Raw genomic sequence first — 54,833 nt, 5'->3', positions numbered from 1 at the left:
TGGCCACGATCAAGAAGACGTCGCTCGGCAAGGCCACCGCCACCGCCGCCTTCCTGGAGGTCAAGGGCAAGACCCGGGCCACCGACACCGGCAACTTCGACTACTACGCCGGACCCATCCGGGCCACCGCCGCCGACAAGTGCGTCAAGTGGGGCGGCAAGGCCGGGACGAGCACGTACGAGAGCCCCTTCGAACACTGCGGCGGCTGATCCGCCGACCCTATGACCTGTGGCCGGATCGCGCGGGCTCGCGATCCGGCCACAGCTTTGCCGTGGGGCAATTGCGGCTGACGACACGCGGACGATAAAGGCGTCTGACCTCCGTATCGGGCGAGGGCCGCCAACCCGGGAAAGCCGTATTTACCGTAGCCCGGTGCCGTGTCATCATGCGCTCACCGTCTGTCGATGGGAGCGTAGTGATTCGCGACCTACTGACCGTTCTGCGCTGTGCCCGGCTGGCGATCGCCCTTCCCGTCGCGCTCAAAGACGCCGTCGCCTGCGCTCCCGACGCCGTACGCGACTTCGAGCGGGCCGTCGAACCGATCGTCCGCGACGTGTTCTCCGAGCCCGAGCGCGAGGCGATGATCGACTCGCTGCGCGGCACCGCGCTGAGCTTCAACGTCGGCATCCATGCCTACGCCAGGATGGCGGGCCGGTCCTGTGACGGGGAGCTGGTCATGCTGGCCGGATCGGTCGCCCGGCTCTACGACGACATGATCGACAACGGCGGCGACCCGGCGATCGACTCGTGGGTGGCGTCCCTCTTCAAAGCCGAAGAGCATGCCGCCTCACGTGATCATCACCAGCGCCTGCTGGCCGCGCTCTACGCGGAGATCCGCCGCCGTGCTCCCGGCGAGCTCTGGCACACCGCGCTGCTCGAACTGCACGGCTACCAGGTGCTCTCCCGCAAGCAGCGCGATCCCGCCACCCCGGCGGCACAGCTCGGCAAGATCACTCGGGGGAAGGGCGGGCTGGCGGGCCTCGTGCTGTTCGGCCTGGTGCATCCGGACATGAGCGTGGTGCAGCGCGACGCGGTGATGGAGGCGGGCGAGGCGCTGCAGCTCCTGGACGACTACCTCGACCAGGACGCCGACCTGCGTGCCGGCATCGGCACTTTGGTCAATCGGGGCGAGGTGCGCCTGGCCGAGGTGGGCGCCCGGCTGCTGGCCCTGCGGCCCCGGCTGGCCGCCTGTTACGGAGGCGCCGCCGCCCGGCCCTTCGCCGCGACGCTCTTTCTCCTCCTGGCGGTCAACGTGCTCAAACGCCACCAGCACGGACGTGCCAAGCGAACGAGAGACACCCCGCTGAGGCTGCTGCTGGCCGGCGGCAAACACGCCATCCCCCCGAAGAGAGCCTCGTAGATGCGCAAGCTGAAGACGGCGTTCTTCGTCCTCCTCCCGCTGGCGTTCGTCCTTCTGGCGGTCGTCCGGCTGGCGGTGGGCGGCTGGTCCAACGTCGAGGCGGTCATCGCCGCGGCCGCCCTCGTCGTGGCCTACATCGGCACCCTGCGCGCCGAGCGCCCCCCGGACGAGGCCTCCGACCTGGCCGACAGGCTGGCCGACCAGGTCATGCAGACGGCCAGGCGGGAAGCGGGCAACCGCGACGTCCCGGACAGCCGGGGCATCCCGATCCGCTGCGAGTCCGGCGGCGCCCTTCCCGGAACGATCGAGGAACTGGCCGACCACCTCCTCACCATGAAGGGGCCCGTGGTGGTGACAGGCGGGCGGGGCTCGGGCAAGACCACGCTCGGCCTGCTCCTCCCGCTGCGGATGTCCTCGGCGCAGCACCGGCCGATCCCGGTCACGCTGCCGCTGTCGTCATGGGAGCCGCGGCTGGCCCTGCGCGAGTGGGTGGCGCTGCGGCTGGCCGCCGAGTACCCGTTCCTGCGGGCCGCTCCCCGCGCGCTGGAACGGCTGATCGCGAACGGCAGCCTGCTGGCCGTGTTCGACGGTCTGGACGAGGTGCCGCCGGCACGCCGTACCGAAGTGGTCAGGGCCATCGACGAGGGCTGGTCCCGCTCGTACGTGCTGACCAGCCGCGTCGAGGCGTTCACCGGCCCCGTCGCCCGCAGGCTCGCCGGGACGCCGGTGGCGCGGCTGCTGCCGGTGGACGCCGCGGGCGCCGCCGGATACCTGGAGTCGCGCTGGGGCGACGTGCCCGAGGCCGCCGCGCTGGTCGCCCGGCTGCGCGCGGAGCCGGGCGGTCCGCTGGCCGAGGCGCTCGACACCCCGTTGATGATCTTCCTGGCGGCGCGCATCTGCGAGAGCGGCCACACCCCGCGCATCGACGGCACCGCCCCGCACATCAGGCAGGGCCTGGTCGCCGGGTTCGTGCCGGCCGTCTACCGGCCGGAACCGGAGGCCGATCAGCGGTGGAGCCCCGAGGAGGCGGCCCGCTACCTTCGGTTCCTGGCCGACTTCCTGCGCCGCAGGGGGACCCACGACCTGGCCTGGTGGGAGTTGCACCACGCGCTGCCCCGCGCGGTGATCCCCGCCTTCCAGGCCGTGCTCGGGATGGCCCTCTTCGGGCCGCTCTGCGCCGCCGTGACCGCGCTGTTCGGGCTGGGGGCGGTCGGCTGGTGGTTCGGCCTGGCCATCGGGCTGGCCAGCGGGTTCGCGGTGTCGCTGGCCAGGCAGCACTACCCGCGTGAGGCGCGGCCGAAGCTGCGCAAGACGCTGACCCGGCGCTATCTGCTGCGCCGCCTCGGCCAGGGCCTGGTGTGCGTGGTGCCCGGCATGGTGATCGTCCTGGTGCTGTACGACGGGGTGACCTACGCGCTCACGGACGGCGCGGTGTTCCTGGTCGGTTTCCTGGCCGCCTCCCTTGCCCTGGCCCCCGCCAATGTGGACAAGGCGGGCACGCCCGACGGCTTCCTGCGCAACGACCGGGCCGCTGTGCTGCTGGCCTTCGCCGCGGGCGGCCTGATCGGGCTCGCCATGGGCGCCTACCTCGGCTGGTGGATGGAGACCGGGCTGCGGGTCAGGGACCACGTGTGGCTGCTCACCCTCGGCCACTGGCAGCAGACGCTCATCAGCGCCGCCAACGGCGCGGTGCTCGGTGCGGCCGGGTTCGGCGTCACGATGATGGCGCCGAGCGCGTGGGGGCGGTTCGTCGACGTCCGGGTGTGGTTCGCGGCGCGGCGGGTGCTGCCGCTGCGGCTGATGACCTTCCTGCGCGACGCCTACGAGCGCGGGGTGCTCCGCCGTACGGGGCCCTACTACCAGTTCAGGCACGAACTCCTGCAGGACCAGGCCGCAGCTGGGCCGACACCGCCGGAGTCAGCACCACCTGCCCCGCCAGCGACCAAGCCGTGACCCGGTCGTTCGCGCCGATGGCGTAGCTCGCCTCGGGGAAGCGCGCCCGGCCGCTGTCCGGTGCGAAGCGCGCGTACCGGATCTCCAGCTCCGCGCGCCTGCGGCGGACCCGTTCGACCGCGACGCGCCCGCCCGTCGCGGGCCGGTAGCCGAACTCCAGCACCACCTCTTCGTCAGGCTCGGCCCGCGTCAGCGCCTCCACGTCGCCCGGCCTGGTCAGGTCGCAGACCCGGCCGCCGACCGTACAGCGCAGGATGTCGAAGCCGTGCCCGCGCAGCACCCGCGTCTGCGCGGCCAGCCAGTCCGGCTCGAACCGGCGCTGGGCGCGCGCCAGCAGGCGCAGCGCCATGACCCGGGCCACCACGTACGCCGCGGTCAGCCAGGTGGCGGCGGAGAAGAGCGGATGCGGCGCGAAGGTCGCCGCCAGCGCGAGCGCGGCGGTGAGCACCGCCCAGCCGAACGTCGCCGCGGGGGCGCGCTCCGGCGACGGCCCGGCCAGAACTCGGCGCACCGTCACCGGCAGCCCGGGCAGCGGCACGAGCGGGACCGGCAGGTCGGGGCGGGAGTATTCGGGCCCGTAGGTGACCGGCATCTTGCCAGTATCACCCGAGACGCCGCCCGGTGTTACTGGCCTGCCGGCTCATCTCGTTCTGTCGGACGCGACACCGGCCCAGCCTGAAGGGCCGCGACATCCGGATGTCGCGGCCCTTCTTCCGGTCATCGCGCCGATCAGCCGAACGGCTGGTTGTCCAGCGTGTTCACCTTCACGGCGGTGATCTTCACCTGCTTCATCAGCACCTGGGACGCGCCCGCCGGCTTGGAGCAGGCGAAGCTGAGCGGCCCCGTGCCGGGGTAGGTGTGTACGACGTTGAGGAAGATGCTGTGCCTGCTGTGCGGCGCCAGCGTCACCTCGGTGATGTCGCCGTCCGAGTTGGGGCCCGTACCGATCGTGCAGAGGTAGTCGATCGCGGAGTTACCGGTGTTCTCGGCGTACAGCTTCGCGGTGATCGTGTACGAGCCCGTCCCCAGGAACCCGCTGAAGCCGGGGCTGAGGGCGTTGGAGTGGACGATCTCGTTGTCCCACCGGCTGATCACCTCCGGTGGCACCGCCTCGGCCGCGTTGACGTTCCCCGCCAGCAGCGCGCCCGCGGCCACGACGGCGGCCAGCGCGGACAGGCGCAGGCCGCGGCGGCGGCGTGATGGGGCGGTTGTGGGCATGGTCATGTGAGTTTCTCCTGATGTGAGCCGTCCCCCTCGCGCGGACGCGCGAGCGGCCGCACGCTGTCGCCGGCCGAGGCGGCGGTCACCGGCTCGCGTGCACCCCGGAAAACTAGCCCTCGCGGTTTCGGAAGACCGCGCAAAAATAACCGCGCCGGCCGTGCCGGTCGTCATCGCGCTTTCGTCCACCGGCCCCGCACCGAAGTCCCCCGTACCAGGCTCCCTGCCGAAAGCGTGCGCAGCTGGATCTGCGTCTAGGGCCCCTCCAAGAAGTGGCGCAGCGTGGCCTCGATCCAGCCGTACGCGATCGTCTGCTCCGGCGGCCAGGGCCTGTCCTCGATGATCGACACCAGCTCCCACAGCCTGGCCGCCCGCGGGTCGTGCTCGTCGAACGTGCGCAGCAGCTCCTCGCGGCCCTGCCCCATCACCGCCAGGATCCGATCGAGGATCGGCTCGGATTCGGGGGAGCCGGGCTCGATGCCCGCCCGCGCAGCGGTCAGCGCCTCCCGCATGATCTGGGCGTTCATCTCGTGCCAGGCGTCGAAATCCCGGTCCTCCTCCCAGAACTCCGTGTTCTGCCGGCGCAGGCTGTCGCGGTAGTCCTCGTCGGCGAGCAGGTCGGCCAGCTCCAGCCAGGCGTCGAGCTGCGCGACGGTCGGCTCCTCGGGCAGTTCGGGGAGCATGGCGTCGCGCATCTGGGTCAGCCACTCGTGCCGGGCCTCGATGCCGCCGCCGACCTCGTCGACGAACTCGTCCAGCAGGATCTCCATCTCGGCCGCGCCGAGCCGGCCGAGCGCGTGGAGTCTGCTCAGATCCTCCTCGGCGGGATCGCCGTCCCGGGCGAGCGTCGCCCTGAGCACCGCCCTGGTCCGCTGGAGCGATCTGAGCTGCGTCTCGACCGCCTTGAGGTGAAGATCGAGTACGTCCCTCAGCCGGCGGTCGCCGAGCGAGCGGATCGTGGCCAGGTCGACCCCGATCTCCCTCAGCGTGCGGATCAGCTCCAGCCGCGCACGGTCCTCATCGCCGTAGAGCCGGTAACCGGAGGCAGTGCGCTCGCGCTCGGGCAGCACGCCCGCGTCCGAGTAGAAGCGGATCGTCTTCACGGGGAGGCCGGTCAGCTTAGCCAGGCGGCCGATCGTGTAGCTCATAATTCCCTTGAGTCTCCAGTAACTGGAGACTTTAGCGTAGCCGACATGGCGAAGCAGAAGATAGCCAGGGTCGTCACCCTGCACATTCAGGCCGGCGAGGCGGGCCCGGCGAACGTCGGCAAGGACCTCGGCCCGCTCGGCATCAACCTCATGGAGTTCTGCCGGCAGTACAACGCGCAGACGCAGGACCGTCGCGGGTTCGTGATCCCCGCGGTGATCACCGTGTACGAGGACAGGTCGTTCGAGGTCGTCACCAAGCAGCCGACCACCGCCTCGCTGATCCGGCGCGTCGCCGGGCTCGACGGCGGCAGCCCGCGCCCGGGCCACCAGAGCGGCGGCTCGATCACCCGCGCCCAGCTCCGCGAGGTCGCCCAGGCCAAGCTCCCCGACCTCAACACCGCCGACCTGGATCAGGCCGAGAAGATCGTCGCGGGAACGGCCCGTTCCATGGGCCTCACCGTCCGCGACTAGAACCGGGATCCCGCTCGGCCAGATCATGATGGGCATGGGAATCTGCGTTTTCTGCGAGATCATCGCCGGGCGCGTCGAGGCCGGCGTCGTTCATGAGGACGACAGCGTGGTGGCCATCATGGACCACAAGCCGGCCACGGTCGGCCATGTGCTGGTGATCCCGCGCGTACATGTGGTCGGGCTGGCGGACGCCGATGACGCGGTCGGTACGGCGATCTGGCGCACCGCGCGGCGGGTGTCGGGCGCGTTGCGGGCATCGGGGCTGCGCTGCGACGGGGTGCGGTTGTCCCTGGCCGACGGGGAGGCCGCCGGTCAGGACGTCTTCCATCTCCACCTGCACGTGGTGCCGCGCTTCCCGGGAGACGGCGTGGTGGTCACCGCCGGCTGGAAGAAGCGGTCGCGGGAACTGCTCGACCAGGATGCGGCGCTGATCCGGGAAGCCCTTACGTAACTCCGGCGAAAGCGTTCCTGCACTCGCCTGTTCCGCTGCACCCAGCTGCCCAAGAAAAGACGGTCTGATAATCACCTGTTTTGATCATTTCCATCTTTTTCTCCAAGTCGATCCCCGACGCGCGTTATCTCGCCTTCGAGCGGGTACCTCCAGCTCGCACCATCAGGGGGATGTGGCATTAAGTCCGATTCTTCCGAATCCGACCTACAGGGGAAGAAACAGATGATTAAGCACCGAAGCATCAGAAGCGCGCTGGCCTTTGCCGTGGCAGCGGCGGCGGCCAGTGGATTCGCGACTCTGACCTTTACGGCGTCGGCGGGCGCCACGGCCGGCACCAGCGTTCACAGCACGGTGGACACGGCGGCAACCGCGATCAACTTCGCCACCGATCCGAGGTCGGAGAAGGAAGAGCAGCCGACCCGGGCGATCGACTCGGCCTTCCAGGGCGACCCGGAGGACCCGAAGAGGCCGCCGACCAAGTTCGTCGGGGTCATCCGCGACGACAGGGTCGCGATCAGGGACCCGCGGACGATGCCACAGTGGCATGACCTGACCGAGCTGCTGCCGCGCGACTTCGGCCGCCTGGTCGACATCACCCTGGCCGCGCCCGACGAAGGCGACACCGTGCACATCACCGTGCTGAACGAGCGCGGCAAGGTGGCCCAGAGCAGGTGCACCGTCTTCCCGACCCCGGGCACGAAGGGGACGCCGGAGTGGCCTGACAACTGCACCGACTTCATCGATCTCACGCGTAAGTGAGTCGCCTGATCCGCCGATGATGAATGCCGTGCCCGAGAAGCTCTCCGGGCACGGCATTCATCGCTTTTCGCTACATTTTTGTGGCTGTACAGCACACATGATTGTCCAATTGAGCGGATTTGCCACCTCATCGCCCGCGCCATTTTGGGCGATTTATGAGGAGAAAGCGCGCTATGAAGTCATCCTGGACGAAACGGCCGCAGGCCATGCAAAGTCATCCCTGTAATGCATGGAGCGAGCCGAAAGGAAAACGCATGAAGCGTTACGAGAAGCCCCGTCTTATGGCAGCCGGATCCTTCCGCAAGGCCACCGGCCTCCTGGCCCTGCACGGCAACGACCGCCTGATCTTCAGCAAGAACTGAAATCGGACAGTCCATGCCCGACCGCGGCATGCTGAGCCGGCCGCACCACGGCGAGGCGTACTTCGTGGTCCTTCCCGACCACGAGGCCGCGCCCGCCGTGGCGGCGGTCCTGCGTACGGCGACTGCTCGCACCGTCACCTACGCCTCCGGACGGCCCTGGCTGGTCGGGCACTGGTCCGACGAGGAGATGACGGTGGCCGAGGCGGGCGCCACCAGGCTGGCGGTGATCGGCCGCTGCGCCTTCGACGCCGAACGGCTGGCCGCGGAGGCGAGTCGGCTGCGTGACCCGGCGCACCTCGACCGGCTGGCCCGTACCCTGCCCGGCAGTTTCCACCTCGTCGCCGCGCTGGACGGCCGGTTACGCGTCCAGGGCACCGCGTCCGGACTCCGGCTGGTCTTCCACGCGCGCGTGAACGGGCTCATCGTCGCCTCCGACCGCGCCGACGTTCTGGCCGCCGCCACGGGGGCCGAGCTCGACGTGCGGCGCCTGGCCGTACGGCTGCTCTGGCCGGTGCCCCATCCCCTGCCGCACCTCCCCCTCTGGCCGTCGGTCACCGCCGTCGAACCCGGCCATCACCTCACCGTCGCGCCGGACGGGGTGACCGCGGGGCATCGCCGCTGGTGGACGCATCCCGAGCCCGTCCGCACGCTGGCCGACGCCGCCGAGGACGTCCGGCGGGCGCTCGACGACGCGGTCGGCGCGCGCACCAAGGCGGGCGGCACGGTGAGTTTCGACCTGTCCGGAGGGTTGGACTCCACGTCGCTGTGCTTCCTGGGCGCCGCCCGGCAGGAGGCGCACCTCATCGCCTCCACCTGGCCGGGCCGCGACCCGGCCGACGACGACCTGGCGTGGGCCCGGCGCGCGGCGGCCCACCTGCGCGGCGCGGAGCATGTGGTCTGGCCGGCGGAGGAGTCGCCGCTGGTCTACGAGGACCTGCTGAGAGTCGACGACACGCTGGACGAGCCGACCATCGGCGTCATGGACCGCGCCAGGGTGCTGGCGCACCTGCCCCGGCTGGCCGCCAGGGGCAGCAGGCTGCACGTGACCGGCATCGGCGGCGATCACGTGGCCTGGTGCTCGGAGGCGAGCTACCACCGGCTGCTGCTCAGGCGGCCGATGCTGGCGATCGGGCGGCTGCGCGGTTTCCGCGCGCTGTTCCACTGGCCGTACGGACCGATGCTCCGGACGCTGGCCGACCGCCGTTCCTACCGCCGCTGGCTGTCCGGCTCGCTCGCCGACCTGCGCGCCCCGCTGCCGCCGCCCGTGTCCGGCGCGCTGGGCTGGGGGGTGCCGCCCCGGCTCTTCCCGTGGATCACTCAGGAGGCGGGCCGCATGGCCGCCGAGGTGCTCGCCGAGACCGCCCCGTACGCCGAACCGCTGGGAGCCGACCGGGGGCAGCACGCCGACCTGCACGCCATCCACGACACCTGCCGGATCATCCGCCAGTGGGACCAGATGAGCGTCCGCGCGGGGCTGCCGATGGCCTCCCCCTTCCTCGACGACCGGGTGATCGAGGCGTGCCTGTCGGTACGCCCGCAGGACCGGGTGACGCCGTGGCGCTACAAACCCCTCCTGACGACCGCGATGCGCGGCGTCGTGCCCGAGGAGTGCCTGCGGCGGACCAGCAAGGCGGAGGCCTCGCTCGACGCCGCCGAAGGTCTGCGCCGCCACGGCCCCGACATGCAGGCACTCTGGGCGGACTCCCGGCTGGCCCGGCTCGGGCTGGTGGACACCGCCCTGCTCAAGGACCTCACCGCGCACCCCGACACGCCGGGACTGCGGGAGGCGATCCTGTACTCGACCATCGGCTGCGAGGTCTGGCTGCGGACCCTGGAGCCGTTCGACAAGGAGGACGGCCGATGAGCCTGCGGCTGAGCGCCGATGTGTCCACCGCCGACACCGACTACGGCATCGTGCTTCTCAACCAGCGCAACGGCGACTTCTGGCAGCTCAACCCGAGCGGCGCGCTGGCCGTGCGCCGGCTGCTGGACGGCGACACCACGGAGCAGGCGGCCGCGGTCCTGGCGGCGGAGTTCGAGGTCGGGCACGGGGAGGCCCTGGAGGACGTGCTGGCGCTGCTGGAGCAGCTGCGAGCTGCCGGGTTGGTGGCGCCGTGACCGTTCCGAGCGCGCTGGAGCGGCCGCAGGGGGTTCCGTGGCGGGCCAGGCTGGCGGCGCGGATGGCGGTGGGAGCGGCGTTCTCGCTGGCCGTGCTGCCGCCGCGGCGCCTGCGTAGCGTGCTCACCCTGCTCAGCCGGCGGGCCAGGCCCGCCACGTACGCCGAGGCCAAGGCCGCCAAGGACGCGGTGCTCGCGGTGAGCCTCACCTGCCTGGGCGTGCACGGCTGCCTTCCCCGGTCACTGGCCACCGCCCTGCTGTGCCGGATGCGGGGCTCGTGGCCGACGTGGTGTACGGGTGTCCGGGTGCGGCCCCCGTTCGGGGCGCACGCCTGGGTCGAGGCGGAGGGCAGGGCGGTGGACGAGCCCACACCGGAGGGGTATCTCGCCCCCTTGATCGCTGTCGCCCCGAGAGGTCAGGAGTTGCGTGGGACCACCAGTCCGGATTCGTAGGCGAAGACCACGAGCTGGGCGCGGTCGCGGGCATTGAGCTTGGCCATGGCCCGGTTGATGTGGGTTTTCGCGGTCAGCGAGCTGATCGCCATGCGGTCGGCGACCTGGTCGTTGGACAGGCCCTGCGCGACCAGGGCGACGGCCTCGCGTTCGCGGCCGGTCAGCTCTTTCAGCCCCGTGCCGGTGGCGGCGTGGAGCGGCTGGGTGACATACCGGTTGATCAGCTTGCGGGTGATCGACGGTGCGAGCAGGGCGTCGCCGCGCGCGGCGACGCGTACGGCGTGCAGGAAGTCCTCCGGCACGATGTCCTTGACGAGGAATCCGGCCGCGCCGGCGCGCAGCGCGTTGAAGACGTACTCGTCCAGGCCGTAGTTGGTCAGGATGACGACGTGCACCCCGGCCAGGGCCGGGTCCGCGGCGATGCGGCGGGTCGCCTCGATGCCGTCGACGACCGGCATCCGGACGTCGATGAGCGCAACGTCCGGCAGGTGCCGCCTGACCAGGTCCAGGCCCTCCTTGCCGTCGGCGGCCTCGGCCACCACCTCGATGTCGTCCTCCAGGTCGAGCAGCGCGCGGAATCCGCTGCGGAGGAGCGGCTGGTCGTCGACCAGCAGGACCCGGATCATGACGTACGGTCCACGGGAAGTTCGGCCTGGACGGTGAAGCCGCCCTCCTCGCGCGGTGCCGCGCGCAGGCGACCGCCGAGAGCGGTGACCCGTTCGCGCATCCCGAGCAGGCCGACGCCGGGCGGCGGGGCGGCGTCCGGGGTGGCCCTGCCGTCGTCGTCGATGCGGACCGCGAGGGCGTCGGGACGGTAGTCGATCCGGACGGACGCGGTCGCGGCGGCGGCGTGACGGGCGACGTTGGTGAGGGACTCCTGAACGATCCGGTAGACGGTCCGGTCCACCGCGGCCGGCACGTCGTGGCGCTGTCCCCCGATCGTCAGCGTCGCGTCCAGGCCGGTCGTCCGGGCCCGTTCGACCAGCTCCGCGACGTCGTCGAGCCCACGCGGCGGGCTCGTGTCGTCGTCGCGCAGGGCCTCCAGGGTCGCGCGCAGCTCCCGGGTCGCCTCGCGTCCGGCTTCCTGGATCGCCAGCAGGGCCTCGGGCACCGGTTCGCCCCTTTTGCGGGCCACGTGGACGGCGACCTCGGCCTGCACCTTGATGATCGAGATCTGGTGGGTGAGCGAGTCGTGCAGCTCCCGCGCGATGTGCAGCCGCTCCTCGTCGGCGCGGCGCCGCGCGGTCTCCTCCCGGGTGCGCTCGGCTTCGTCCGCCCGCCGCTCGGCCTGCCGCAGCGCCTCACCCGCGGCACCGGCCGCGACCAGCCAGGCCAGCTCCAGAGCGCCTCTGGCCTGTGCGAACGCCTCACCCGTGTCGTGCAGCCCCGAGGCCAGGGCCGCGAGGGGCAGGACGGCCAGCATGGCCACGCTCACCGCCACCGTGACGGCACGGTGACCCGCCCGCACGGCCGCGTACACCGCGAACAGGTACGCGACGGCGGGCACGTCGAACCCGGCCGCCTGGTAACCCGCCGCGCACAGCCCGGTGACGGCCAGGACGGGAACCGGGGCCCGGCGGCGCGCGGCCAGCGCCAGCCCGCCGGCCGCCAGCAGCGCGTAGCCGAGCAGGTCGAGGTAGGTGGCGGAGTGCTGCCCGGACAGCCCGGTGACCAGCAGCGCCGCGGCCACGCCCCCGGCGATCGCCCAGTCTGTGACAGCCGCCGGGACGCCGAACCGTCCTGTGCTCATGCGCGCACCTTAGCCGGATACCGCCGTGGGCGACTCCACCGCACGGATGAGCGGTCGGCTACCGCACCTGCGGTACCTGCGCGGCTTCTGCGGCATTCGCCGTAGCCGGCTGCGGCATCGGCGGCACCGCGAACTGCCCACGTCAGGCGGACGACCGGCGACGGCTCCGGCGGACATGCTCGACATCCGGTCGTAGGAGAAGGAGCACCTCATGATCATCAGTCATCTGCTCGCCACAGCCCCGGACGTCAGCGCCTATGACCTGACCCCCGGGCGTCTCTGGTCCTTGGTGGCCATAGCGCTGGGGCTGGTCGGCGTGGTCCTCGGCGGGCTGGCCCTGGCCCGCTCCACCGGTCGCACCAGGGCCGTCGTGGCCCTGGCGGCGGGGCTGGCCGGCGCGGTCGTCGGCGGGCTGGTCGTGGCCGCCGCCGAGGGCGGTCCGGGCACCGGCTACGGAATAGTCGGGGGCGTCATCGCCCTGCTGGTAGGGCTGGTCGGCGTGGCCCTCAGCGGGCTGGGCCTGGCCCGCAGCTCTTCCCGGTCACGGTGAAGGTGTGGGTCCCGGCGCCCACCTCGTGCAGGACGCTCCCGGGCAGGTCCGCCTCGGCGGCCGTCCCCGGGGGCACGGTCGCCTGACGGTGCCGTCGGCAGTCGTCCCGGAGTCGGATCCGCAGGAGGTCGGTGCCGCCGTCGTCAGAACGAACGGCCAGGCCCGCTGCGAGCATGCGGTGAGAGGTCTTCACAGTGCCCCTACGGGTCGTTGAATCGTTTTAACTGACCTCCGATGCGAGTTGACATAGCCGTTACGCCACCAGCGGTCAAGGAAAGACGTAGACCGGTCTACGCCATATGTCCTAGAAGAGACATCGCATCTCAAGTCTTATGTAAACCGGTCTACGCGGGCGTACAATCGGCAGGACTCGGCTTCGAGAAGGGATGCCCATGGTCGCGCCTGACCGACGACGAAGAGTGACCATATCCGACGTGGCGAAACTCGCCGGGGTCTCCAAGGCGGCGGTCTCGAAGGTCATCCGGAACGACTACGGGGTCAGCGAGGCCATGCGGGAGCGCGTCAAGCGGGCCATCGACGAGCTCGGCTACCGTCCCCAGGCCGCCGCCCGCGCGCTGCGCGGCCGGTCGTTCACCATCGGCGTCCTCATGCAGCACATCGGGATCCCGTTCTACGCCGAGATCATGAGCGGCCTGGTGGAGCAGCTCGCGGAGTCCGACTACCAAGCGATCATGATCCAGGGCGGCACCCGCAACAAGACCGAGGAACGAGCCATCGACGCCCTGATGGACCGGCAGGTGGACGGCATTCTCATGATCGCCCCACTCGCCGGCCGCACGCAGCTGGAGCGGGTGGCACGCGAGATCCCCACCCTGGTGCTCGGCCGGCACGATCGCTCACCGGCGTACGACTCGATCGTCGACGACGACCGGACGGGCTCCGAGCTCGTCATGGAGCACCTGATCGCGCTCGGTCACCGTCGCATCGGGCACATCACCTTCCACGAGGAGCAGGGACAACCCGCCGACCACAAGCCGCACATCAGGGCCGAGACCTACGAGCGCGTGATGCGTGACCACGGGTTCGCCGACGAGATCGCCGTCGTCGCGACCTCGTACTCCGAGGACGGCGGTTATCGCGGCGCCCACGAGCTGCTGAGCCGGTCCCCGCGTCCGACCGCGATCTTCGCGGGCTCCGACGAGTCGGCGCTAGGCGTCCTGACCGCGCTCCACGAAGCCGGTCTCACCGTCCCGGACGACGTCTCCGTCGCCGGCTACGACAACACCCGCCTGGCCGCCCATCCCAACATCGCGCTGACCACCGTCAACCAGGACGGCGCCGTCATGGGCCGTACGGCGGGGCGGCTGCTGCTCGAACGCATCGAAGGCCGCACCACCGCCGTGCACTTCTCCGTCACGCCGAGCCTGGTCGTGCGCCGCTCCACCGCGCCACCCGGCCTATGAGCAGGTGATGCCGGTCGGCGCGGCCGTGGACGGGCCGTTGGCCTGGTAGCCGAAGGTGGCCGTCGCGCCCGCCGCGAGGCTCGTGGCCCAGCTCGGCGCCTTGATCGTCCACGTGGTGCCCGACGACGTGACGGTGGAGCCCCAGCCGTTGACCAGGGACACGCCGGACGGCGCGGTCCACGTGATCGTCCAGTTGTTCCAGGTCGAAGTGCCCGTGTTCTTCACGGTGACGTTGGCCGTGAAACCGCCCTGCCAGGAGCTGGCGACCTGGTGGTTCACGCTGCAGGAGACGCCGGTGCCGCCCGTGGGCGTGACGGTGGGGGTCACCGTGGGAGTCACCGTCGGGGTCGGTGTAGGCGTGGAGGTCTGGCCCTGTGAGGTGGTGTAGGTGACCTTGGTGTACGGCGTGCCGCACTGCGGGTTGCAGGCCGACGGCAGCGAGAAGCTGTACACGCGCCCGCCGTTGATCAGCGTGTCCGTGGCGTCCCGCACGCGGATCTGGAACTGGCCGCCGCCCGACGTGGTCCCGCCGATGACGTAGGACTGACCCATGTCGCCGTTCATCTGGGCCGTCTGCCAGGCGCCGTTGGCGTAGTACTCGACGCCGTGGATGCCGTTGGCCAGGTGCGAGACGGAGATGGCCGGCCACCAGACCTGGGCGCCCTGCAGGAAGCCGATGTTGATGTCGCCGCTGTAGTTGGGCGCGGGGACGAACGACCAGGTGACGTGCCGGTTGTTCCAGTGGTTGGGGTACATGTCCCCGATCGCGCCGCCGTTCTTCACGAACCGGTTGAGCGAGTCCTTGGACAGGTCCAGATGGTAGGGATCGTCGCGGCACCAGCCGTTGGAGTCACCGCAGCTGTCGGCGACGAGCATGGTCAGCTTCGCACCGTTGTAGGCGTCGGATACCCAGGAGCCGTTGCGGCAGAACGCCTGGTTCGGGGCGCCGTCGTTGGTGCCCGTGCAGTAGTCGCTGATCTCGACCTGCACGTAGCGGCCGCAGTTGAGGCCGTTGTTCCATAACCCGGCCTTGCTGAGGTTGGCTCCCGTCAGCGGCCGGGGGTAGAAGGCGTAGTCGCCGGGGGTGTTGTAGACGTTGAGCGCGACGAAGTCCTGCGAGTCGAGGTTCGCCTGGGGCATCCCGCAGCCGCCGTACGGCGAGCCGAGTCCGTCGAAGTAGGTGGCGTTGCCAGTCACCGGGCCGGGCGGGTCGGCGACCGCACCGGCGGACTGTTCCGTCAAGGACACGAAGGCGCAGAGCACGACCAGGAAACCGGGAAGCAGGATGGCAAGCAACCGGCGACGAACGTAACTCATCGGACTCCCAACCCAGAAAGGTTCGGATCGACTCTTTCCGCGGAGCTACGGCCCGGTCAAGCACAGGCGATCGCGACCTGGGCGAACACGCCGGAAAGCCTGTAACTTTCATCGGCTCGCTAGGCCACGGCGCCGTCCACGAGCTGCTGGACCCGCGCGGGGGTGTAGATGCCGTCGACCAGCAGCTGCGCCAGGCCGAGCACGCCCGCGTGCGGGTCAAGGTCGCTGCGCACGATCTGCAGGTTGCGGGTGGCCAGCGGGAGCGAGCGCCGGTAGACGATCTCGCGGATGCCGGCGAAGAGCTGCTCGTCGGTATGGGCGAGCTGCCCGCCGATGACGATGACGCGCGGGTTGAACAGGTTGACCGTGTCGGCGATCGCGCCGCCGAGGATGCGGGCCGCGCGCCGGGCGAGCCGCACCGCGACGAGGTCGCCGCTGCGGATCAGGCGTACGGCGTCGTCCACGGTGGTCACGTCGCGGCCCGCCTCGCGCAGGTCGCGCACGATGGCCCAGCCTCCGGCGTACGCCTCGACGCAGCCCGCGTTGCCGCACCGGCAGATGGGCGGCTCGGCCACGTCGTCCACCGTGACCTGGATGTGGCCGACGTCGCCGGCCGCGCCGTCGGCGCCGCGGTGCACCTTGCCGCTGGCGATGAGGCCGGTGCCGACGCCGGTGCCGATCTTGAGCATGAGCAGGTGGGGCACGTCCGGGTAGCGCAGCCGCTGCTCGCCGTACGCCATGGCGTTGACGTCCTTGTCCACCAGGACGGGGCAGTCGAAGCGGGAGCGGAACCAGCCGGGGATGTCGTAGCGATCCCAGCCGGTCATGATCGGCGGGCTGACGACCCGTCCGGTCTCGAAGTCCACCGGGCCCGGCACGTCGAGCCCGATGCCGAGCACCTCGCCGGGCTTGCGCCTGGCCGCGGCCAGGACCTCGGTGAACAGCTCGTCCACGATGGTGAGGATGGCCTGCGGGCCCGCCGTCACCTCGGCGCGGACCTCGCGCTCGGCCCGCACCTCGCCGGCCAGGTCGCACACGGCGGCCCGCAGGCCGGTCGCGCCGATGTCGGCCACCAGCAGCACCCCGCGGTCACGGTTGACCACGAACTGGCCCGCAGGGCGGCCGCGGGTGCGCGCCTCCTCCTCGGCGGGCATCAGCAGACCGGCCGCGAGCAGGCCGTCGAGCCGCTGGTTGACGGTGGTGCGCGACAGGCCGGTATGGCGCATCACGTCGGCCTTCGTCAGGCCGTCGGGGGCGTCGCGGAACAGGCTGAGGATCTCGCCTGAGCTGGCTCCCCGCCACACGCCAGGCAGGCTCGGTGCATCCATACGGGTCACTCTAGCTATGTCTCCTACTAGACGGAAGTTAGCCATGTTTCGACATAAAAAGTCGAAAGGAGTGTTGCAATCTAACGGAAACACTGGTTACGGTCATGCCATCGACGCTGAAAGGGGCATCCGATGATGGCCAACACCCGAGGTCGCCGCACCGCGGCCCTCAGCGCGGTTCTCGCTGCGGGCGCGCTCGCGCTGGCTGCCTGCGGCTCCAGCGAGACCACCGGGAGCACCCCCGTGGCCGGGGAGGCGGGCACCGCGACACCCAAGATCGCCGCCGTGATCAAGGGCCTGGACAACCCGTTCTTCCAGACGATGAAGCAGGGCATGGACGACCAGGCCGCCACGGCCAAGGTGCCGGTCACGGTCCAGGCGGCCAACGCCATCACGGACACGACCGGCCAGGCGGACAAGCTCAACGGCCTGGCCGGGCAGGACTTCTCCTGTTACGTGGTCAACCCGATCTCCGGCACCAACCTGGTCCAGGGCCTGGCCCAGCTCTCCGCCCAGAACAAGACCGTGGTCAACATCGACAGCCCGATCGACGCGGCGGCGGCCAAGAGCGCGAACGTCAAGCTCGCGACGTACATCGGGACCGACAACGTCGAGGCCGGCAAGACGGCCGGGCAGCGCATGACCGAGTTGCTGGCCGACGGCGGCGACGTCGCGGCCATCGGCGGCATCGCGGGCGACGTGACCAGCGGCGCCCGGGTCGAGGGCTTCAAGCAGGGCCTCGGGCCCAAGGTCAAGATGGTGCAGACCGTCGCGGCCAACTGGGAGCGGCAGACCGCGCTCACCGCCGCCACCGACGTGTTGCAGGCGCACCCCGACCTGGCCGGATTCTTCGTCGCCAACGACGACATGGGGCTGGGCGTGGCGCGCGCCGTCGCCAACGCGGGCAAGGCCGGCAAGGTCAAGGTCATCAGCGTCGACGGCATCAAGGACGCGCTCGACGCGGTCAAGGCCGGCACTCTGGACGGCACCGTCGCCCAGTACCCGTACGCGATCGGGCTGATGGGCGTGGAGGCGTGCCAGGCGGCGGCGGCCGGCAAGACGCTGCCCGCCAACGTCAAGGCCCCGGTCGAGCTGGTCACCAAGGAGAACGCGGACAAGGCGCTGGCGGCCACACCCAAGCCGTTCGGCATCTACGACGACCCGTTCGCGTCCCTCATCAAGTAGCGCCTACGCCGTCCTGCCCGGCCGTCCGGCCCGGTGGGACGAGGAGTGACAGACATGGCAAACGCAACGCTCGCGGCCCGCGACGGAGAGCACTGGGCCGCGAAGCTGAAAGACGTCGGGTTCTGGGCGGAGTGGGCGGCCCTCGTCGGACTGGTCGTCCTGGTGATCGTGTTCCAGGCGCTCAATCCGACCTTCCTCAGCCCCGGCAACATCACCTCCATGCTGCTGGCCGCCGCGATCCTGATCGTGCTGGCCGTGGGCCAGACGTTCGTGATCGCCACCGCCGGCATCGACCTGTCGATCGCCTCGGCGATGACGCTGGGCGCGGTGGTCTTCGGCCAGGCGTACACGGCGCAGTGGGGGCTGGCGCTCTCCTGCGTGGCGGGCGTGCTCGCCGCGGCGGTGGCGGGCCTGGTCAACGGCATGATCACCGCCTGGGGCAAGATCGCGGACTTCATCGTGACGCTGGGCATGCTCTCGGCGGCCTCCGGTCTGGCGCTGATCCTCTCCGACGGCAAGCCGGTCACGATCATCGACCCCGCGCTGCTGGCCCTGTCCACCGGGAGAGTGGGGATCTTCGGCTACTCGTTCCTGATCGCGATCGTGGTCGCGATCGTGGCGCATGTCGTGCTGTTCCACACCAGGTTCGGCACCCACGTGCTGGCCACCGGCGGCTCGCCGGAGTCGGCCAACGCGATGGGCATCAGCACCCGGCGGATCAAGATCGCCGTATACGCCATCAGCGGCGCGCTGGCCGGGCTGGGGGCGCTGCTCCTGGTCGCCCGCGTCGGCGCGGCCGAACCCGCCTCCAACACCTCCTTCCTGCTCAACTCCGTGGCTGCGGTCGTGCTCGGCGGGGTGAGCCTCTTCGGTGGGCGGGGCACCATCATCGGCCCGGTCATCGGCGCGCTGCTGCTGGTCGCGCTGGTCAACGGGCTGACCCTGCTCGGGGTCTCCCAGTTCTACCAACCGCTGGCCGTCGGCGTCGTCGTGGTGCTGGCCGCCCTGCTCACAAGGTTCCAGCGATGACCGAGAACGGCACTCCCCTGCTCGAGGCCCACGAGGTCTCCCTGGCCTTCGGCAGCGTACGCGCGCTGGCCGACGTCTCCCTCACCCTGCGCCGTGGCGAGATCACCGCGCTGGTCGGCGACAACGGCGCGGGCAAGTCCACCCTCGTCCGCTGCATCTCCGGCATCCACCGTCCGCAGAGCGGGCGCATCGTCTTCGACGGCACCGAGACCGACTTCCGCTCCCCGGAGGACGCCCGCGAGGCCGGGATCGAGACCGTGCACCAGAACCTCGCGCTGGTGGAAGACCTCACGGTGTGGCAGAACCTGTTCCTCAACCGCGAGATCGTCCGCAGGTTCGGCCCGGTCGCCCTGCTCGACCGGCGCGCCATGCAGGCCCGCGCCCGCGAGATGGTCTCCACGCTCGCCGTCAACGTGCCCGCGGTGAAGTCCCGGGTACGCCGGCTCTCGGGCGGCCAGCGCCAGGCCGTGGCCATCTGCCGCGCCGCCGGGTTCAGCTCCAAGCTCGTGATCATGGACGAGCCCACGGCCGCGCTCGGCGTGCAGGAGACCGCCCGGGTCGAGGAGCTGATCCTCAGACTCCGCGACGAGGGTCACGCGGTCCTGCTCATCAGCCACAACTTCGCCCAGGTCATGCGGCTCAGCCAGCAGGTGTGGGTGATGCGGGCCGGGCGGTGCGTGGGCGGGCGGCGTACGGCCGAGACCACCGGCGAGGAGATCGTCGCCCTGATCACCGGCGCGCTCAGCAACTGACGCCCCAGAAAGGCAATCCACTCAGATGACCACCAACCCCATCGGTGTCCACGCTCTCGTCTGGGTCGGCGACACCGGCCCGGCCTCGCTGGCGTACGCGATCGACAAGACCAAGGCGACCGGCTTCGACCTGCTGGAGATCTCGCTGCACGACTCGGCGAACCTCGACGTCGCCGCCGCGCGCGAGGCCCTGCGTACGGCCGGGCTGGGCGTGGCCTGCTCCCGCGGCCTCGCCTTCGACGCCGACGTCTCCAGCGACGACCCGGCCGTGGTCGAGCGCGGCGAGAAGCTGCTGCACGACTCCCTGGCCACGACCCGCGAGCTCGGCGGCACCCACTTCACCGGCGCGCTCTACAGCGCGCTCGGCAAGTACGGCCGCCCGCTCACCGAGGCGGGGCGGCGCAACGTGGTCGCGGTGCTGCGCCGGCTGGCCCAGGAGGCGAGCGGCCACGGCATGACGCTCGGCCTGGAGATCTGCAACCGGTACGAGACCAACGTCATCAACACCGCCCGGGACGCGCTGCGGCTCGCCGACGACATCGGCGAGGACAACGTTCTGATCCACCTCGACACGTACCACATGAACATCGAGGAGGACGACCTCGTCCGCCCCGTGCGCGAGGTCGGCGACCGGCTGGGCTACGTCCACATCGGCGAGAACCACCGTGGCTACCTCGGCTCCGGCCACCTGGACTTCACCGCGTTCTTCCACGCCCTGGGCGACATCGGATACCAGGGGCCGATCACCTTCGAGTCGTTCTCCTCGGCGGTCGTGATGGAGGGGCTCTCCAACGACCTGGCGATCTGGCGCAACCTGTGGGACGACGGCGAAGACCTCGCCCGGCACGCCCGCGCCTTCATCGCCGGCCACCTCCACACCAGCCCGGCCCGATGAGCCTGGACGACCTCCTCGCCCGGGCCCGCGCCTGGGGCGGCCGGCGGGCCCTGCTGGGCATCACCGGCGGTCCCGGCGCGGGCAAGACCACGCTCGCGGTGACCCTCACCCGCCTGCTCCGGCAGGAGCCACCCCCAGGCCTCACCGCCGACTGGGTGGCCCACGTCCCGATGGACGGCTTCCACCTGGCCGACGTCGAGCTCGACCGGCTCGGCCGGCGCGACCGCAAGGGCGCCCCCGACACCTTCGACGCCGCCGGCTACGCCGCGCTCCTCCGCCGCCTGCGCGAGGACGAGGAGGACGTGGTCTACGCCCCGGCCTTCGAGCGCGACCTGGAGCAGCCCATCGCCGGCAGCATCCCGGTCCCCCGCGCCGCCCGGCTGATCATCACCGAGGGCAACTACCTCCTGCTCGACGAGGGTGACTGGGGCCGCGTACGCCCCTGGCTGGACGAGGTCTGGTACTGCGATCTGGACCACGCCGAGCGCGTGGACCGGCTGGTCATCCGGCACATCCGCTTCGGCAAGCCGCCGGAGCACGCGGTGAGCTGGGTGGCGGAGGTCGACCAGCGCAACGCCGATCTGATCGCCACCACCAAGCCGAAGGCCGACCTGATCGTCCCCGACGCCGTCATCCGGTCGATCGAGCATCCCGGCGGCATGTGACTTATGGTTACCCTGGGTGACCACGCCGAGTTCGGGGGCCGGGATGAGCAAGGAAGCGTGGCTGTACGCGCCGGAATGCCTGGATGCCGCGAGTGACGATTTCGGGCACCTGATCAGGCGGCGGCCCGCGGCCGTGTGCCGGCCGGGATCGGCCCCGGACGTGGCCGCCGCGGTGCGCCGGGCGGTCGAGCAAGGGATGCCCGTGGCCGCCCGCGGGCAGGGCCATTCCGTCTACGGCCGGGCGCAGGCCGAGGACGGTCTCGTGATCGACATGAGCGACCTGAACGCCGTGCACGCGGTCGAGGCCGATCGCGTGACCGTGGGCGGCGGCGCGACCTGGCGGTCGGTGCTCGACGCCACCCTGCCGCACGGCCTCACCCCGCCGGTGCTCACCGACTATCTCGACCTTTCGGTCGGCGGGACCGTTTCCGCGGGCGGTCTGGGCGGCATGACGTTCCGGCACGGTTTCCAGAGCTGCAACGTCATCGAGCTGGAGGTGGTGACGGGCGAGGGCGAGGTCGTCACGTGCTCGGCGAGCGCGCGTCCCGAGCTCTTCGACGCCGTACGCGGCGGGCTCAGCCAGTACGGGATCATCACGCGGGCCGTCCTCCGGCTCGTCCGCGCTCCCGAACGGGTCCGCCTGCACACCCTGTCCTACCCGGACCACCGGGCCATGACGGCCGACCAGCGCCGCCTGCTGTCCACGGACCGGGTCGACTTCCTGCAAGGCACGATCCGGCCGGGCCGGCAGTGCGTGGTCGAAGTAGGGGTCGGTCACTCGGCCGACTCGCCGCCCGATGACGAGAAGACGCTGGCCGGCCTGTCCGACCTCCGCGACCGGGCCGAGCACGTCGATCTGCCGTACCTGGAGCTGTTCCTGCGGTTGAGCAAGCTCGAGAGCCACCTGCGGGCGGCGGGCACCTGGCACCATCCCCACCCGTGGCTGCACTCCTTCGTCCCGGACGCGGCCGCCGACGGGTTGGCCGCGGAGCTCCTCGCCGACGTGACCCAGGAGGACCTGGGCGAGTTCGGGCGCATCCTGCTCTACCCCGTCCGCCCCGGCCGCGTGAGCTCGCCGCTGGTGCGCCTGCCGGAGGGGGAGGTCGCGTTCCTCTGCAGCCTCGTGTGCTTCCCCGCCGACGATCCCCTGCTGGTGGACAGGCTGGTCAAGACCAACCGCGCGCTGTACGACCGCATCCGCGCCATCGGCGGCCACCTCTATCCCGTCAGCGCCGTCGCGCTCACGCGGACCGGCTGGAAGGACCACTACGGCCCGTTGTGGCCCGCCGTGGAGCACGCGAAGGCCCGATTCGACCCCCGCCACCTGCTGACTCCCGGGCAGGGGATGTTCGCCGAATAAATCTTGAAAAAACTTCGGGGCGCGTGTCGAAAACGCCTCCCCTCGTTCGCAGCGTGTCCAGAGGGCCGGATGGGCCGGCCCCGCCGACGCGAGGTTGACGACCATGACCCGGCAGCTTGCCCACTCTCCCGCCCGACCCACCTCCACCCAGCGCCTGCTCCTCGGCTGCGGCGTCGTCGCCGGTCCGTTCTACGTGATCGTCGCCCTCGCCCAGGCGTTCACCCGGCAGGGCTTCGACCTGGCCCGCCACCCCTGGAGCTTCCTCGCCAACGGCGAACTCGGCTGGATCCAGACCGCCAACTTCGTCCTCACCGCCCTGGCCACCATCGCCGCCGCCGCCGGCCTGCGCCGAGCCCTGGCGCCCGGCCGGGGAGCCCGGTGGGCGCCGATCCTGGTCGGCGTGTTCGGCGCCAGCATGATCGGCGCCGCGATCTTCCCCGCCGACCCCGCGATGGGTTTCCCCGCCGGGACCCCGGAAGGCCCGGGCGTCATCACCCTGTCGGGTACCCTGCACCTGGCCGTCGGCGGCGTCGGGTTCCTGTGCATGGTCGCGGCCTGCTACGTCATCGCCTCCCGGCAGTCGCGTGAGGGCCGCACAGGCTGGGCCCTGTACTCCCGCGTCACCGGCACGCTGTTCCTCGGCTCCTTCGTCGGCATCGCGAGCGGCGGCGGCGTCGCCTGGACCAACCTGCTGTTCGTCGCCGCCATCGTGGCGGTCTGGAGCTGGCTGTCGCTACTGTCCCTGAACCTCTCCCGCGCCTGACCTTCCATCCCCACCCATAGAGAAAGGAAATGTCACCATGCGCTACCTGGTCACCCTCAAAGTCAACGCCCAGCCCGAAGGGCCGCCGCCGGCCGACCTCATGGAGGCCATCTTCAAGCTCGGCCAGGAGGCCACCGAGGCCGGGGCCCTGCTCGACAACAGCGGCCTGGCCCCCAGCTCCGAGGGGGCGCGGGTCGAGGTGAGCGGGGGCCGGCTGACCGTCAGCGACGGCCCGTTCGCCGAGGCCAAGGAGCTGATCAGCTACGCACTGTACGAGGTCAGGAGCAAGGAGGAAGCCGTGGAGTGGACCACCCGCTTCGTCAAGCTCCACCGTGACCTGTGGCCGGGATGGGAGGGCGAATCGGACGTGCTGCGGCTGTTCGGGCCCGAGGACTTCGCCCCGCCGGCCTGACCCGGTGCTCATCCGGCCGCGGACGTGGTCCGCGGCCGGATGCTGTATGCAGGACGCATGACGGTAGCCGATTCGCACCGGGCGGTGGAGGCGGTGTGGCGGATCGAGTCCGCCCGGGTCATCGCCGCCCTGGCCCGCATGGTCAACGACATCGGGCTGGCCGAGGAGCTGGCGCAGGACGCGCTGGTGGCCGCGCTCGAAGAGTGGCCGCGTAAGGGCGTACCCGACAATCCGGGCGCCTGGCTGACACTCGCCGCCAAGCATCAGGCCCTCGACCAGTTCCGCCGCCGTGACACCTACCAGCGCAAGCTGCAGCAGATCGGCCGGGACATGGAGCTGCGCCAGGAGTCGGCGGAGGCCGAGCTCGACGAGGCCCTCGACGACCACATCGGCGACGACCTGCTCCGCCTGATCTTCACCGCCTGCCATCCCGAGCTGCCCGCCGAGGGCCGCCTCGCGCTCACCCTTCGGCTGCTCGGCGGCCTGTCCACGGCCGAGATCGCCCGCGCCTTCCTCGTGCCGGAGCCCACCGTCGGGCAGCGCATCTCGCGGGCCAAGCGCACCCTCGCCGACAAGAGGATCCCGATCGAGCTGCCGCCGCCCGCCGAGCTGCCCGCGCGGCTGGCCTCCCTCCTGGAGGTCATCTACCTGATCTTCAACGAGGGGTACGCGGCGACCGCCGGCGACGACTGGATCCGCCCGTCGCTGTGCCAGGAGGCCATGCGCCTCGGCCGCGTGCTGGTCGGGCTCATGCCCGCGGAGCCCGAGGCGCACGGCCTGCTCGCGCTCATGGAGATCCAGGCCTCGCGCATCCCGGCCAGGACCGCCCGCGACGGCTCGCCCATCCTGCTGCTCGACCAGGACCGCAGCCGCTGGGACCGGCTCCTGGTCCGCCGCGGCCTGGACGCGCTGCGCCGCGCCGAGGAGCTGGGCACGCTCGGGCCGTACGGGCTGCAGGCGGCCATCGCCGCGTGCCACGCCCGCGCGCTCACCCCGGAGGCCACCGACTGGGAACGCATGGCCGCCCTCTACCGGCTGCTGGCCCACCTCACGCCCTCGCCGATCGTCGAGCTGAACCGGGCGGTCGCGGTCGGCATGGCGTACGGGCCCGAGCGCGGGCTGGAGATCGCCGACGGCCTCCGGGACGAGCGCGCCCTGCGGGAGTACGCGCATCTGCCCGCTGTCCGCGGTGACCTGCTGGCCAAGCTCGGCCGGGCCGAGGAGGCGGCCGCCGAGTTCCGGCGCGCGGCCGAGCTGACCCGGAACGTCCGCGAGCGCGACCTGTTCCTGGAGCGCGCCGCAGCGCTGTCATAGTGCGATAACGGTCATCGCACGATCCGCTCCCGGGCCCGGAGCAGGGCGGCCACGATCTTCTCCTCGCGGTCGGGGTAGAGGCGGACGATGGGGACCGAGCAGCTCAGGGCCTCGTTCGGGGGCGAGGCGAAGTCGAGGGCGACCGCGAAGCAGCGCAGGCCGATGGTCGACTCCTGCTCGTCGACGGCGTGGCCGCGGTGCCGGATCGTCTCCAGCTCGGCGCGCAGCGCCGCCCGGTCGGTGAAGGTGTTGGCGGTGCGGGGCTCCAGCTTCTCGGGCAGGAGCCGGTCGACCTCGTCCCACGGGCGGCCGGCGAGAATCGCCTTGCCGAGGCCGGTCGCCCACGAGGGCAGGCGCCGGCCGGGCCGGGAGACGACGGCGAGGGAGTGCCGGGAGATGTTCGTGGCCAGGTAGACGATCTCCGCGCCGTCGAGGCGGGCCAGGTGCACGGTCTCGCCCAGCTCGTTGTTCAGCTCGTTCATCACGGGCTGCGCCCGCTGGACGACGTCGTCGTGCTCGACGTACGAGGCCCCGGCGCGCAGCGCGCGCAGGCCGATCCGGTAGCGGCCGGCGCCGTCGGCGTCGATCCAGCCCGTGTTCACCAGCGTCGTGAGCAGCGCGTACGCGCTCGCGCGGGGCAGGCTCAAGCCGGTGGCCACCTCGCGCAGCGAGCACGCGTGATCCGCGGAGCTGAGGTATTCGAGCACGGCGATCGTCCGCTCGGCCGATTTGACGCTGCGGACACCCCCGGACTCGGCGGGTTTCGGTGACGGGTCCGGACTTTCTTGCGTCATCGACAGGCCTCTTGACGTTTGTTGAAACCCCGACTTAATGTCTCGGCTACAAATATAGACACTGTCTTCATATGTAGACAAGAGGTCATAACCCGAGTGATCAACAAGCCCAGCCGCCGTCAGGCGGCCTCTGCCCTTTTGGCGCTCGGCGCCACCTTGTCGGCCAGCGCCTGCTCGGTCGCCAACAGCGGCCCGGAGCCCTCTTCCGGCGCGGCGGCGAGCACCGTTCGCATCGTGTTGCCGGAGGAGCCTCCGACGCTGGAGCCGTGCGACGCCTCCCTCACCGCGACCGGGCGGGTCACCAGGGCCAACATCACCGAGGCGCTCACCGAGCGGGACCCCGGCACCGGCCAGCTCCAGCCCGCGCTGGCCACGGAGTGGAAGCAGGACTCGCCCACCGAGTGGACCTTCACCCTGCGCAAGGGCGTGAAGTTCCACGACGGCAGCGCGTTCGACGCCAAGGCGGCCGCCTTCTCCATCGACCGCACCGTCAACTCCAAGATCGACTGCAACGTGAAGGGCTACGTCTTCGGCGGCATCGAGCTGACGGCCACGGCCGCGGACGACGCCACCCTGAAGGTGAAGACGGCCAAGCCGGACCCGATCCTGCCGCTGCGGCTGTCGTTCGTGGAGATCGTGCCGGCCACCACGAGTGCCACCGCCAAGGTGCGCGAACCCGTCGGCACCGGGCCGTACAAGATCGCCAAGTGGGACACCGGTCGCAGCCTGCGCCTGGAGCGGTACTCCGGCTATTGGGGCAAGGCGCCGGAGTTCGCCGCGGCCCAGTACGTCTGGCGCGCCGAGGGCAGCATCCGCGCGGCCATGATCACCAGCGACGAGGCGGACGTGGCCATCGGCCTCGCCCCCGAGGACGGCGCCGGGGCCGCCGCCGTGCAGTTCCCCAACAACGAGACCTCCTTCCTGCGCATCGACGCCGGCAAGGCGCCGCTCGACGACCTGCGCGTGCGCCAGGCGATCAACTACGCCATCGACAGGAACGGCCTGGTCGCCTCGGTGTTCGCCGGGCTCGGCAAGCCGGCGGGCCAGCTCGTCCCCGAAGGTGTGACCGGTCACAGCACGTCCGTCCAGCCCTGGCCGTACGACATGGCGCAGGCCAAGAAGCTGATCGCGGAGGCCAAGGCCGACGGCGTCCCCACGGACACCGAAATCACGATCATCGGCCGGAACGGCATCTACCCCAAGGCCGCCGAGGCGATGGAGGTCGTTCAGAACGCGCTGACCGAGGCCGGGCTCAAGGTCAAGATCCAGATGCTCGACGTGAACGCCTGGCTGGAATACCTGCTGTCGCCGTTCGTGAAGGACTCCGGTCCCGTCCTGCTGCAGGCCCAGCACGGCAACCAGGCCGGTGACGCGGCCTTCACCATGGGCCAGATCTACGGCACCAAGGGCGCGCAGAGCCCGTACGGCACCAAGGAGCTCGACGAGCTGATCGCCGCCGGCGAGCAGGCCTCGGGCGAGGAGCGCCAGGCGGCGTTCGCCAAGGCGCTGGAGTACCAGAGCAAGGACGTCGTACGCGACGCGGTCCTAGCGCACATGACCGGAATCCTCGCGCTGTCGAAGAAGGTCACCTACAAGCCCAACGCCGCCACGAACGACGAGATGCGGCTCGCCGAAATGCACCCGGCCGGCTGAGGGGACAGGCGTGCTGACCTTCCTGCGGCGTCGCGTCGTCTCGAGTGCGATCCCGCTGGTCGTCGTGATCCTCGGGGTGTTCTACCTGGCGCGCCTCACCGGCGACCCGGCCAACCTCTACCTGCCGCTCAGCGCGACCCCGGAGATGCGGGCGGAGTTCTCCGCCCAGCACGGGTTCGACCGGCCACTGCTCGTCCAGTTCGGCGACTATCTGGCCCAGGTCGTCCACCTGGACTTCGGTGAGTCGCTGCGGACCGCCGAACCCGCCGCCACGGCCGTGCTGCGGGCGTTCCCCGCGACGCTGCAGCTGGCGGGGACCACGATGATCCTGGCCATCCTCGGCGCGGTCGTCGTCGGGAGCTGGGCGGCCTACCGCCCCAACTCCCTGGCGGACCGGGTCGCCAGCTTCACCTCGACGACCGCGGCGAGCATGCCGGACTTCTGGTTCGCCATCATGGGCGTGCTCGTCTTCGCCGTGGCCCTCGGCTGGCTGCCCACCTCGGGCACGGAAGGCGCGGCGGCGTGGGTGCTGCCGGTGGTCACGCTGCTGATCCGGCCGTTCGGCGTGCTCGTGCAGGTGGTGCGCGGGTCGATGGTCACCGCGCTGTCCGCGCCGTACATCAAGGTCGCCCGGAGCAAGGGCGCGGGCGAGCTGCGGGTGGTCTTCGGCCACGCGCTGCGCAACGCCGCGCCGCCGGCGCTCACCGTGGCCGGTGACCTCACGGTCGGGCTGGTCAACGGCGCCGTGGTCGTGGAGACCATCTTCGGCTGGCCCGGGATCGGCAAGCTGATGATCACCTCGATCCTGCAGCGGGACTTCGCGGTGCTTCAGGCCGCGGTCCTGGTGACCGCGGTCACGATCTTCGCGCTCAACATCCTCATCGACGCCTGTTACGCGCTCCTCGACTCCCGCGTCCGCCAGGGGGTGACCGCATGACCACGGTCGACGTCTCCGTCGCACGGCGGACCTCCATGTGGCGGCTGCTGCTGCGGGACAAGTTCGCCTGCCTGGCGGTGGTGATCCTGCTGGTCGTGGCGGCCTCCGCGCTCGTGGGGCCGGTGCTGTTCGGCGACCTGGCCGTGAAGCAGAACCTGCGGGCGGTCAACCGGCCGCCGTTCGGCCTCGACGACGGCTGGGCGTTCGTGCTCGGCAGCGACTCGCTCGGCCGCAGCGTGCTGGCCAGGCTCGTCGTGGCGAGCCGCACGACGCTCTCCGTCGCGGTCCCGGCCGTCATGATCTCCCTCGCTGCCGGCTCCGTCTGGGGGATGTGGGCGGGCTACCACCGGGGCTGGCGGGAGAACGTCTCCATGCGGGTCGCCGACGTCATCCTCAGCTTCCCGTCGCTGCTGCTGGCCGTGGTCGTGCTGTACGTCTTCTCGCCCAGCGCCGGCAACATCATCCTGGTCCTGGCGATCGCGCGGATCCCGGTCTACCTGCGGGCCGCCCGGGCGGAGTCGGCGGAGTTGCAGAGCCGGCTGTTCGTCGACGCGGCGCGCACGTTCGGCGCCAAGAGCTGGGCCATCATCGGCAGGCACGTGGCGCCGACGGTCATGCCCACCTTGTTCACCGTCGCGACGCTGGACTTCTGTTTCGTGATGCTGACCGAGTCGTCGCTGAGTTTCCTGGGCATCGGCATCCAGCCGCCGGACATGAGCTGGGGCCTGATGGTCGCGCAGGGCCGGCAGGTGCTGCAGAGCGCCTGGTGGATCGCCGTCTTCCCGGGCCTGGCCATCGTGGTGACCACCGTGTCCGCGACCGTGCTCGCGTCCTGGGCGCGCCTGGCCATGGATCCCGGCCAGCGCTGGCGCCTCACTCTCACCAAGGAGGTCAAGCCGTGACAACCCCGGCGCTGGAGGTGGATCGGCTGGCGGTCGACATCCGCACCCCCGCGGGGACGGTACGCGCCGTACGCGAGGTCAGTTTCTCCGTGCGCTCCGGCGAGACGCTGGCGCTGCTGGGCGAGTCGGGCTGCGGGAAGAGCATGACGGCGCAGGCCATCGTCGGCCTGCTCGACCCGGTCGCGCACGTGGCGGGCGGCGCCGTACGCCTCGACGGGACCGACGTGCTCACCCTGCCGCCCGCGCAGCGCAGGAAGCTGGCTGGTCCCGGCATGTCCATCGTGTTCCAGGACGCGCTCACCGCGCTGAACCCCGTCCAGACGGTCGGCGCCCAGCTCGCCGAGCCGTTCCGGATCCACGAGCGCCTGTCGCGCCGCGCCGCGCGGGAGCGGGCGGTCGAGCTGATGGAACGGGTCGGCATCCCCGAGCCGCGGGCCCGGATCCGCGCCTACCCGCACCAGTTCTCCGGCGGCATGCGCCAGCGGCTGCTCATCGCGCTGGCCGTGGCCCTGCGGCCCAAGGTGCTGCTCGCCGACGAGCCCACCACGGCTCTCGACGTGACCGTACAGGCCCAGATCATGGAGCTGCTGCACGAGCTGCGCACCGAGCAGCAGACGGCGCTGATCCTGATCACCCACGACCTCGCGGTGGTGGCCGAGCAGGCCGATCACGTGGCCGTCATGTACGCGGGCAGCATCGTCGAGACCGGCCGGGTGGCGGACGTGTTCTCCCGGCCCCGCCACCCGTACACCCGCGGGCTGCTCGACTCGGTGCCGGCCGAGGTGGCGCGCGGCACCAACCTCAAGTCCATCCCGGGCAGCCCGCCCGACCTGCACTCGGTGCCCTCGGGCTGCGCCTTCCGCGCGCGCTGCCCGATGGCCACCGAGGTGTGCGCGGAGGAGCTCCCGGTCCTCACCGAGTCCGGTCCCGGACGTCTGGCCGCGTGCCACCACTGGAAGGAGCTTGCCGATGACTGAGCCCGCCGCGGAAGCTTCCCTGCTGGACGTGGCAGGGGTGAGCAAGACCTTCCACGTGGCCGGCCGCGGCCGGCTGCGCGCGCTGGACGGCGTGGACCTGCGGCTGGCGCGGGGCGAGACGCTCGGCCTGGTCGGGGAGTCCGGCTGCGGGAAGTCGACCCTCGCCAGGGTGCTGCTCATGTTGGAGCGTCCGGACCAGGGCCACGTCAGGTTCGAGGGCATGGACCCGTTCGCGCTGCGCGGCAAGGAGCTGCTCAGGTGGCGACGCCGGGTCCAGATGGTCTTCCAGGACCCGTTCGCGTCGTTGAACGCCCGGCTGTGCGCCGAGGACATCGTCGCCGAGCCATGGCGGACGCATCGCGACCTGGTGCCGGTGAAGGAGCGCGGCAGGCGGGTGGCCGAGCTCCTCGAGATGGTGGGGCTGCGGGCGGGCGACGCCCGGCGCTATCCGCAGGAGTTCTCCGGCGGCCAGCGCCAGCGGCTGGGGATCGCCCGCGCGCTCGCGCTCGAACCCGACGTCATCGTGTGCGACGAGCCCGTGTCGGCGCTCGACCTGTCCGTCCAGGCGCAGGTGCTCAACCTCCTCACCGACCTGCAGGCCAGGCTCGGAGTGTCGTACGTGTTCATCTCCCATGACCTGTCCGTCGTCCGCCACGTCGCCGACCGCGTCTCGGTCATGTACCTCGGCAGGATCGTCGAGACGGGCCCGACGAAGCAGGTGTTCGACCAGCCGCGCCATCCCTACACGGCCGCGCTGATGTCCGCGGCGCCGGTGCTCGACGTCACCTCGGGAGCGCGGCGCGAGCGGATCCTGCTCAAGGGCGAGGTGCCCTCCCCGCTCGACCCGCCGTCGGGGTGCCGGTTCCGGACCCGCTGCTGGAAGGCGCAGGACGTCTGCGCCCGGGAGGCGCCGCCCCTGGAGCCGGCCGATGACGAGCCGCTGCACGGGGCCGCCTGCCACTTCCCGCTCCAGGAGGTGGCGGCCGCTGATTGATCAGGAGGTGGCCGTGGCCCGGCCGAACAGCCGGCCGGCGAGGTCGACGCCCACGACCGTGCCGCTGTCGTCGCGGGTGAAGAAGCCGCGCTGCCCCTTCAGGCCGCCCTCGGTGATGACGTACTCGTCGCCGTCGCCGGGCAGGAAGCCGACGGCGGCCGGCGGGTAGCCCGGGGGCATCTCGGTCTCCGACGCCTGGCGGATCTCCGGCTTGATCCCGACCTCGAGGGTGAGCCGGGTGCCGTCGGTGGCGAGGTCGAGGTTCATGGCGTCGATCTCGTAGCGGCCGGCGACCTCCTCCGCCCGCGCCCGGTCGTACGGGATCGGCTCGGGGTCCCGCTCGACCACGCCGAGGTAGTGCTCCAGCGCCCAGCGCGCGACGCTCTCGTTGAACCGGTAGCCGTCCGGACCGGCGTTGGCCAGCGAGACGACGGCGAAGTCGTGTTCGGGCACGATGAGCAGCTCGGCGAACTGGCCGTTGCCGGATCCGCCGTGCCCGATGGTGCGCACCCCGTCCACCTCGCGCAGGAACCAGCAGATGCCGAAGGCGTCGCCGAGCGTGCTGGCCCGCAGCTCGACCGTCGGCTCCCGCATGCTCCGCAGCGTCTCGGCGGGCAGTACCCCCACTGCGCCGCCCAGGTGGAAGCGGGCCCAGGCCAGCAGGTCGCTGACGGAGGAGGCGAGGCCGCCGCCGGGGTTGTTGCCGCGCATGCCGGCCCGCCACGCCTTCCACGGCCGCGCGAACTGCATCGTGCCGTCCTCGCCGCGGTTGTAGCCGACGGCGAAGCGGCGGACCATGACGTCGTCCAGCTCGAAGAAGGTGTTCGACAGCCCGGCCGGCTCCAGGACCAGCGCGGACACGGCCTTCTCGTAGCTCAGGCCGGTGACGTTCTCGATGATCCGGCCGGCCAGGTTGTAGCCCGCCTGGCTGTAGGAGGCGCGGACGCCGGGTGGCGCGATCAGCGCCAGACCGGCCAGCTGCGCCACGAACGCGGCCAGGGAGCCGTCCTCCTCCTCCACGTCGATCAGGTTCCAGTCCAGGCCGGCGGTGTGGTTGAGCAGGTTCAGCACGGTGATCCGCGCGGCGGCGGCCTCGTCGGCGAGCGTGAGCTCGGGCACGTAGCGGCGCACCGGCGCGTCCAGCTCCACCTTGCCCTCCGCGACCAGGCGCATCAGCGCGGTCGCGGTGAACGTCTTGGTCACCGAGCCCAGGTGGAACAGGGTGACGTGCACGTACGACGATGGCCGCCGCCGCTGATACGGGTCTGACAGCGCGCTGCCACGCGCTCTCAGCGCTGCGACTGGTCAGGCACGGGCTTCACATGCGCCGGGTCATCTCACGGTCACGACGATGCGCTGGTAGGCGGTCAGCGCCGGGCTGCCGTCGTCCTTCACCTCGACGATGACGTGGATGGTGCTCCCCGGCTGCGCGTCCGCCGGCACGGTGAAGCTCGCCTTCGAGGAATGGCGCCCCGGTGCGGCGGTCGTCGCGCCGTCATCGGTGGTGAGCTCGATAGCGCCCTGGTAGCTGCCCGCCTCCTGGTACTGCCACCAGCGAGAGCTGAGTGCGTCCCCGTCGGGATCGGTCGCCCTGGCGGAGAGGCGCACCTTCTGCCCGGGCCGCGCGGTGATGTCGCGGCGCCCCGCCGGCAGGGTGACCTCGGGCCGGTGGTTCGCGGCGCGGAAGTCGGGCGTCACGCTCCATCGCAGGCGCGCGGCGAAGTCGAGCTGCGCGGCCTCGAACCAGCGGGCCGCCGCATAGTCGGCCGGCGCGTTGCCCTGCGGGTCGTGGTCCACGGCTTTCGAGGCGAGCCATTCGGACGGGTCGTCGGGGTTCTGCTCCTGGCGGCCGCCCCATCCGCCGTAGCCGCCTTTCTCATGACCGCGCAGACCGTTGTCCACGAGGTTCATGAAGTTGGAGGTGTCTCCTTCGGAGATCCAGGAGCCCTTTTCCTGGATGGGCATCCATATCTTGTAGCCGCGCGCGCGTAGCTCGTCCTCGCCGAGGTAGGACAGGCCGAAGTGATCCCAGACGTCGCCCTCCACCATCTGCTTTCCGTCACCCCAGATCCGGTACAGCTCGCCGAAAGGCCCCTTGCCGGACACGTTCTCCGCCGTCCATCGGGCCGACAGGTATTTCGCGTGCTCGGGAAGGACCGTGCGGCGGGCGAAGTAGCCCCAGATCGTGGTCGCCACGTCCCGTGCCTCGATGTCCGGCCAGTTGGGGGCGATGTAGTCCTGGTAGCTGGCGTCCTGTGAGCCGAACTTGGTGATGATCGCCTTTCGGGACACCTCGCGGCGGACGCGGTCCCACCGGGGCGTTCCCTCGTACTGTTCCTGGATCGATTTCAGCGCGCGGGCGATCGTGCTCGTGCCTCCCCACGCCTGCAGGTAGACGGGTCCGCCCTTGCCGTCGAGGAGAACGTCCTTGATGAGGTTCGATCCCGGGGTCTCCTTGGAGATGTCCCCTTCGAACTCGACGTTGCCCACGCGGATCTTGGAGAACAGGCTGCGGGGGTCGGGGTAGCCGCGATCATGGCGTACGAGGTTGGGATAGACCTCGGCGTACGCCTTCACCGCCGTGTGGATGAACTGCTCGTCCCGCGCCCACCGCCACGACGTCTGCGGGGTGGTGTACTCCCTGCCCGGCAGGAAGAACTCCGTCCCCTTGCCGTCGCCTTTCCAGTGGAACCGGCTGCTGGCGTAAACGAGCCCCTCGGTCGTCACCTCATTGCTGTAGAGCAGGTATCGGATCAGCGAGTTGGCGTCGTCGAGTTCGGGGTCGGCGGTGACGATGGTTCGCGGCCGGGGGCTCTGGGTGACGGCTTCGGCCGGGGGCGCCGTCATGCCCGCCGTGAGCGAGAGCAGTAAGAAAGTCCCGAGAGATCTGCGTATCCACTGACGTGCCATGCTCTCTCCTGCCGCGCAATGTCCTGTTATGAATATCTATTCACTAACGACTGGACATTTATCACGCTACGGAGAGTGCGCATTCATGTCAATGGCGGCCGGACTCACGCCCCGCCGGTGGACTCGCGGGCCACGACCGTGAAGCGGCTGACGAACTCGCGCGCGACCTCCCGCTTCGTGCCCTTCTCCGTGATCCGCTTGGCGAGGAACCGGACGGCCGTGCCGGCCATCAGCGAGTGATCGGGGTCGATCGACGACAGGGAGGGCACGGTGTAGCCGCCTTCGGCGATGTTGTCGAAGCCGATGACCTTCACCTCGTCGGGCACGCGTACGCCCCGGTCGGCCAGCCCGCGCAGCACGCCGATCGCCACCGTGTCGGTCACGCAGAACACGCCGTCGAACTCCACCCCGTCGTCCACCAGGCGCCGGGCCGCGGCGGCCCCGCCCTCCATCGTGAACCGCGAGGTCGGGGCCACGAGCCGCGCGTCGAAGGCGACGCCGGCCTCGTCGAGCGCCTCGCGGTAGCCGGTGAAGCGCAGGCTGGAGACGTTGACCTCCTCCCCCTGGGCGCCGCCGTCGACGAGCGCGATGCGGCGGCAGCCCCGCTCGATCAGGTGGGCGGTGGCGGCGCGGGCGCCTTCGACGTTGGGCATGGCGACGTGGTCCACGGGCCCGTCGAAGATGCGCTCCCCCAGAATGACGATGGGGTAGTCGACCTTGAGCAGGTCGGTGTCGGTCGGCCCGAGCCCGACGGTGCTGAGGATGAGCCCGTCGTAGAGGCGGTTGCGGGACAGGGCGAGCGCGTCCAGCTCGCCCTCGCGCGAGGCGCCGGTCTGCTCGATGGCCACCTTGAGGTTGTGCCGGGCCGCCGCCGTGATGATCTCGGCCGCGAGCTGCCCGAAGTACGGCCGGTCCACCTCGGGTACGGCGAGCCCGATCGTGCCGGTCCGCCCGGTGCGAAGGTTGCGCGCCGCCACGTTGACCCGGTAGTCGAGCTGGTTGATGGCCTGCAGCACGCGCTCGCGCGTCTCGGCCTTGACATGGGGGTGGTCGTTGAGCACGTGGGACACCGTCATGGCGGACACCCCCGCGGCCCTGGCCACGTCCTGGATCGTCACCATTTCTGGATCACCCGCACGGCCCGCATCCTCTCACGCGTCAACCCTTGACGCTCCCCCGCAGCAGCCCGTTGACGATGTGCCGCTGCATCGCGATGAAGAAGATCACGACGGGAGTCAGCACGATCACGCTGAGCGTCATGAACGCCGGCCAGTCCACCGAGTACTGCCCGACCGCCTTGTAGACCTGCAGCACCAGGGTCTGCTTGTCGGGCGAGCTGATGAACACGTTCGGCGTGATGAAGTCGTTCCAGATCCACATGGTCTGGAACACGCCGACCGTGATGAGGATGGGCCGGATGAGCGGCAACACGATCCGCCAGTAGATCTGCCACGGCCCCGCGCCGTCGATGCGCGCCGCCTCGAAGATCGAGATCGGCAGTGACCGCAGGTAGCCCTGGATGAGGAAGTAGCAGAAGACCGAGCCGGCGGCGTACAGGAAGATGAGCCCTTCGAGGCTGTCGACCAGCCGCAGCTGCACGAGGATCCGGTAGACCGGGATCAGCGTGGCCTGCCCAGGCACCAGGAACGCGATCACGAGCAGCGCGCCGGCCACCCGGTTGAGCAGCGTCTTGCGCAGCAGCATCGCGTACGCCGCCATCGACCCGATGATCAGCATGATCACGATGGAGACGGCGGTGACGTACAGCGTGTTGAGGAAGGACTGCAGGATCGGTGTGCTCTCGAAGACCCGCGCGTAGTTGTCGAGGTACAGGCCCGACGGCAGGCCCAGTGGTGAGGCCGACGTCTCCGCCTGTGTCTTGAAGGTGTTGACGACGATGTAGTAGAACGGCACGCCGACCACGGCGGCGGCCAGGATCATCGCGAAGCTGAGCAGCGGCCTTCTCATGACAGGCGCCCTTCGAGCCGGCTCGACAGGACCAGCTGGACGGCCACGATCGCGCCGACGACCAGCATGAAGACCACCGCCAGCGCCGAGGCCTGGCCGAACTTGGCCTGCGCGATGCCGCTCTGGATGATCGACTGGGTGATGGTGAAGGTGGCGTACCCGGGGCCGCCCTTGGTGAGGGTGTAGGGCAGGTCGTAGACCTTCAGGCCGCCGGTCATCAGCAGCAGCGAGCTGATGGTGACGGCCGGGGCGAGCAGCGGCAGCGTGATGGAGAGGAACGACTGGCGCGGCGAGGCGCCGTCCACCCGCGCGGCCTCGTAGTAGTCGTCGGGGATCGACTGCAGGTACGCCAGGTAGAGGATGGCGTGCCAGCCGGTGGACGACCAGACGGCGACCATGATGACCGACAGCTGGGCGAGCGTGCTGTCGGACAGCCAGGGCACCGGGCCCAGCTCTCCGAGCAGGCTGTTGATGGCGCCCGACCCGAGCGGCGACAGGATGAACCCCCACACCAGGCCGAGGATCGCGATGCTGGGGATGGCGGGGAAGAAGAAGACGGCCCGCACCACGCTCCGGCCGAAGAAGCGCCGGTTGAGCAGCACGGCCAGCGGGATCGCCAGCAGGGTGATGATCAGCGTGGTGCCGATCGCGTACAGCAGCGTGAACCCCAGCCCGGCCAGCATGGCCGGGTCGGCGAAGATCTTCCGGTAGTTCTCCAGCCCGACGAAGTTGACCTCCGTCGAGTAGCCGTTGAAGTCGGTCACGCTGAAGTAGAGCGACTGCGCCAGCGGGATCGCGAACAGCACCGCGAACACGATCCCGATCGGCACCAGGAACGCCTGCAGCCGCAGCCCTTCCAGCCGCTTCGGCGAGACCAGCCAGGACAGGGCGCCCGTCGCGGCGGGCGCCCTCGTGCCGAACGCCGTCATGTCAGCTCTGGCCCTTGAGCCGGTTGTCGAGCGCGGCGGCCACGTCGGCCGGCTGCTCCTGGCCCTGCACCATCAGCTGGAGCTGCGCGACCGCCTCGGTGTTGAGCGCGTCCTGCGCCCGTGGCCAGGCGATCTGCGGCAGGTAGAAGGTGCCGTCCTTGAGCGCCTGGAGGTTGGGCTCCAGCACCTTGTCGATCTCGGGCGTGACGTCCGACGTGGTCGTCATGGCCGCCGTCTGCTTGTTGAACAGCGTCACGCCTTCCTTGCTGCCGAGGTACGTCAGGAACGCCTCGGCCTCCTTCTCGTGCTCGGTCTTGGCGTTGATGGCGTAACCGGGCGAGGCCGCGCCGGACCAGAACGGCTTGCCGTCGGGCGTCGGCACGCCGACGAAGGCCATGTTCATCTTCGGCGCCTTCTCCCGCAGCGTGGACACGTTCCACGGGCCCGCGGAGATCATCGCGACGCGGCCGTTGGCGAACTCGTCCACGATCTGCTCGCCGCTCAGGCCCACGACGTCCTTGCTCATGATCCCGCTGGTGAACAGCTGGTTGAAGTTCGTCAGCGGCCCGAGCCACAGGTCCCCGAACTTCTTCTGGCCCGCGAAGATCTGCGCGTCCACGTCGCCGCCCTGGCGCGCGTTCTCATGGCCGACCAGGGCCGCGAGGGTGAGCGGCATGCCCGTCACCGAGTCGTAGTACGGCGTCGTGCCCGCCGCCTTGAGCTTCTGGCACAGCGCGACGAAGTCGGCCCACTTGGTCGGGAACTCGGTGACGCCCGCCTTGGCGAGGAGGTCCTTGTTGTAGAGGATGCCGGCGGACCACGACGAGATGGACATGCCGTACGCCTTGCCGTCCCGCGAGTAGGTGGCGGTGTTGAACTTGGACATGTTCGCCATGTACGGCTTGCCGGTCAGGTCTTTGACGAAGCCGCCCTGGATGAGGTTGGTCTTGTTCTCGGCCGCGATCGCGAACACGTCGGCGCCGGTGCCCGAGACGAGCCGGGTCTGCAGCGTGGAGATGTACTCGGCCACCGGCGGGGCCGTGGAGAACTCGACGTCGATGGTGGGATTCTGCTTCTCGAAGGCATCGATGATCGGTTTCATCGACTGCTCGTTGTCCCAGGAGAAGAACGTCAGCTTGGTCTTCCCGCCGCCTCCGCCTCCTCCTCCCGAGCCGCATCCGGTCAGGGCCAGAACGGCAGCCGCCAGGATCGCAGTTGAGCTTCTGAGCAGGGACATCGCGCACCTCTTTGGCACTCATACCGTGGGGGGTCGGGCACGTCGGATCGTCGTCCGCGGACGCCTGGACAGCTGCGCCCGCTTGGGGGTTGTATCGATAAAACATGTATCGACACAAATCGCAGCCTGTCAAGAGTGCGTTACCGATCGCGCAACAGGCCAGGCCCGTCCAAGTGAGGGTCTGGCCAGGCTCGATGCGGACATGTAACGTTACGACCCTCAAGCCTTCTAGGCGTGCCAGAGGGCGGCGAGCTGCCGGGTGGCCAGGCGGGACGGGACGGCCCGGAGCAGCGTGTCGCGCAGCCACGCGGCGAGACCGGTCTGGGAGGTCAGCCGCGACTGCCGGGACGCCGCCCGCATGATGCGGTTGGCGCTGGGCCTGCGCTCGGCGTCGTAGCGCAGGAGCCGCTCGGCGACGTCGGCCGGCTCGGCACCGGTCAGGTGGCGGGTCAGCGCGGCCGCGTCCTCGAAGGCCTGGCTGGCGCCCTGGCCGAGGTCTGGTGGCATGGCGTGCGCGGCGTCGCCGAGGAAGGCGATCCGGCCGGCCGCGTACGAGGGCAGGGGTTCGGCCAGGCGGGCGATCGGGTCGACGTAGATGTCGTCGGCTGGGGTGGCCTCGATCAACGCGGTGACGAGGGGGTGCCAGTCGGCCATGAGGGAGAGCATCTGCCGGCGTGCCTCGTACGCGTCCGGCGGCGTGCCGTGCAGGACGGAGTCGGTGAACCAGTAGAGGCGGTCCTCGCCGACGGGGAACAGGCCGAACATCGCCCCGCTTCGGCGGTCGACCAGCTGGCTGGCGAGCAGGTCCGTGGCCAGGCCGGCAGGGCGGGGCAGCATGCCGCGCAGGTCGATCCGGCCGGTGCGCCGCAACCCGGGGTGACCGGGGAAGAGTTGTGCGCGCAGCTTGCTGCCGATGCCGTCGGCCGCGACCACGGCGTCGGCTCTCGCGACGGGGTTCCCGTCGCTGATCACGCTCACCCCGGCGGGATCGGGCTCCAGGCGCTCGACGGGGGTCGCGGTGCGCACCAGGCCGGGGGGCAGCGGGGCGCGCAGCGCCCGGTGCAGTTCCGCCCGGTCGATGATGGCGGGCGTCCCGACCTCCTGCTGCGCCCGGGCCAGGTCGGTGATCAGCAGCGGCCGTCCGCGCCAGTCCCGCAATCCTCCGAGGGTCGCGTGCATGACGTGCCCGCGAACGTCGTCGGCCAGCCCCACCGCGTCCAGCGCGCGAAGCCCGTTGGGCATGACCACGATCCCGGTGCCGGCCTCCCGGAGCTCGGCGCCCCGTTCGAAGAGGGTCACCTCATGACCCAGGCGGTGCAGCCCCGCCGCGGCCGCCACTCCTCCGAGCCCGGCGCCGACCACCACGACCCTCATGAGGCCTCCTCATCCATTCACTACGATCGTACTAGTACGGGCATTGGTATCATGGCCGCATGCCGCCCACGAATCCAGCCCGTCGCCAAGCCCTGACCGATGCGGCCATCGAGCTGCTGGCGTCGTCGGGCGCGCACGGGCTGACCCACCGCGCGGTGGAGAAGGCGGCGGGCCTCCCGCCGGGGACGGCCTCCAACTACTTCCGCAGCCGGGAAGCCCTGCTGGTGGCCGCCGCGGAGCGCATCGTCGAGCTGCACCACGCCGACACCGACCGGGCCGTCGAGCAACCGGCGACCCTGGTCGACCTGCTGACGGAATCGCTGCTCACAGCGGCGACCACGCTGCGCGACCGCTATCTGGCGATCTTCGAACTTCAACTGGAGGCCGCGCGCCGGCCGGCGCTCGCCTCGGCGCTCGCGAGTCTGCGGGACACGGCGGTGCTGGTCACCGCCGGACACCACGACCAGCTCGGCCTCACCATCCCGCGCGAGAAGATCCCGGCCATGATCGCGCTCTATGGCGGTACGCTGTTCACGCTGGTCAGCGCACCGCCGGGGAGCGTCAGCAGGGACGTCGTCCAGAATGTGGTGCAGGTCATGGTGTACGGCTGCATCGAGGACGTCCAGGCAGGAAAAGGTCAATCCACGGCAAAACTTTTCGGACGCGACGGTGAATAGGAAAGTCTCATCCAGCTGCACCGGAAGCGTGTGATAGGGTGGGGGAGTTGCAGTTGCGGTACCCATCGACTTAGTGCGCGCCCGACGGAATACAACCTTCGGGCGCGTTTTGTTTGCCGGGCAATTCCGGATGGGCTCATGTTTTCTGCACTTATCTAAAGGAGATCTACATGGCTACCGGAACCGTGAAGTGGTTCAACTCTGAAAAGGGCTTCGGCTTCATCGCGCAGGACGGCGGCGGCGCCGACGTCTTCGCGCACTACTCCAACATCGTGTCCAACGGCGGCTACCGTGAGCTGACCGAGGGCCAGAAGGTGTCCTTCGACATCGTCCAGGGCCAGAAGGGCCCGCAGGCGGAGAACATCGTCTCGGCCTGACGCAACAGCGCACGTCGAGAACGGGCCCGCACCCTCATGGGTGCGGGCCCGTTTTCGTCAGGGATTCTGGAAGGCCACCTCGGGATCGGCCGCGGACGGGCCGTCCAACAGCGGCTGGTGCCTGCCGCGTAGGTGCTGGTCGAAGAAGGCGCCCACATAGGCCGTGGTGATCTCACCCGATCGTTCGCCCGAGAGCGGGGCGGAGGGGTCGACGACTCCCGCCTGCCCGCCGATGATCGGCAGGTCGATGAAGGTGAAGTGCCCGGAGTCGGCGACCGTCAGCCAGCGCTTCCAGCCGTCCAGCCGCTGCCAGGCCAGCGGCCAGCTCGTGTCGACGCTGTCGGGCGAGTGCTGGGCCTTGGTGCCGAGCATGAGGAAGGGCCGCTTACCGAGGCCGGCCTGCGGGACCGGCGCGAAGAACGTGCCGTCCATGTCCACCCCCGCGCGGATGCGGCGGTCGGCGGCCATGACGGCAGCGGCGGCGTTGCCGCCCAGGGAGTGCCCGGCGGCGCCGATCCGCCCCGGGTCGATCATCTTCCAGCGCTTCCAGTGGGTCAGCTCGCCGACCACGAAGGAGAGGTCGGCGCCTCGGCCCTCGGCGGCCTTGGCCATCAGCTTCTTCTCCGCCTCGTCGGAGGGGGCCCGCTCGATCGCCTCGCAGGCGACGCAGGTCAGGGTACGGCCGCCGGGTAAGGCGGTCCCGTACGACTCGTAGGCGTGGTCCACGAGTGCGACGACGTACCCCTTGGACGCCAGCTCCTCGGCGAGCGTCGTCAGGGTGGCGCGGTTGAGCGTGAAGCCCGGCGAGAGCAGCACCAAGGGATGCCTGCCGCCGGTCGGGCGGGCGCCGGCGCGGGCGTTCACGCGCACGCCGGCGAGCTGCTCGGCCTTGAACCTGGTGTCGAGCTTCAGCCCCTTGAGCAGGAGCCGGGCCTCGTCGACGGTCATGTACGGGGCGGGGCCACCTCCGGTGGAGGCGGGGTAGTACATCGACACCATCAGCTCCCGCCCGTCCGCGGTGGGCACCCACGGGTCGGGACGCTTCCTGTCGACGAGGTGCAGGGTGTCGCGCCCGACCGCGTACTGCCCGGTGGGGCGGGGAATGGAGAGGGCTTCCGCGGTGGCGGCGGCCGCGGAAGCCGGAAACACGGCGCCCAGCAGAGCGACGATTGCGAGCGCAAGACGGGATCTCATCATGGGCAGGAGCGTAAAAATGACGCCTCTGCCGCCGACACTCCCGAAAGGCCCGTTCGCTCCCTTACTTTCGTCAACCTAGTCGCCGGCGGCGCTCCGGTACCGGGCGGCGAGGGCGACGGTCTGCTGCGCGGTGTACGGGTCGAAGGTGCGCAGCGCCCGGGCGTCCAGGCCGGCCAGCAGCTGGGCGGCCTGCTCGGGGTCGCCGTCGCGGCGGACGTACTCGTTGTCCTGGAACCGGATCGACGGCCGGGCGGCGTCGAGCGCGGCGGTCCGGACGATCGCCGCCACGACCGGGTCATGGCTCCCGGTCTCGGCCTGGCGGCGCTCGCGTACCCCGGCCAGCGCCTCGCCCGCCGAGGCGAGGGCGTCGCTGCCGCCGAGGGCGAACCACGCGCCCGTCTCCGCCGCGTGCAGCACCTCGGCGTCGCGCTCCTCCGCCACGCCCTGCGGGGGTGTGATGCGGACGCGCAGCGGCTCGCCGGTGACCACCCACTGCACGGGCTCCCCCGCCGGGTCGCGGGCGGGGATGCCGAGGACCGGCGTGATGTCGTATTCGCCGGGTTCGGCGAAGGTGAATCCGGACGAGCCGAAGGTGAGGTTGACGTTGTTGCTGATCGCCCCGCTGGGCGGGATGGTGAGCTTCGCGGTGGAGTCCATGGCGGCCATGCACCGCTGGGCGATCGGGGTGAACGCGGTCACGTCCGCCGGCGGATCGCTGCGGCGGCGTACCAGGATCTCCAGCGGCCCGGCCTTCGGGTCGAGCACCCAGCGCTCCACCTCCAGATCCGCCGCCGTGCGGTTCTCCAGGGTGACCTTGAGGAACACGGGCTGGCCGAAGGCGAAGACCGGCCCGGACTCGGGCGCGGCGAGCGTCAGCCGGTAGCCGTCGAACGGGATCTCCGGCGCGTACGGCGAGTGCCCGCCGCCCCCGTCGGCCCAGTAGCGAACGGAGTGGAAGGGCTCGCCCCCGGGGATCAGCGCCGTCAACGGCCCGTGCCGAAGAAATGTCAGCTCGTCGGCGTCGAAGGTGAACGCGAACTCCCGCCAGTAGTCCTGCTCGTGGCCGCCGCCCAGGTATCGCCAGTCGTAGTTCATGAAGGAGGTCGAGTCGGCCCGGCCGACCACGCGCTCGAAGCGGTGCGCGAGGTTGAGCGCGTGCCCGAGCTCGTGCACGATGGTCCTGATGATCTTCTGATCCCTGGTCGCCCCCTGGAAGCCGGCGGTGAAGACCGCCGCGCCCTGCCGCTGGAGCAGCCCTTCGGCGTCGAACATCACGCCGGCCAGCCCGGGGATGGCCGCCCGGGACAGCAGGAGCAGATGCAGCTCCCACGCCCTGGCGCGCAGCGACGCGTCGCCCGTGATGAGCATGAGGTCGCTCAGCATGGTGTAGAGCAGCGAGTCGTCCCAGGCTCCGGCGATCCCGGCGGGGATGGGGCTCTGCCGCCCGACGTCCTTGACCGCGAACCCGGCGCCCCGCAGGCAGCCGTTGATCGTGCGCTCCACGCCCTGGAAGATCACCGGGCTCGGCGCCGGGACGTTCTGCTCCAGCTCGATCTCCAGGCCCAGCTCGCGCAGCGCGTCGTCCTTGTGCTCGACGGGGACGACCACCTCGGTCCGGGTGGGCAACCCGTTCAGCGGGGCGTCGAGGACGAACGTCACCGACACGCCGTCGCTCTGCGCCAGGGCCAGGGCCAGCGACCCCGTCGTCTTATTGGTGGGACCGGCCTGCCAGATCGCCGGCCACGTGCCGTCGTCGAGCGCGACCTTGGTGCCGGGCGCGGTGCGCGCCGACGCCAGGTACGCCTTCCGGCCGTCCGCCGCGACCTGGAACACGTCCGCGCTGACCACCCCCGAGCCGTCCGCGTCCACCCGCAGCGTGACCGAGATGCCGCCGCTCTGCCCCTCGTAGCGTCCGTCCCTGATCATGGGATCTCCTCGATGTCGATTGCACCGTTCCAACGATGGGCCACGACAGGCCGGGATCGCATGAGTATCCCCTACTCAACCACCGCCTCGGCGACGATGGAGCTGTCGTCGTCCATCAGGAAGCCGCCGGACTGGTGCCGCCAGAGCCGGGCGTACGGGCCTTCGGTCTGCAGCAGCTCGGCGTGGGAGCCCTGCTCCACGATGCATCCCCGGTTGAGCACGACCAGCCGGTCCATCCGGACGACGGTGCTCAGGCGGTGCGCGACCACGAGCGCGGTGCGGTCGCGCATCAGGTGCCACAGGGCTTCCTGGACGAGGATCTCGCTCTCGGAGTCGAGAGCGCTGGTGGCCTCGTCCAGCAGCAGGATCGGGGCGTCGCGCAGGATGGCGCGGGCGAGCGCGAGGCGCTGCCGCTGGCCGCCGGAGAGCTTGACGCCGCGCTCGCCGACCAGGGTGTCGAAGCCGTTCGGCAAGGACTCGGCGAACTCCGTGACGTGCGCCGCCCGCGCCGCCGCGAGGATCTCGGCGTCGGTGGCGCCCGGCCGGGCGAACGCGATGTTGTCACGCACCGACCGGTGGAACATGGCGGGTTCCTGGGGGACGTACGCGATGAGGCTGCGCAGGTCGGCCTGGCGCAGCCGGGAGATGTCCTGGCCGCCTATCAGGATCCGGCCCGCGTCGACGTCCATGAGGCGCAGCAGCAGCCGGGTGAGGGTGGTCTTGCCGCCGCCGGACTGGCCGACCAGCCCGATCTTGGTGCCGCTGGGGACGTCCAGGTGCAGGCCCTCGAACAGGGGCAGGGCACCCTCGTGCGCGAACCTCACCCGCTCGAAGCGGACGCTCGAGTCGGCCGGGCGCAGCGGCTGCGGGTCGGCGGAGTCCAGCACGGTCGGCGGCACGAGGAGGAGTTCGGTGAACTGGGCGGCCTCGGTGAGCACGCTCTCGATCCGCCGGTAGATCTGGTTGAACTCGAACATGATGCTGATCGCGCTCGTGTAGTAGGAGAACGTCACCACGATGGCCTCGACGCCCAGACCGCCCCGCAGCACCACGGCGAGGAGCAGGCCGACGGCACTGGTGAGGACCGAGATCGGGGCGACGACCGTGTCCACCCGCAGGTTGCCGTAGTCCCAGGAGCGCAGCGCCAGCCGCTGCTGCTCGGCGATCCTGGCCCGGTGCTCGGTGGCTTCGCGGTCTTCGGCGGCGAACGCGCGGACCGTCTCCATATTGGCCAGCACGTCGGCGACGTGGCCCGACACGAGCACCCTGGCGGCCTCGCGCTCGTCGACCAGCGCCTGGCGACGGCGGATCAACGGGGCGACGAGCACGCCGGTCACGACGATGAGACCGATGAGAACGAGGACCAGCAGCGGGTGATACTGCCACAGCACCACCGAGGCGAAGGCCAGCGGCATCAGCTTGGCCATGATCGAGAAGGTGAGCGTGTCGGCGAAGTCCTCGAACCGGGAGGAGAATCCCAGCACCCGCTTGGTCAGCGAGCCGGCGAAGTTGTTGTGGAAGAACGCGGCGTCCTTGGTCAGCAGCTCCTCCATGCCCACCACGCCGAGCCGTTCGATGCCCCGGGCGTCCGTGCGGTTGAGGAAGTGCAGCCCGATCCGCCACAGCACCTCGCCCGCCAGCAGCAGCGCGCCGAAGGCGAGCACGTACGGCAGGAGCGTGTCGACGGTGCCGTCCCCGCCCCCGGCCAGCTGCCCCACCAGCCCGGCCACCGCCAGCGGCGCCAGGTAGGACAGGCAGATGTTGCCCAGCGCCGGCATGGTGAGCGCGGGCACCGCGACCCACCGCTGGCGGATCAGCTCACCGCAGTAGTAGCGCAGCGCCAGCAGGATCGCCGACCTCCGCGCAGATGGATTGTCGTGGGAATCCTGAAGTGTTCCGAGCACAGCCATCCGCCCTCCCGAATGCAGACACCGCCCCGCTAAATGCTGCCGTCCGGGGGTACGAGGGAGCGAACGATTTTCCGGCCGCCGCCCCCTCGTACGACGCGGGCTTACTGGATTGCGCCGGATTGGGAGAGAAGGTCCTGATACCAGGTGTCGTACGGGTGGTTGGTCGCCGGGTAGTTGGCGAGCGGGCTGGTCGCGTCGCCGGTCGAGTCGAAGTCCCAGCCCCGTACGAGCCGTCCCGCCTGCCGCGCCGCGGTGATGAACGAGGACTGCGTGGCGGGCGCGGCGTAGAACAGCGCGCCCTGCTGGAGCTCCGCGCTGTCGCCCTGCTGGAACTCGTCGAAGGCGACCTGCTGGTAGCGGATGCGGTCGCCGGTGTACCTGTCGGTGTCGATGCGCAGGGTCTGCGACGGGGTCGGGCCGTCGGCGCCGGTCCACACGCGCACGCGAGAGGTGCCGCTGGCCGAGGTGGTCTTGTCGTAGCGGGCGTCGGAGGTCTTGGCGTTGCCGCTCCACGAGACCGTCATCGCGCCGGCGTCGAGCACGCCGTCCCAGTCCCAGTTCTGGCTGCTGCTCTGGCTGCGGTGGATCTCGCGCAGCCGCGTGCCCGCCGGATCGGTGAACCTGACCGTCGGCAGCACGCCGTCGTCGTACTTGTGGCTGGCCGACCAGGTGATCTCGCCGTCGGCGCCGAGGCGGCCCACGCGGTACCACAGCGTGGTCGCGGTCTGGGACTGGTGGACCTCGACCAGGTCGCCGTTGTCGTTGAGCGCGACGGCCGGCGTCACACCGTTGTCGTACTTGCCGTGGCGCAGCCAGGTCACGCGGCCGTCGGCGCCGTACGTGCCGGACCAGTACCAGAGCGCGCCCGCACCCGAGTCGTGCACCTCCACGACCTGGCCGCGGCCGTTGATCGCGACGGCCGGGTTGGAGCCGACGTCGCGCTTGTACTGGGTGCGGGTCGTCCCGTTGCCGGAGATCAGGGGCAGCACCCGGCCGCGCAGCGCGTCCACCGTCGGCGGGGTCGCCGGGTAGTCCTTGGCCCAGAGCAGCCGCGAGCCGAAGACGGAGACGAACTCCTGGTTGAGCGCCGCCAGGTTGCCGGCCGCGTACGAGGTGTTGTCGGTCAGGTCGTCCTTGATGTCGAGGGCGACGACGATCGGGGCGGCGGTGGGATGCTGCGCGGACCAGGTGTTGATCACCTTGAGCCAGTCGCGCAGGAGGTTGGAGGCGGGGTTGCCGGTGTGGTCGACCTGGTTGCCCGGGGAGTCGTGGCCGATGGAGTAGTCGTTCGAGGTGGCGTAGCCGTTGTCGTGTATGTCGAGTTCGATGAAGCGGATGCCGTGGTCGAGCTGGTAGGCGATCGAGTTCTTGGCGCCGGCGACGTTGCCCGAGTAGCTGTTGTGTGTGGCGCGGAAGATCGCCGAGGGTAACGGCGGGTCCGCCTGCGCCTCGGCGGGTCCGCTGATCAGCAGCGCGGCCGCGGCGAGGGCGAGCGCGGACAGGACGGTTCGTGATCGGAGCATGCTCTGATCATCACGTCGGAGATCTTTCCCGACAATACTGCTGCCGAGGCCGTTCAGGTAGGGCTGTCCCTACCATGGACACGCCCGTGCGCAGGGTCGATGCGTCATGGTCCCGGCTCGTAGCGTCTTTCCCATGAGAACCCTCCAGCGCCGCCTCGCCACCGACACCCGCTACACCCTGCTCGGCCTCCCGCTCTCCGTCGCCTCCTTCGCCACCACCGTCATCGGTGTCTCGGCGGGCCTGGGCAGCGCGGTCGCCTTCGTCGGCCTGCCGGTGCTGGCCGCGACGGCCGCCGCGGCCAAGCACCTCGCCGACCTCGAACGCGTCACGCTCCCCGACGTGCTCGGCCACCCCGTCGCCCGCCCGGCGTACACCCCCGTCCCCGAGGGCGCGGGCTGGTTCCGCCGCGTGATGAACCCGCTGACCAGCGGGCAGGCGATGATGGACCTGCTGCACGGGATCGTCGCGCTGCCGTTCGCGCTGGCCGCCTTCGTCCTCAGCGCCGTGTGGTGGGCCGGGGCCATCGCCGGCCTCACCTTCCCCATCTACGGCTGGACCATCGCCCGGATCCCCGGTGCCCTCGAGAACGGCCTGCCCGAGTGGCTGGGACTCGCTCCCACCCCCACGACGTTCGTGCTCGTCACCACGGCGGTCGGCGCCCTGTTCGCGCTGACGCTGGTGCCGGTGGTCCGGATGGCCGCCCTGCTCAAGGCGAGCGTGGCGCAGACCATGCTCACCCGCGCCGCCCACCCGGAGCCCGCCGCGACCCGCGAGCCCTCCTGGGTGATCGCCCGATGACCCACCATGGCCGCCTCTGCCCCGCGTAAGCCGGGCAGAGGCGGCCATCGTCATTTTCAGGACAGGTCAGGTGCGCAGCACCTGGACCACGCGTACGCCGCCGAAGACCCCCATCGCCAGGTGCGCCCCGACGAGGGCGACCTGGAAGAGCCGCAGGGACAGGGTGAGCCGCGGGTCGTCGTAACCGCCGCAACCACGTGTCCAACGTCTTCACCAAGCTGCAGGTCGCCGACCGCGCCGAAGCCGTCGCCCGGGCCAGGGACGCGGGCCTGGGGACGGGCGGCTGATCACCCCGTACGGGCCGGGGGCCCGTCGGCAGCCGATCCCGGCGTGTGTGGTCAACTGGCGGCATGACTGCGGAGAGCTGGGACGGGATGGGTGTGCGCGAGCTGGGCCACACGGGGCTGCGGGTGACACCCGTGGGGATCGGGCTGGCCGCGCTGGGCCGGCCGGCGTACATCACGCTCGGCCGGGAGGAGGACCTCGGCGATGATCGCAGCGTCGGCGCGATGCGGGCCCGGAGCTGGGCGGTCCTGGACGCGGCGCTGGCGGCCGGGGTGCGGTACTTCGACGTGGCCCGCTCCTACGGCCGGGCGGAGGAGTTCCTCGGCGGCTGGCTGCGCGAGCGCGCCATCGCACCCGGAGCGGTGACCGTGGGATCGAAGTGGGGGTACGCCTACGTCGGCGACTGGCGGATGCAGGCCGACCGGCACGAGGTGAAAGAGCTGTCCGCCGGGCAGCTGCGACGGCAGCTCGACGAGACGCGGGAGCTGCTGGGCGGGCACCTGTCGCTGTACCAGATCCACTCGGCCACCCTGGAGAGCGGCGTGCTCGACGACCGGGACGTCCTCGCCGGGCTGCGCGAGCTGCGCGCCTCCGGCGTGTCGGTCGGCCTGTCCACGACCGGGCCGCGTCAGGCGGACACCATCGACCGGGCGGTCGAGCTCGGCCTGTTCGACACGGTCCAGGCGACCTGGAACCTGCTCGAACCGTCCGCCGGCCCGGCCCTGGACCGGGCCCATCGCGCCGGGCTGGGGGTGATCGTCAAGGAGGGCGTGGCGAACGGCCGCCTGACCGCCCACGCCGCCCCGGACGCGCTCGCCCGCGCCGCTCGGGAACGCGGCCTCACCCCGGACGCTCTGGCCCTGGCCGCGATCCTGGCCAGGCCGTGGGCCGGCGTGGTGCTGAGCGGGGCCGCGTCGGTGGAGCAGCTCGACAGCAATCTCGCCGCGGTCCGCGTCGCCTGGGACCCGGACCTGGACGAGCGGCTCGCCGTCCTGGCCGAGGCACCCGAGACCTACTGGGCGACCCGGGGCTCGCTGGCCTGGCAGTGACCCCGGGCGGCGTCGAGGCGGCGGCGGGCCAGGTCCGTCGCGGCCCGGGCGGGAGTGATGTTCCGGTGTTCGGCCTCGTGGAGCAGCTCGGTGACGGTGTGCTCGATGGCCTCGACGCGGACGCGGGCCTCCTCGGGGCTCTCGTGACGCAGTTCCACGGCGAGCGCGTTGATGGCGCCGCCCGCGCTGACGACGTAGTCCGGCACCCAGACGATGCCGCGCTCGTGCAGCAGGTCGGCGACGGGCTCGGTGGCGAGCTGGTTGTTGGCGGGCCCGGCGATGGCGGCGCAGCGCAGCTCCGGTACGACGTCCCCGGTGAGGATGCCGCCGAGCGCGGCCGGGACGAGGATGTCGACCTCGGCGGTGAGGGCCTCCCCGGGCGAGGTCCAGGTCGCGCCGAGCTCGCGGGCCGGGGCCCGCTTGGCGGGGTCGATGTCGCTGACCAGGAGTTCGGCTCCCTCCTCGGCGAGCAGGCCGGCCACGCGGAGGCCCACGCTGCCGAGTCCCACCAGCGACACGCGCGCGCCCTTGAGGGCCGAGGTGCCGTGGAGGCGGTGGCGTACGGCCCGCAGGGCCGCCAGCGTGCCGAGCGCGGTGGCCGGTGAGGAGTCGCCGCTGCCGCCCTGCTCCACCGGCCGGCAGAAGACATGGGCGGTACGTTCGCCGATGACCGCCATGTCCTCGGGGCTCGTCCCGACGTCGGGACCGGTCGCGTACGTGCCGTCCAGGGACGCGACGGCGTCCGCCACGTCCTCCAGCAGCTTGCGGCGCAGCGCCGGATCCAGCTCGGTGCCCTCGGGCACGGCGACGACGGTCTTGCCGCCGCCGTTGGCCAGCCCGGCCACGGCGCACTTGGCGGTCATGCCGGCCGACAGGCGCAGCGCGTCGGCGAGCCCGTCGCGCCAGTCGGCGTAGCGCCAGACGCGGCATCCGCCGACCGCCTGGCCGAGCGCCGTCGAGTGGACGGCGACGATCACCGGCAGCCCGGAGCGCGGGCCGGTGCGGATGGCGACGTGTTCGTGGTCGAGTTCGGGCACGGCTCCGGTCCCTCCGGTCGAGCGGCATCAGGGCTCAAGCGTCCGCCATCCGCCGGCGCGCAGGCCCCTCGGCCCGAACGAACGGCCGGAAATCGGCGCGACCGCGCGAACGAGACGAACTTCGTTTGGCGATCGGGCGGCTTCACCGACCGAATGGCGAGACATCGGATGAACGATCCCGTCGGACCCGCCCGTGCCCGGAAAGTTTCCGGAAATCGGCGATATAGCTCCGATCTAAGGCATTGACGTCCGCCATCTCACAGGGTCATATCGGTTGTAACACCCTACGGAAGGCAGGTACGCATATGTCCCAGCCGAAAGAGCAGGGCAAGAAGCAACCTCGCAGGATCCACGAGAAGAAGGTCAGGACCCGCGGCGAGGAGACGACCTGGCACAAGCCCGACTACCAGGTCGTCGAGGCATCGATGGAGATGACCGCGTACTTCCTGGCCACCCGGTAACCGGGCGCCGCCATGCGACTGCAGGTGCTCGGCACCGCGGCCGGCGGCGGCGTGCCCCAGTGGAACTGCGCGTGCCCCGGCTGCTCCGGGGCGCGCGCCCATCCGGGCCGCCGCCGACGTCACGCCAGCCTGGCCGTCCAGCTCGACGACGGCGCTTACGTGGTCAACGCCACGCCCGACATCGCCGAGCAGATCGAGTCGTGCGCGTGGCTGCGCCCGGGGCCGGGCCCCCGCGAGTCGCCGCTGAAGGGCGTGATCCTCACCGACGCCGAGCTCGACCACACGATCGGCCTGCTCAGGCTCAGGGAGGCCGACGCGCTGGAGGTGCGCTCCACCCCGGTCGTACGGCACGCGCTGCGCCCCTTCGCCGAGCTCCTGCGCCCCTACCTCCAGCTGACCTGGGCCGACGCCGCCACCATCCCGGTGTCGGGCAAGCGTCCCCGGTACGCCGCCGGCTCCCCCGAAGCCACGGGCTGGGTGTCGGCGCTGCGCCTCGGGCCGCTGGTATACGCCCCTGCCATGGGGGTGTGGCCGGACGAGCTGGACGAGGCGTTCCGGCAGGCGGCGTGCGTGATCGTGGACGGCACGTTCTGGGACGACGAGGAGCCCCGCCGCACCGGGATCTCCGCCAGGACCGCCACCCAGATGGGCCACCTGCCGATCGAGGCGACCATGGAACGGCTCTCCAAGCTGCCCGGCCGCCGCCTGTACACCCACCTCAACAACACCAACCCCCTCGTGGACCCGGCGGCCGAGCAGCACGAGGTGCTCGGCGAGCTGGGGATCGAGGTGGCCGCCGACGGGATGGTGATCGACCTTTGAACGGCTTCGAGGCCGAGCTGCGGGCCGTACCGGAGAAGCGTTACCACCACCTGCACCCGTTCAACCAGCGCATGCACGCGGGTGAGCTGACCCGGGACGAGCTGCAGGGGTGGATACTCAACCGCTTCCACTACCAGCGGCACATCCCGATCAAGGACGCGTTCGTCCTCGCCAAGCTGACGACTCCCGAGCTGCGCAGGATGTGGTTGCGCAGGATCCAGGACCACGACGGCGCCGCGCCCGGCGAGGGCGGCATCGAGCGGTGGCTGCGCCTGGGCGAGGCGGCCGGGCTGGAGCGGTCGCTGCTGCTGTCGGGCGAGGGCGTGCTGCCCGGCGTGCGGCTGGCCGTCGACGGCTACGTGAACCTGTGCCGCCACGGCTCCGCGCTGGAGGCCGTCGCGGCGTCGCTGACCGAGCTGTTCGCCCCGGACCTCATGCGTACGAGGATCGCCGCCTTCGAACGGCACTACCAGTGGATAGACCCGGACGGACTGCGATATTTCCAGGTACGCGTCTCCCAGGGCCGCCAGGACAGCGGCGAGGCTCTGACCCTGGTGCTCGACTGGGCGCGGACGCGCGCCGATCAGGAGAAGGCCGTCGCGGCGCTCGCCTACAAGTGCGACCTCCTGTGGTCCTTGCTCGACGCCGTGGACGGGGCGTACCGATGACCTGGCGCCCGGTGCTGTCCCGCTCGGCCATGCTCCGCCACGACCCCGTACGCGGGGCTGACCTGCTGATCGTGCCCGAGCGGATCGTCGTGCTCAACGCGGAGGCCGCGGCCATCGTCGCCCTGTGCGACGGCGCGCGGACCGTGGCGGACATCGTCGCCGAGCTGCCCGAGGGCGCGGAGCCCGACGTGGTGGAGTTCCTCGAACGGGTCCGGGCCGAGGGCTGGCTCCGGTGAGCGCCCCTTGGGCCATGCTGGCCGAGCTCACGCACGCGTGCCCGCTGCGCTGCCCGTACTGCTCGAACCCGACCGAGCTGGCGGCCAGGTCGAGCGAGCTGGACACCGGCGAGTGGCGGCGGATATTCGGCGAGGCGGCGGCGCTGGGCGTCGTGCACGCGCATCTGTCCGGCGGCGAGCCGCTGCTGAGACCCGACCTGGCGGAGATCGTGGCGGCGGCCGACCGCGCGGGCGTCTACACGCAGCTGGTCACCAGCGGCGTCGGGCTGAGCGAGCGCAGGACGGGCGAGCTCGCGGCGGCGGGGTTGCGCAGCGTGCAGCTGTCGGTCCAGTCGGCCACGGCACCGGAGTCGGACCGGATCGCCGGGGTCGCGTCGTTCGCGAAGAAGGAGCGGGCCGCCGCGGCGGTGGTCGCGAGCGGGCTGCCGCTCGGGCTCAACGTGGTCCTGCACCGGGCCAACCTGGACGCCGTCGGCGAGATCATCGAGCTCGGGCTGGGGTGGGGCGTGGAGCGCATCGAGCTGGCCAACACCCAGTTCTACGGGTGGGGGCTGCTCAACAGGTCCGCGCTGCTGCCGACCAGGGAGCAGCTCGCCCGCGCCGAGGCCGTAGTCAAGAAATATCGGGAAAAGACGGATGTTGAGCTGATCTGGGTGATCCCTGATTACTTCGACGGCGTGCCCAAGCCCTGCATGGGCGGCTGGGGCGCGATCTCGATCACCGTCGCGCCCGACGGCCGCGTGCTGCCCTGCCCGGCGGCGTACGACCTGCCGCTGGACCTCCCCAACGCCCGCGATCACTCGCTCGGCTGGATCTGGGAGCACTCGCCCGCCTTCAACGCCTACCGGGGCACCGGCTGGATGCGCGAGCCGTGCGCGAGCTGCCCGCGCAAGACGCTCGACTTCGGCGGCTGCCGCTGCCAGGCGTACGCGCTGACCGGCGACGCGAGCCGTACCGACCCGGCCTGCGGGCTCTCCCCCGACCACCACCTCGTCACGGAGCTGACGGCGGAGGGCACGTTCATCTACAGGCGGCCGGCGCGCTAGGAGCCCTCCGCGTATGCGCGGCGTCAATCCGCGGTAGACGACCGCGTCCTACGGTCGGCGTCATTCACCTTTGCCGCCGACCGAGGAAGGCAACCATGTTCCGCACCCCTCTCCGCCGAGGTCTCGCCGCCGCCGCGGCCTGCATCGCCCTCTCCGGGTCCGCGAGCGCCTGCGGTGGCGGCGGGAACGCCGAAGTGTGCACCGAGACGTTCAAGCTCTATGAGGACTACACGACGCAGGCGCAATCCGCGGCCGGCGACGCCGCGAGCATGAACAAGCTGAACGCCGACATCGGCGCCAAGGTCAAGGAACTCGCGGGGAAGGCCGAAGGCGACCTCGCCACGGCCCTGAACGGCATGGCCGACACCTTCACCAACGCCCAGATCGACCCCTCCGACAAGGACGCGGCGCTGGCCGAACTGCAGGAGGTGCGGACCAACATGAAGGCCGCTCTGGACAAGGTCAACGCGATCTGCACCTGATAGGCGGAGAAAGGCGGTGACCTCTCCTGACCGAGCGGATGTGGTTCACGCTGCTGGGCCCGGTGCGCGTGCTGCGGGAGGAGCGCGAGGTCCGGCTGGGCGGGCCGCAGCAACGTGCCTTCCTGGCCCTGCTGCTGGCCGCCGCGGGACAGCCCGTCGGCGTCGATGACCTGGTCGACGGCCTGTGGGGGCAGGACCCGCCGCCCACCGCGCTCAACGTGCTGCATCGGAACGTGGGAAGGCTGCGCCGGGCGCTGGAGCCGGGGCTGCCGGCGCGGGAGGCGGGCCGGTGGCTGCTGCCCGCGGCGGGCGGTTACCGGCTCGCGGTGGACGCGGCCGGCGCGGACCTTCTCCGGTTCCGGGATCAGGTGGCGCGGGCCCGCGCGGCCGCCGCCGAGGATCGGCCCGCCGAAGCGGTGGAACACTATGTGCGGGCGCTGGGGTTGTGGCAGGGGGCCGTGGCCGCCGGGATCCCGCCCGCGGTCCGTGCCCGGCCGGTCTTCGTCGCCCTGGACCGGGAGTACGCGGCGGCGGTGGGCGTGGCCGCCAACTACGCGCTGGCCGTCGGCAGGCCCGCGCCGCTGCTGCCGGCCGTACGGGCGGCGGCCGAGCGGGAGCCGCTGGACG

General features: G+C 70.9%; 58 protein-coding genes (2 of these 58 cut by a window edge). 38 read left to right on the top strand and 20 right to left on the bottom strand.

All coding sequences use genetic code 11. The features are described from left to right. From ACWDRB_RS56210 to ACWDRB_RS56200, 3 genes are all read left to right on the top strand, one after another. Positions 1–209: part of an N-acetylmuramoyl-L-alanine amidase coding region (locus tag ACWDRB_RS56210; protein WP_449909105.1), annotated on the top strand (this coding region is incomplete at its 5' end). Its footprint begins 1,189 nt before the window's first position; the window shows 209 of its 1,398 annotated nt. Between the two features lie 206 nt (positions 210–415). Next, on the top strand, positions 416–1,360 hold the full coding sequence (locus ACWDRB_RS56205; protein ID WP_449909103.1) for a class 1 isoprenoid biosynthesis enzyme: 945 nt from the start codon (positions 416–418) through the stop codon (positions 1,358–1,360). Further along, positions 1,361–3,313, top strand: coding sequence for an NACHT domain-containing protein (locus ACWDRB_RS56200; RefSeq protein ID WP_449909100.1), 1,953 nt, complete (start codon positions 1,361–1,363; stop codon positions 3,311–3,313). Here ACWDRB_RS56200 and ACWDRB_RS56195 read toward each other — a convergent pair. The 3 genes from ACWDRB_RS56195 to ACWDRB_RS56185 all read right to left on the bottom strand — a co-directional run bounded on the left by ACWDRB_RS56195 (position 3,225) and on the right by ACWDRB_RS56185 (position 5,679). Continuing rightward, entirely contained in the window at positions 3,225–3,905 is a 681-nt protein-coding gene (locus ACWDRB_RS56195) for a hypothetical protein (protein ID WP_397368704.1), read from the bottom strand. The genes ACWDRB_RS56200 and ACWDRB_RS56195 overlap by 89 nt on opposite strands. Positions 3,906–4,042: 137 nt before the next feature. Further along, positions 4,043–4,537, bottom strand: coding sequence for a hypothetical protein (locus ACWDRB_RS56190; protein WP_350723261.1), 495 nt, complete (start codon positions 4,535–4,537; stop codon positions 4,043–4,045). A 248-nt stretch (positions 4,538–4,785) separates the two neighbouring features. Then, complete coding sequence (locus ACWDRB_RS56185; protein WP_449909097.1) at positions 4,786–5,679, bottom strand: MerR family transcriptional regulator; 894 nt, start codon at positions 5,677–5,679, stop codon at positions 4,786–4,788. A 45-nt stretch (positions 5,680–5,724) separates the two neighbouring features. On the opposite strand from ACWDRB_RS56185, the gene rplK reads away from it, so the two are divergent. The 8 genes from rplK (at position 5,725) to ACWDRB_RS56145 (ending at position 10,292) form a co-directional block, all read left to right on the top strand. Further along, positions 5,725–6,150 (top strand): 50S ribosomal protein L11, encoded by a 426-nt coding sequence (gene rplK / locus ACWDRB_RS56180; RefSeq protein ID WP_449909094.1) that lies wholly within the window; start codon positions 5,725–5,727, stop codon positions 6,148–6,150. A gap of 34 nt (positions 6,151–6,184) precedes the next feature. Next, the gene (locus tag ACWDRB_RS56175; protein ID WP_350723267.1) at positions 6,185–6,601 is read left to right on the top strand and encodes an HIT family protein; all 417 of its coding nucleotides are present in this window, start codon (positions 6,185–6,187) and stop codon (positions 6,599–6,601) included. Positions 6,602–6,823: 222 nt separating this feature from the next. Continuing rightward, positions 6,824–7,360, top strand: coding sequence for a hypothetical protein (locus ACWDRB_RS56170; protein WP_449909091.1), 537 nt, complete (start codon positions 6,824–6,826; stop codon positions 7,358–7,360). A 28-nt stretch (positions 7,361–7,388) separates the two neighbouring features. After that, on the top strand, positions 7,389–7,586 hold the full coding sequence (locus ACWDRB_RS56165; RefSeq protein WP_449909089.1) for a hypothetical protein: 198 nt from the start codon (positions 7,389–7,391) through the stop codon (positions 7,584–7,586). A gap of 28 nt (positions 7,587–7,614) precedes the next feature. After that, positions 7,615–7,722, top strand: a complete 108-nt coding sequence (locus tag ACWDRB_RS56160; protein ID WP_350723271.1) for a keywimysin-related RiPP — start codon at positions 7,615–7,617, stop codon at positions 7,720–7,722. 13 nt (positions 7,723–7,735) lie between these two features. Next, positions 7,736–9,586 (top strand): lasso peptide isopeptide bond-forming cyclase, encoded by a 1,851-nt coding sequence (locus ACWDRB_RS56155; RefSeq protein ID WP_449909086.1) that lies wholly within the window; start codon positions 7,736–7,738, stop codon positions 9,584–9,586. Next, positions 9,583–9,840 (top strand): lasso peptide biosynthesis PqqD family chaperone, encoded by a 258-nt coding sequence (locus ACWDRB_RS56150; protein ID WP_449909083.1) that lies wholly within the window; start codon positions 9,583–9,585, stop codon positions 9,838–9,840. The genes ACWDRB_RS56155 and ACWDRB_RS56150 overlap by 4 nt, the downstream gene beginning before the upstream one ends. After that, positions 9,837–10,292 (top strand): lasso peptide biosynthesis B2 protein, encoded by a 456-nt coding sequence (locus ACWDRB_RS56145; RefSeq protein ID WP_449909080.1) that lies wholly within the window; start codon positions 9,837–9,839, stop codon positions 10,290–10,292. The genes ACWDRB_RS56150 and ACWDRB_RS56145 overlap by 4 nt, the downstream gene beginning before the upstream one ends. Here the strand turns inward: ACWDRB_RS56145 and ACWDRB_RS56140 are convergent. Next, positions 10,256–10,918: a response regulator gene (locus ACWDRB_RS56140; protein WP_449909078.1), complete on the bottom strand. Its 663-nt coding sequence runs from the start codon at positions 10,916–10,918 to the stop codon at positions 10,256–10,258. The genes ACWDRB_RS56145 and ACWDRB_RS56140 overlap by 37 nt on opposite strands. Further along, positions 10,915–12,042, bottom strand: a complete 1,128-nt coding sequence (locus tag ACWDRB_RS56135) for a sensor histidine kinase (RefSeq protein ID WP_449909075.1) — start codon at positions 12,040–12,042, stop codon at positions 10,915–10,917. Before ACWDRB_RS56135 ends, ACWDRB_RS56140 begins: the two co-directional genes overlap by 4 nt. A gap of 211 nt (positions 12,043–12,253) precedes the next feature. Here ACWDRB_RS56135 and ACWDRB_RS56130 point away from each other — a divergent pair, with 211 nt between their 5' ends. Continuing rightward, positions 12,254–12,592, top strand: coding sequence for a DUF6223 family protein (locus ACWDRB_RS56130; protein WP_449909073.1), 339 nt, complete (start codon positions 12,254–12,256; stop codon positions 12,590–12,592). A 434-nt stretch (positions 12,593–13,026) separates the two neighbouring features. After that, a complete protein-coding gene (locus ACWDRB_RS56125) occupies positions 13,027–14,016 on the top strand; it encodes a LacI family DNA-binding transcriptional regulator (RefSeq protein WP_449909071.1) in 990 nt (329 codons plus the stop codon). Here ACWDRB_RS56125 and ACWDRB_RS56120 read toward each other — a convergent pair. Next, positions 14,011–15,333 (bottom strand): cellulose binding domain-containing protein, encoded by a 1,323-nt coding sequence (locus ACWDRB_RS56120; protein WP_449909069.1) that lies wholly within the window; start codon positions 15,331–15,333, stop codon positions 14,011–14,013. The two genes, ACWDRB_RS56125 and ACWDRB_RS56120, sit on opposite strands and share 6 nt — an antisense overlap. Positions 15,334–15,452: 119 nt before the next feature. Then, positions 15,453–16,661: an ROK family protein gene (locus ACWDRB_RS56115; RefSeq protein ID WP_350723289.1), complete on the bottom strand. Its 1,209-nt coding sequence runs from the start codon at positions 16,659–16,661 to the stop codon at positions 15,453–15,455. A 132-nt stretch (positions 16,662–16,793) separates the two neighbouring features. Between ACWDRB_RS56115 and ACWDRB_RS56110 the strand changes: the two genes are divergently transcribed. The 9 genes from ACWDRB_RS56110 (at position 16,794) to ACWDRB_RS56070 (ending at position 25,036) form a co-directional block, all read left to right on the top strand. Continuing rightward, positions 16,794–17,846, top strand: a complete 1,053-nt coding sequence (locus ACWDRB_RS56110; protein ID WP_449909065.1) for a sugar ABC transporter substrate-binding protein — start codon at positions 16,794–16,796, stop codon at positions 17,844–17,846. A 54-nt stretch (positions 17,847–17,900) separates the two neighbouring features. Continuing rightward, positions 17,901–18,875: an ABC transporter permease gene (locus ACWDRB_RS56105; RefSeq protein ID WP_350723292.1), complete on the top strand. Its 975-nt coding sequence runs from the start codon at positions 17,901–17,903 to the stop codon at positions 18,873–18,875. Continuing rightward, on the top strand, positions 18,872–19,627 hold the full coding sequence (locus ACWDRB_RS56100; RefSeq protein ID WP_449909062.1) for an ATP-binding cassette domain-containing protein: 756 nt from the start codon (positions 18,872–18,874) through the stop codon (positions 19,625–19,627). The genes ACWDRB_RS56105 and ACWDRB_RS56100 overlap by 4 nt, the downstream gene beginning before the upstream one ends. A 25-nt stretch (positions 19,628–19,652) precedes the next feature. Continuing rightward, entirely contained in the window at positions 19,653–20,522 is an 870-nt protein-coding gene (locus ACWDRB_RS56095) for a sugar phosphate isomerase/epimerase family protein (protein WP_397368688.1), read from the top strand. After that, complete coding sequence (locus ACWDRB_RS56090) at positions 20,519–21,187, top strand: nucleoside/nucleotide kinase family protein (protein WP_449909058.1); 669 nt, start codon at positions 20,519–20,521, stop codon at positions 21,185–21,187. The genes ACWDRB_RS56095 and ACWDRB_RS56090 overlap by 4 nt, the downstream gene beginning before the upstream one ends. Positions 21,188–21,203: 16 nt before the next feature. After that, complete coding sequence (locus tag ACWDRB_RS56085; protein WP_449909055.1) at positions 21,204–22,547, top strand: FAD-binding protein; 1,344 nt, start codon at positions 21,204–21,206, stop codon at positions 22,545–22,547. A 103-nt stretch (positions 22,548–22,650) separates the two neighbouring features. Further along, positions 22,651–23,310 (top strand): DUF998 domain-containing protein, encoded by a 660-nt coding sequence (locus ACWDRB_RS56080; protein WP_449909052.1) that lies wholly within the window; start codon positions 22,651–22,653, stop codon positions 23,308–23,310. 37 nt (positions 23,311–23,347) lie between these two features. Beyond that, the gene (locus ACWDRB_RS56075; RefSeq protein WP_350723308.1) at positions 23,348–23,722 is read left to right on the top strand and encodes a YciI family protein; all 375 of its coding nucleotides are present in this window, start codon (positions 23,348–23,350) and stop codon (positions 23,720–23,722) included. Between the two features lie 57 nt (positions 23,723–23,779). Beyond that, positions 23,780–25,036: an RNA polymerase sigma factor gene (locus ACWDRB_RS56070; RefSeq protein ID WP_449909049.1), complete on the top strand. Its 1,257-nt coding sequence runs from the start codon at positions 23,780–23,782 to the stop codon at positions 25,034–25,036. A gap of 11 nt (positions 25,037–25,047) precedes the next feature. Here the strand turns inward: ACWDRB_RS56070 and ACWDRB_RS56065 are convergent, their stop codons facing one another. Continuing rightward, positions 25,048–25,830 carry an IclR family transcriptional regulator gene (locus ACWDRB_RS56065; protein WP_449909046.1) on the bottom strand — a complete coding sequence of 261 codons (783 nt, stop codon included), beginning with the start codon at positions 25,828–25,830 and terminating at the stop codon, positions 25,048–25,050. Between the two features lie 96 nt (positions 25,831–25,926). Between ACWDRB_RS56065 and ACWDRB_RS56060 the strand changes: the two genes are divergently transcribed. From ACWDRB_RS56060 to ACWDRB_RS56040, 5 genes are read left to right on the top strand one after another with little or no spacing between them, the layout of a single operon-like run. Then, complete coding sequence (locus tag ACWDRB_RS56060) at positions 25,927–27,483, top strand: ABC transporter substrate-binding protein (protein WP_449909044.1); 1,557 nt, start codon at positions 25,927–25,929, stop codon at positions 27,481–27,483. A 10-nt stretch (positions 27,484–27,493) separates the two neighbouring features. Beyond that, positions 27,494–28,420 (top strand): ABC transporter permease, encoded by a 927-nt coding sequence (locus tag ACWDRB_RS56055; protein WP_449909041.1) that lies wholly within the window; start codon positions 27,494–27,496, stop codon positions 28,418–28,420. Continuing rightward, positions 28,417–29,322 (top strand): ABC transporter permease, encoded by a 906-nt coding sequence (locus ACWDRB_RS56050; RefSeq protein ID WP_449909038.1) that lies wholly within the window; start codon positions 28,417–28,419, stop codon positions 29,320–29,322. The genes ACWDRB_RS56055 and ACWDRB_RS56050 overlap by 4 nt, the downstream gene beginning before the upstream one ends. Next, entirely contained in the window at positions 29,319–30,299 is a 981-nt protein-coding gene (locus tag ACWDRB_RS56045; protein WP_449909037.1) for an ABC transporter ATP-binding protein, read from the top strand. The genes ACWDRB_RS56050 and ACWDRB_RS56045 overlap by 4 nt, the downstream gene beginning before the upstream one ends. Continuing rightward, a complete protein-coding gene (locus ACWDRB_RS56040; protein WP_449909034.1) occupies positions 30,292–31,293 on the top strand; it encodes an ABC transporter ATP-binding protein in 1,002 nt (333 codons plus the stop codon). The genes ACWDRB_RS56045 and ACWDRB_RS56040 overlap by 8 nt, the downstream gene beginning before the upstream one ends. Here ACWDRB_RS56040 and ACWDRB_RS56035 read toward each other — a convergent pair whose 3' ends face one another. The 7 genes from ACWDRB_RS56035 to ACWDRB_RS56005 form a co-directional block, all read right to left on the bottom strand. Further along, positions 31,294–32,526 (bottom strand): serine hydrolase domain-containing protein, encoded by a 1,233-nt coding sequence (locus ACWDRB_RS56035; protein WP_449909032.1) that lies wholly within the window; start codon positions 32,524–32,526, stop codon positions 31,294–31,296. A gap of 99 nt (positions 32,527–32,625) precedes the next feature. Then, positions 32,626–34,203, bottom strand: coding sequence for a nucleoside hydrolase-like domain-containing protein (locus ACWDRB_RS56030; RefSeq protein ID WP_449909029.1), 1,578 nt, complete (start codon positions 34,201–34,203; stop codon positions 32,626–32,628). A gap of 104 nt (positions 34,204–34,307) precedes the next feature. Then, a complete protein-coding gene (locus ACWDRB_RS56025) occupies positions 34,308–35,324 on the bottom strand; it encodes a LacI family DNA-binding transcriptional regulator (protein ID WP_449909027.1) in 1,017 nt (338 codons plus the stop codon). 37 nt (positions 35,325–35,361) lie between these two features. Beyond that, complete coding sequence (locus ACWDRB_RS56020; protein WP_350723315.1) at positions 35,362–36,171, bottom strand: carbohydrate ABC transporter permease; 810 nt, start codon at positions 36,169–36,171, stop codon at positions 35,362–35,364. After that, positions 36,168–37,100 (bottom strand): carbohydrate ABC transporter permease, encoded by a 933-nt coding sequence (locus tag ACWDRB_RS56015; protein ID WP_355193977.1) that lies wholly within the window; start codon positions 37,098–37,100, stop codon positions 36,168–36,170. Before ACWDRB_RS56015 ends, ACWDRB_RS56020 begins: the two co-directional genes overlap by 4 nt. Position 37,101: 1 nt before the next feature. After that, positions 37,102–38,337 carry an ABC transporter substrate-binding protein gene (locus tag ACWDRB_RS56010; protein WP_449909023.1) on the bottom strand — a complete coding sequence of 412 codons (1,236 nt, stop codon included), beginning with the start codon at positions 38,335–38,337 and terminating at the stop codon, positions 37,102–37,104. 228 nt (positions 38,338–38,565) lie between these two features. Then, positions 38,566–39,711: an FAD-dependent monooxygenase gene (locus tag ACWDRB_RS56005; protein WP_449909021.1), complete on the bottom strand. Its 1,146-nt coding sequence runs from the start codon at positions 39,709–39,711 to the stop codon at positions 38,566–38,568. Between the two features lie 59 nt (positions 39,712–39,770). Here ACWDRB_RS56005 and ACWDRB_RS56000 point away from each other — a divergent pair, with 59 nt between their 5' ends. Further along, entirely contained in the window at positions 39,771–40,388 is a 618-nt protein-coding gene (locus tag ACWDRB_RS56000) for a TetR/AcrR family transcriptional regulator (protein WP_449909019.1), read from the top strand. Positions 40,389–40,558: 170 nt separating this feature from the next. Then, positions 40,559–40,765 (top strand): cold-shock protein, encoded by a 207-nt coding sequence (locus tag ACWDRB_RS55995; RefSeq protein ID WP_192788611.1) that lies wholly within the window; start codon positions 40,559–40,561, stop codon positions 40,763–40,765. Positions 40,766–40,822: 57 nt separating this feature from the next. Here ACWDRB_RS55995 and ACWDRB_RS55990 read toward each other — a convergent pair whose 3' ends face one another. The 4 genes from ACWDRB_RS55990 to ACWDRB_RS55975 all read right to left on the bottom strand — a co-directional run bounded on the left by ACWDRB_RS55990 (position 40,823) and on the right by ACWDRB_RS55975 (position 47,321). Continuing rightward, a complete protein-coding gene (locus ACWDRB_RS55990; protein WP_449909016.1) occupies positions 40,823–41,962 on the bottom strand; it encodes an alpha/beta hydrolase family protein in 1,140 nt (379 codons plus the stop codon). A 75-nt stretch (positions 41,963–42,037) separates the two neighbouring features. Beyond that, positions 42,038–43,888 (bottom strand): hypothetical protein, encoded by a 1,851-nt coding sequence (locus tag ACWDRB_RS55985; protein WP_449909015.1) that lies wholly within the window; start codon positions 43,886–43,888, stop codon positions 42,038–42,040. Positions 43,889–43,959: 71 nt separating this feature from the next. Then, positions 43,960–45,798 (bottom strand): ABC transporter ATP-binding protein, encoded by a 1,839-nt coding sequence (locus ACWDRB_RS55980; protein ID WP_449909013.1) that lies wholly within the window; start codon positions 45,796–45,798, stop codon positions 43,960–43,962. Positions 45,799–45,899: 101 nt separating this feature from the next. Then, complete coding sequence (locus tag ACWDRB_RS55975; RefSeq protein WP_449909011.1) at positions 45,900–47,321, bottom strand: hypothetical protein; 1,422 nt, start codon at positions 47,319–47,321, stop codon at positions 45,900–45,902. A 133-nt stretch (positions 47,322–47,454) separates the two neighbouring features. On the opposite strand from ACWDRB_RS55975, the gene ACWDRB_RS55970 reads away from it, so the two are divergent. Continuing rightward, positions 47,455–48,120, top strand: coding sequence for a sensor domain-containing protein (locus ACWDRB_RS55970; RefSeq protein ID WP_449909009.1), 666 nt, complete (start codon positions 47,455–47,457; stop codon positions 48,118–48,120). Positions 48,121–48,470: 350 nt separating this feature from the next. Beyond that, positions 48,471–49,454 (top strand): aldo/keto reductase, encoded by a 984-nt coding sequence (locus ACWDRB_RS55965; RefSeq protein ID WP_449909007.1) that lies wholly within the window; start codon positions 48,471–48,473, stop codon positions 49,452–49,454. On the opposite strand, the gene ACWDRB_RS55960 is transcribed toward ACWDRB_RS55965, so the two are convergent. Then, on the bottom strand, positions 49,418–50,491 hold the full coding sequence (locus tag ACWDRB_RS55960; RefSeq protein ID WP_449909005.1) for a Glu/Leu/Phe/Val dehydrogenase dimerization domain-containing protein: 1,074 nt from the start codon (positions 50,489–50,491) through the stop codon (positions 49,418–49,420). The two genes, ACWDRB_RS55965 and ACWDRB_RS55960, sit on opposite strands and share 37 nt — an antisense overlap. A 305-nt stretch (positions 50,492–50,796) precedes the next feature. Here ACWDRB_RS55960 and pqqA point away from each other — a divergent pair, with 305 nt between their 5' ends. From pqqA to ACWDRB_RS55925, 7 genes are all read left to right on the top strand, one after another. Next, positions 50,797–50,952, top strand: coding sequence for a pyrroloquinoline quinone precursor peptide PqqA (gene pqqA / locus ACWDRB_RS55955; protein WP_225963807.1), 156 nt, complete (start codon positions 50,797–50,799; stop codon positions 50,950–50,952). 12 nt (positions 50,953–50,964) lie between these two features. After that, a complete protein-coding gene (gene pqqB / locus ACWDRB_RS55950; protein WP_449909003.1) occupies positions 50,965–51,774 on the top strand; it encodes a pyrroloquinoline quinone biosynthesis protein PqqB in 810 nt (269 codons plus the stop codon). Then, entirely contained in the window at positions 51,771–52,442 is a 672-nt protein-coding gene (pqqC, locus tag ACWDRB_RS55945) for a pyrroloquinoline-quinone synthase PqqC (protein WP_449909000.1), read from the top strand. Before pqqB ends, pqqC begins: the two co-directional genes overlap by 4 nt. Beyond that, positions 52,439–52,678: a pyrroloquinoline quinone biosynthesis peptide chaperone PqqD gene (gene pqqD, locus ACWDRB_RS55940; protein ID WP_363978299.1), complete on the top strand. Its 240-nt coding sequence runs from the start codon at positions 52,439–52,441 to the stop codon at positions 52,676–52,678. Before pqqC ends, pqqD begins: the two co-directional genes overlap by 4 nt. Beyond that, entirely contained in the window at positions 52,675–53,724 is a 1,050-nt protein-coding gene (gene pqqE, locus ACWDRB_RS55935) for a pyrroloquinoline quinone biosynthesis protein PqqE (protein WP_449908997.1), read from the top strand. Before pqqD ends, pqqE begins: the two co-directional genes overlap by 4 nt. A gap of 95 nt (positions 53,725–53,819) precedes the next feature. Continuing rightward, positions 53,820–54,206 carry a hypothetical protein gene (locus tag ACWDRB_RS55930; protein ID WP_363978293.1) on the top strand — a complete coding sequence of 129 codons (387 nt, stop codon included), beginning with the start codon at positions 53,820–53,822 and terminating at the stop codon, positions 54,204–54,206. 38 nt (positions 54,207–54,244) lie between these two features. Then, a protein-coding gene (locus ACWDRB_RS55925) for an AfsR/SARP family transcriptional regulator (protein ID WP_449908994.1) crosses the window boundary here: on the top strand, positions 54,245–54,833 show its 5' portion. It continues 2,288 nt past the right edge of the window; the window shows 589 of its 2,877 coding nt (coding positions 1–589); its start codon is at positions 54,245–54,247; its stop codon lies beyond the right edge, outside the window.

It is taken from the genome of Nonomuraea sp. NPDC003707 (assembly GCF_053587055.1).
This window is presented reverse-complemented; position numbering and strand designations above follow the sequence as displayed.

What these genes read in the sequence shown, in the direction of transcription:
- ACWDRB_RS55990 (WP_449909016.1), bottom strand. Translation starts at nt 41,962, where the DNA reads ATGATGAGATCCCGTCTTGCGCTCGCAATCGTCGCTCTGCTGGGCGCC.
- ACWDRB_RS56120 (WP_449909069.1), bottom strand. Translation starts at nt 15,333, where the DNA reads ATGAGTTACGTTCGTCGCCGGTTGCTTGCCATCCTGCTTCCCGGTTTC.
- ACWDRB_RS56100 (WP_449909062.1), top strand. Translation starts at nt 18,872, where the DNA reads ATGACCGAGAACGGCACTCCCCTGCTCGAGGCCCACGAGGTCTCCCTG.
- ACWDRB_RS55975 (WP_449909011.1), bottom strand. Translation starts at nt 47,321, where the DNA reads ATGCTCCGATCACGAACCGTCCTGTCCGCGCTCGCCCTCGCCGCGGCC.
- ACWDRB_RS56200 (WP_449909100.1), top strand. Translation starts at nt 1,361, where the DNA reads ATGCGCAAGCTGAAGACGGCGTTCTTCGTCCTCCTCCCGCTGGCGTTC.
- ACWDRB_RS56005 (WP_449909021.1), bottom strand. Translation starts at nt 39,711, where the DNA reads ATGAGGGTCGTGGTGGTCGGCGCCGGGCTCGGAGGAGTGGCGGCCGCG.
- ACWDRB_RS56105 (WP_350723292.1), top strand. Translation starts at nt 17,901, where the DNA reads ATGGCAAACGCAACGCTCGCGGCCCGCGACGGAGAGCACTGGGCCGCG.
- ACWDRB_RS56075 (WP_350723308.1), top strand. Translation starts at nt 23,348, where the DNA reads ATGCGCTACCTGGTCACCCTCAAAGTCAACGCCCAGCCCGAAGGGCCG.
- ACWDRB_RS56015 (WP_355193977.1), bottom strand. Translation starts at nt 37,100, where the DNA reads ATGACGGCGTTCGGCACGAGGGCGCCCGCCGCGACGGGCGCCCTGTCC.
- ACWDRB_RS56185 (WP_449909097.1), bottom strand. Translation starts at nt 5,679, where the DNA reads ATGAGCTACACGATCGGCCGCCTGGCTAAGCTGACCGGCCTCCCCGTG.
- ACWDRB_RS56155 (WP_449909086.1), top strand. Translation starts at nt 7,736, where the DNA reads ATGCCCGACCGCGGCATGCTGAGCCGGCCGCACCACGGCGAGGCGTAC.
- ACWDRB_RS56150 (WP_449909083.1), top strand. Translation starts at nt 9,583, where the DNA reads ATGAGCCTGCGGCTGAGCGCCGATGTGTCCACCGCCGACACCGACTAC.
- pqqA (WP_225963807.1), top strand. Translation starts at nt 50,797, where the DNA reads ATGTCCCAGCCGAAAGAGCAGGGCAAGAAGCAACCTCGCAGGATCCAC.
- ACWDRB_RS55970 (WP_449909009.1), top strand. Translation starts at nt 47,455, where the DNA reads ATGAGAACCCTCCAGCGCCGCCTCGCCACCGACACCCGCTACACCCTG.
- ACWDRB_RS56010 (WP_449909023.1), bottom strand. Translation starts at nt 38,337, where the DNA reads ATGTCCCTGCTCAGAAGCTCAACTGCGATCCTGGCGGCTGCCGTTCTG.
- ACWDRB_RS56080 (WP_449909052.1), top strand. Translation starts at nt 22,651, where the DNA reads ATGACCCGGCAGCTTGCCCACTCTCCCGCCCGACCCACCTCCACCCAG.
- ACWDRB_RS55995 (WP_192788611.1), top strand. Translation starts at nt 40,559, where the DNA reads ATGGCTACCGGAACCGTGAAGTGGTTCAACTCTGAAAAGGGCTTCGGC.
- ACWDRB_RS55930 (WP_363978293.1), top strand. Translation starts at nt 53,820, where the DNA reads ATGTTCCGCACCCCTCTCCGCCGAGGTCTCGCCGCCGCCGCGGCCTGC.
- ACWDRB_RS56070 (WP_449909049.1), top strand. Translation starts at nt 23,780, where the DNA reads ATGACGGTAGCCGATTCGCACCGGGCGGTGGAGGCGGTGTGGCGGATC.
- ACWDRB_RS56170 (WP_449909091.1), top strand. Translation starts at nt 6,824, where the DNA reads ATGATTAAGCACCGAAGCATCAGAAGCGCGCTGGCCTTTGCCGTGGCA.
- pqqD (WP_363978299.1), top strand. Translation starts at nt 52,439, where the DNA reads ATGACCTGGCGCCCGGTGCTGTCCCGCTCGGCCATGCTCCGCCACGAC.
- ACWDRB_RS56110 (WP_449909065.1), top strand. Translation starts at nt 16,794, where the DNA reads ATGATGGCCAACACCCGAGGTCGCCGCACCGCGGCCCTCAGCGCGGTT.
- ACWDRB_RS56030 (WP_449909029.1), bottom strand. Translation starts at nt 34,203, where the DNA reads ATGGCACGTCAGTGGATACGCAGATCTCTCGGGACTTTCTTACTGCTC.
- ACWDRB_RS56195 (WP_397368704.1), bottom strand. Translation starts at nt 3,905, where the DNA reads ATGCCGGTCACCTACGGGCCCGAATACTCCCGCCCCGACCTGCCGGTC.
- ACWDRB_RS55965 (WP_449909007.1), top strand. Translation starts at nt 48,471, where the DNA reads ATGACTGCGGAGAGCTGGGACGGGATGGGTGTGCGCGAGCTGGGCCAC.
- ACWDRB_RS56095 (WP_397368688.1), top strand. Translation starts at nt 19,653, where the DNA reads ATGACCACCAACCCCATCGGTGTCCACGCTCTCGTCTGGGTCGGCGAC.
- ACWDRB_RS56175 (WP_350723267.1), top strand. Translation starts at nt 6,185, where the DNA reads ATGGGAATCTGCGTTTTCTGCGAGATCATCGCCGGGCGCGTCGAGGCC.
- ACWDRB_RS56130 (WP_449909073.1), top strand. Translation starts at nt 12,254, where the DNA reads ATGATCATCAGTCATCTGCTCGCCACAGCCCCGGACGTCAGCGCCTAT.
- ACWDRB_RS56000 (WP_449909019.1), top strand. Translation starts at nt 39,771, where the DNA reads ATGCCGCCCACGAATCCAGCCCGTCGCCAAGCCCTGACCGATGCGGCC.
- ACWDRB_RS55985 (WP_449909015.1), bottom strand. Translation starts at nt 43,888, where the DNA reads ATGATCAGGGACGGACGCTACGAGGGGCAGAGCGGCGGCATCTCGGTC.
- ACWDRB_RS56050 (WP_449909038.1), top strand. Translation starts at nt 28,417, where the DNA reads ATGACCACGGTCGACGTCTCCGTCGCACGGCGGACCTCCATGTGGCGG.
- ACWDRB_RS56140 (WP_449909078.1), bottom strand. Translation starts at nt 10,918, where the DNA reads ATGATCCGGGTCCTGCTGGTCGACGACCAGCCGCTCCTCCGCAGCGGA.
- pqqB (WP_449909003.1), top strand. Translation starts at nt 50,965, where the DNA reads ATGCGACTGCAGGTGCTCGGCACCGCGGCCGGCGGCGGCGTGCCCCAG.
- ACWDRB_RS56115 (WP_350723289.1), bottom strand. Translation starts at nt 16,661, where the DNA reads ATGGATGCACCGAGCCTGCCTGGCGTGTGGCGGGGAGCCAGCTCAGGC.
- ACWDRB_RS56040 (WP_449909034.1), top strand. Translation starts at nt 30,292, where the DNA reads ATGACTGAGCCCGCCGCGGAAGCTTCCCTGCTGGACGTGGCAGGGGTG.
- ACWDRB_RS56090 (WP_449909058.1), top strand. Translation starts at nt 20,519, where the DNA reads ATGAGCCTGGACGACCTCCTCGCCCGGGCCCGCGCCTGGGGCGGCCGG.
- ACWDRB_RS56020 (WP_350723315.1), bottom strand. Translation starts at nt 36,171, where the DNA reads ATGAGAAGGCCGCTGCTCAGCTTCGCGATGATCCTGGCCGCCGCCGTG.
- ACWDRB_RS56135 (WP_449909075.1), bottom strand. Translation starts at nt 12,042, where the DNA reads ATGAGCACAGGACGGTTCGGCGTCCCGGCGGCTGTCACAGACTGGGCG.
- ACWDRB_RS56065 (WP_449909046.1), bottom strand. Translation starts at nt 25,830, where the DNA reads ATGACGCAAGAAAGTCCGGACCCGTCACCGAAACCCGCCGAGTCCGGG.
- rplK (WP_449909094.1), top strand. Translation starts at nt 5,725, where the DNA reads ATGGCGAAGCAGAAGATAGCCAGGGTCGTCACCCTGCACATTCAGGCC.
- ACWDRB_RS56160 (WP_350723271.1), top strand. Translation starts at nt 7,615, where the DNA reads ATGAAGCGTTACGAGAAGCCCCGTCTTATGGCAGCCGGATCCTTCCGC.
- ACWDRB_RS55980 (WP_449909013.1), bottom strand. Translation starts at nt 45,798, where the DNA reads ATGGCTGTGCTCGGAACACTTCAGGATTCCCACGACAATCCATCTGCG.
- ACWDRB_RS56190 (WP_350723261.1), bottom strand. Translation starts at nt 4,537, where the DNA reads ATGACCATGCCCACAACCGCCCCATCACGCCGCCGCCGCGGCCTGCGC.
- ACWDRB_RS56025 (WP_449909027.1), bottom strand. Translation starts at nt 35,324, where the DNA reads ATGGTGACGATCCAGGACGTGGCCAGGGCCGCGGGGGTGTCCGCCATG.